We start from the raw sequence: 57,671 nt of genomic DNA on the forward strand, positions 1-57,671 counted from the left end.
TCACCGCACTGGTCAACGACCAGCCGTGGACATTGTTCGTCACCGTCACAGCCGGCCTGTCGATCTGGGCGATGTGCAACTCGATCTTCCCCGCGCTGCTGGCGGAGAACTTCCCGACCCGACTCCGTGGCCGCGGCGTCGGCTTCAGCTACTCCATCGCTGTCGCACTGTTCGGTGGCACGGCGCCCTATCTCAACCAACTCTTCGTGTCACTCGACAAGGGGTGGGTCTTCAACCTGTACGTCATGGGACTCTGCAGCATCGGGTTCGTGGCGACGTTCTTCTTCAAGGAGACCCGGGGAATCAACCTCAACGACGTGCGTCTCGACCGCTGACGCATCGAACATGACGAGGCCGGTGACCCGTCCAGCTGGGACGGGTCACCGGCCTCGTCGTCAAGCGATCCAGCCCAGTGCCTCGGAGGCCGATACGAGCAGCGTCGCCTCACATCTGGTGGGGCCGACCTGCTTCGTCGAGTACTCAGCGCTGCCGCAGCCGACGGGCTGACCGACGTCTCCCTTGTTGTGAGCGATGCGAATCCGGCGCGCCGGGTCTACGAGAAGCTCGGTTTCCAACTGACTGACACGTCGCTGACGGTAGTAGTGCCCTGATCCGCCACCCCGCCGACAACAATGCGGAGGTGACCGAAACATGTGGTGCCCAATGCGGATTCTCCTACGACCTCGGTCAAGCCGCGATCGCTGCAGAGTGCGTCCAAGATCGGGTCACCGAGGTCGTCACAATCTTGCGAGACCTCGCCACTTTCAACCCGCAGAACCACGCTACTTTGCTGAAGACCCACACACCTCGCCGGGCAGTTCTGTGCCGACGTCGAAGCCCAGGCATTCGACCCCGTTCGTTCAGCTCGGGTTGACAGGTCAGTCAGGAACGTCTGTGCCCGTGTGGGTTCTCGTCAGTGCGCGTGCGTAGACGTTCTCGAGCGCGGTCACTGCGGCCCGTCGATCCACGTGGTCTGGGTCGAGGCGGTGCTGAATGTTGATACCCAGCGTTCCGCCCAGGAGCGCCACTGCCACCGCGTCCGGGTCAGCGACGGGCGCCGAAACGGACCGCAGGTAGTCGGCGTAATAGCGGCGCAGTGTCCGATACTGCTCGGCGTAGGTGTCGCGCACCGGGGAATCCTTGCTCGTCGCCTCGAGGAGGATCGTCGCGAAGATCCGCGCCTCGGGCTGCGACATTATTGCGAAGTTGGCTTCGATGAGTGCCGCGACGCCCTGTTCGGGTGCAGCTGCGAGGTTGTCTCGCAGCTGGGTCAGCGCCCACCGGAACGATTCCTCGACTACTGCGCGAATCAGTCCGTCCTTCGATCCGAAGTGCCATGCGACTGAGCCGCGGCTGATACCTGACAGTTCGGCGACGGCTTGGATCGACATGGCTGTGGCCCCACGTTCGGCCGCGAGTTCGGTGGCAGCCGCGACGAGTCGCCGCCGTGTCTCCTCGGAGATTTCCTGCTTGCGTGTCGATGCCATCGTGTCTTCTGCCTCGTCCTGGATCGCTGTGAGCGCGTGGCGGGGCGAGCCTGTGCTTATGGCCGGGGGCCTCACGCTGGACGTTCTATGTTAGCGGTCCAGTGATCGGATAACCGTCCTCGATCGACGCTGCAGACGGGTTCTCGCAGGTGGGGCAACCTCTTCTCGCTATCCCGTCCGGCCGGTCCGAGGCAGATCGAAGCGCTGCCCGGGCAGTCAAGCGCAGCACTCCCCGGTCGCCAGACCCTTGCCTATGTCACTCGTCCAGTTCTATGCTGACCGTCCAATAACTTAGTTGGAAGGGTGTGAGTGATCGTGCAATTGATCGACTTGACGCGGACGTTGGACCCGGCGGATCGCGATCTACTGCCGGAGCAGCTGCGGCCGTTGGCCGCAGTAGTCGCGCCGACCGTGACCTACGCGCATCCGGCCGGTACGGGCCGGGACGAGTTCGCGGCGGCGATGCGGTGCTCGGTCGAGGATCTGCCCGAAGGTGAGGGGTGGGGCTCGGAGATGCTGACAGATTTCAACACACATCTCGGTACGCACGTCGACGCGCCGCTGCACTACGGATCCACCTGCGAAGGCAACCCGTCCCGCACGATCACCGATATCGCTCTCGATGAGCTGTGGTGCGAGGCAATCGTTCTCGACCTCAGGGATCGCTGCGCGGCGAACACCGCCATCTCGGTCGACGCGCTCGAACAGGCGCTGGCGGAGAACGGGGCCCCGATCCCGGCCGGCGGCGCGGTCCTGCTCCGTACCGGGCAGGAGCGATTCACCCTGGCCGACCGGGAGTTCTTCCAATACCCGGGAATGAGCCGCGAGGGCACGTTGTTCCTCGCCGAGCGCGGCGCCAAGGTCCTCGGGACCGACGCCGCCGGCTGGGACCTGAGCTTCGCGGTGATGGCGCGCAAGTTCGAGGAGACCGGCGACAACTCGGTGCTGTGGGACGGACACCGAGCAGGTCGCGAGCGCGAGGTCTTCATCGTCCAGCAGATGACGAATCTCGCCGCGCTGCCACCGTCCGGGTTCCGGGTGGCGTTCTTCCCCATCAAACTTGCCCGCGCCAGCGCCGCACCCGCCCGCGTCGTCGCCTTCGTTTGAGTTCGCCACACAGTGACCCGACCATGAAAGGAACTGATCACCAATGAAATTGGCGACCATTGAGTACGAGGCATCCGAGCAGACCGCGCTCGTGCTGGAGGACGGCGGAACACTCCTGCTGCTCGGCCGAGCGCATGGCCTGATGACGGGGGAACCTGCCCCGGAGCTGTCCACCATGCAGCGCATCATCGACGGCGGCGACCCCGTGCGAGCGATGCTCGATCGGATCGCCGCCGCATCCCCGGACGAGGCCGTCATCGAGGCGGGCGAGGTTCGCTGGATGTCGCCCCTCCCCCAGCCCGTGCAGATCCGCGACTTCGGGTGCTTCATGGACCACTTCCGCAACGCCAGGGCGCGAATCCAGGGCATCCCTGTCAGCGAGGTCGAGCTCCCCGCAATTCAGCTCGAGCGCCCGCTGTACTACGTCGCCAACCGGCTGTCGGTGACCGGTCACGGCTCGGAGGTGAGGTGGCCGGCCTACTCGAAGGTCAGGGACTACGAGTTGGAGTTCGCCTGCGTGCTCGGCCGCGGTGGAATGGACATCCCCCGCGAGCATGCTCACGACCACATCTTCGGCTACACCATCTTCAACGACTTCAGTGCCCGGGACACCCAGCTCGAGGAGATCTCGACGGGACTCGGGCTGAGCAAGAGCAAGGACTTCACGGATTCCAACGTGCTGGGTCCGTGGATCGTCACGGCCGACGAGGTGGGCGACCCGTATCGGTTGCAGATGGTCGCGCGGATCAACGGCGAGGAAGTGAGCCGCGGAACCAGTGCCGACATGCACCACAGCTTCGCGGACATGATCACGTTTGCCTCCACCTCTACCCGGCTGCACGCGGGCGAGGTGTTGTGCTCGGGCACGGTACCGACTGGTTGTGGGCTCGAGCACGGCCGCTATCTCGAACCCGGCGATGTGATCGAGCTCGAGGTCACCGGCCTCGGCGTGCTGCGCAACAGGGTGATGGCATGAGCCGGGATGTGATGGTGTTGGGAGTCGGCGCCACTCCCTTCGGCCGGCACCTGGACAAGACCGCCTCCGACCTGGTGGGCGCCGCGGCGGCTGACGCGCTGACCGATGCGGGCATGGAACGCTCCGATGTGGGTGCGGTCTTCCATGCGACCGTCAGCCAGAAGGCTCTCGACCACCAGCACATGATCCCGGGCCAAGTTGCGTTGCGCCCGCATGGATTCGTCGGGGTGCCGGTGGTGAACGTCGAGAACGCATGCGCCGGCGGCGCGACTGCGCTCTGGTTGGCGATCGCTCACGTCCGTGCCGGACTGTCGGAGGTCGCACTGGCCACCGGTGTCGACAAGCTCGTCTGTGCTGACCCCGCGCGGGGATTGGCCGTCTTCGACGGTGCTCTCGACGTGGCGAACCGCGACGACGTTCTCGCGACTCTGGCGGCGCTCGCCGACCCTCTCCCCCCGCAGCTCGACACCGCGCCCGGGGACAGGTCGGTCTTCATGGAGGTCTACGCGGCGCTGGCCCGCGCGCATATGCAGCAGTACGGCACCACCGAATCGCAACTGGCCGCCGTCGCCGCCAAGAACCATGCCCACTCGGTGCACAACCCTCGCGCTCAGTTCCGCAGATCGTTCACTACCGACGAGGTACTGGCCGCACGGCGCGTCGCCTGGCCGCTGACCGTTCCGATGTGTTCACCCGTCAGCGACGGTGCTGCGGCAGTCGTTGTGGCGAGCGCCGAGTTCGCAGGCCGGGCCGCATCCAATGACCGCGCAGTCGCGGTCCTCGGCAGTGCGCTGGTGTCGGGCACCGACCGAGTCGCAGACGACGCACACAACCACATCGGGCGTCGAGCCGCCCTCGCCGCCTACGAGCAGGCGGGTGTTGGGCCGGGCGACGTCGATGTCGCCGAAGTGCACGACGCGACCGCATTCGGCGAGATTCAGCAGGTCGAGAACCTCGGCTTCTGCCCGATCGGAGACGGCGGACAGTGGTCGGCCTCGGGCGCCGGCGCCTTGGGTGGCGCTCTCCCCGTCAACCCGTCCGGAGGCCTCGAATCTCGCGGGCATCCGGTGTCCGCCACCGGTCTGGCGCAGGTGTTCGAGTTGGTCACACAGCTTCGCGGTGGCGCAGGCGAACGCCAAGTACCCGGTGCACGAATCGCTATCGCCGAGAACGGCGGTGGTGTCTACGGCATCGAAGAGGCGGTGGCCGCCGTCACCATCCTGGGAGACACACGATGAAATTCTCTGCGGAAGAATCGAATCCGAACATGGAGCCGGGGTATGCGGAACTGATTCTGACCGCTCTGTGGCGGCACCCGGATCATGTCGCGTTCCGCTTCACCGACGACCACGGCCAACGGCAAGTATGGACGTATCGCGACACTGCCGAGCGGATCGAGCGCACAGCCACTGTCTACGGGGAACTCGGCTTGGCCCCGGGACGCGGCGTCGCGCTGCTGTCCGGCCCTCGACCAGAGGCATTCACCGTAATGGTTGCCGCGTGCCTCGCGGGCTTGCGATACGTCGCGCTGCACCCGCTGGGAACGGCGGAGGCCGACCGCGTCGTCCTCAGGGACAGCGCCGCAGATCTCTTCGTCGTCGACGACTCCCGGTTCCCCACACGAGCCGACCAGGCGGGAACAAAGTCCATCACGATGGCTGCACTGACCCGCCGCGTCGCCGAGGCACGGCCAAGTCCCCAGGACCCACGAGGGCCGGCTCTGTACCTCTTCTACACAGGCGGGACAACGGGAGAACCGAAAGGCGTAATGCTGCGCGACCGGTCACTCGTCGCCAATGCGTTCGCCTGTTCCACCTGGGCGTGGCCACAGAACACCAACTTCCTGATCACCACACCGATGTCGCATGCGGCGGGCCTGTTCGTGGCTCCCGGTCTGCTCCGGGGCGCAAGCTTCGACGTGCACGCATCCTTCGACCCGGACAAGGTCATCGACGCGATCGAACGTGACGGCGTCTCTGCATCGTTCCTCGTCCCGACGATGCTGTATGCGCTGCTCGACCACCCACGTGCCGCCGACGCCGACCTTTCAGGGCTCCGCTGGATCCTGTACGGGGCCGCGCCCACCGACCCGACGCGTCTCGTCCAGGCGCGTGAGCTGTTCGGACCGATCCTGAGCCAACACTACGGACAGGCCGAGGCCCCGAACGCGCTGACGGTGCTCGACCCCAGCGAGCACCGCAACGATCCGGCCGTCCTCGGCAGCTGTGGACGTCCGATGCCGGGCGTCGAGATCGCCATACTCGATTCGAACGGCCGGGAACTTGCGACCGGCGCAGCCGGAGAACTGTGCGCCCGTGGGCCGTTGGTGATGGACGGCTACTGGAACAAGCCCGAAGAGACAGCAGCGGCGCTCAAGGGTGGATGGCTCCACACCGGTGATGTTGCACGCCGCGACGAAACCGGGCTGATCACGATCGTCGATCGCATGAAAGACACCATCATCACCGGCGGCTTCAACGTCTATCCACGCGAAGTCGAGGACGCCCTCGGTACCCACCCCGCAGTCGCGGCGAGCGCGGTCTACGGCCTACCGGATCCACAATGGGGCGAGGCCGTTACAGCCGCGGTTGTCTTCCACGACGGCCACACCGCCACCGCTCGGGAACTCACCGAACACGTCCGCACCACAAAGGGGTCGGTCTGGGCGCCCAAGCGCATCGACGTGTACGACGCCCTACCGACGACACCGTTGGGCAAGATCGACAAGAAGGCTCTCCGACACACACATCCGGCGCAGTAAGAAACTTTGCCGGCGGCTGAGTCATCATGGCTTCCAGGCCAGCCGCGGACGGACAGTGGGGCTGTGGATACCGGACCAGCCTTCCGGTCGGCTGATGCGTTTGCGGTAGGTCGCATCGTGCCGCCGGAAGGCCCGTCCGCTCTGTTCGACCCACACCGGACGGGCCAGCGCCTACAACGTCATGACGCGCAACAGTTGGCTTCCGTCGTGGTAACGGTGGGCGCGGTACCCGGGTCGATGGCGCTTGTGAGTCCTGCATCGACTGGGAGAACAATTCCGGTAGTCCAGCGCGACTCGGGTCCAGCCAAATAGCGGACCGCTTCTGCCACATCCCATCCCGTGCCCTCGGTTCGAAGCGGTGCAGCCTCGGCCCGGAGTCGACGCGCATGCTCGTCCAGCCCCTGTGCGTCCATCAGCGGTGTGTGCACCAGACCGGGCGCGACGGCATTGACCCGGATCCCGTCGGGACCGTGCATCGCGGCCATGGCTTGGGTGAGGCTGAGCAGTGCCCCCTTACTGGCCGAGTACGCGACCGACGGGTGACCGCCGCGCAGTGCTGCGACCGAGGCCATGTCGACGATCGCTCCGCTGCCGGCCATTGCAGGAATCAAGTATCTGGACAGTAGAAGCACCGAATCGATGTTGATACGCAGACACGTTCGCCAAGCATCCAGGTCGATATCCACCACGCTTCCAGCGGGGCCGGTGACACCCACGTTGTTTACCAGGATGTCCACCCGGCCGTGCTGCGCGAGCACGTCGGCGGCGAGGCCGCGGCAGGTTGAATCATCAGCAACGTCTGCGACGACCGCCGAGACGTGCACACCGAGAGAGGCACACATCTGAACGGTGCCTTCGAGATTCGCCCCAACGTTGTCGACCAGAACGACATGGGCCCCGGACCGGGCGAGTCGGACAGCGCAGGCACGGCCGATGCCGATCCCAGGCCCACGCGAACCGGCGCCGCTGATGACTGCAACTTTGCCCGACAAACGGTCATCGAGCATGTCCAGTTCAGATTCGCTGCGCACTGTCACTCCAGTAGTATTCACGCACATCCTTCTTCAGTACCTTTCCGTTCGAACTGCGTGGCAGTCGATCGACTACATCGATCCGTTTCGGGGCCTTGTAGCTGCCGAGCTTGTCCTTACATCTCCGAATCAGAGCTTGCCGGTCGAGAGTGGCGCCTTCGTTGAGCTCGACGACTGCTACCACCTGCTCTCCCCAATCTTCATGCGGCACACCAACTACCGCACAGTCCTGGATTGCCGGTTCCGACCACAGGACTTGCTCGACTTCGCTTGGGTATACGTTGAGTCCGCCGGTGATGATCATGTCCTTCTTGCGATCAGTGATGTAGAGGTAGCCGGCATTGTCCAGGTGGCCGATGTCGCCAGTGTGGAGCCAGCCCTCGACGACGGTCTCGGCAGTCTTCGTCGGCTCGCGATAGTAGCCCTGCATGAGGAGGTCTCCGGCTACACACACTTCGCCGCTGCGCCCCACCGGTAGTGGATTTCCTTTGTCGTCACGGATTTCGACCTTCACAAACGGTCCTGGGCGGCCGCAGGAAGCGAGGATGCCGTCGGTGCGCAGCCGGCCGTCGACAAGATGCTCCTCAGGCCGAAGGAAAGATATGGCACCGAAGGCTTCGGTCTGGCCGTAGAACTCGATGAGGGTCGGGCCGAAGACCTGGATCGCACGACGCAACTTCTCCTCGGACATCGGTGCCGCACCGTAGATCAGATAGCGAAGGGATTCGAGACAGTAGTTCTCCTCTTCGACCATTTCGAGCAACCGGTAAATGACCGTCGGAGGCAGAAATACCTCTGTCACAGAGAACTTCTCGATAGCGGACAGCACCGCCTTCGGTTCCGCCCGTTCGATCACCACCACGGTTCCGCCACGAGCGGACACCGGGAGGCTGAGCATGCCCGCCGAATGAGTCAGAGGGGCGGCAGCGAGATTGACCACAGATTCGTCAGCGTCGTACGTAAGGCCCAGCATGAAGTGAGCGAACGTGACGCCGAAGGAGCGATGCGTGTTCACAACGCCCTTCGGCCTTCCTGTGGTTCCTCCGGTTGCCGAGATGGAGACCACATCGTCAGGTCGAACATGTATGGGCGGTGTTGTCTTCGGCATCTCCGAGCACCAATCGATCAGCGAAGGTTCGTCTCCGAGTGGTGCGTCGATACACACCAGCAGACGGACCTTCCCCAGTGCACGGATCCGGTCGACGATCGAGATCATGGTGCTGTGCACGAAAAGTACGGTGCAGTCGAAACTGTCGATAAGATCGACCAGAACGTCCTGCGAGCTGGACGGGTTCAAGGGAACCCAGACCATTCCGGCCCTCCACGTGCCCAGGACGGTGATCCAGGCCAGTGGATCGTTCGGGGCGATGACACCGATCTTGGCCTGGGCAGGCAGATCGGCGTCGAGCAGCGCATGAGCAATCCGGCAGGACAGCTCACCCGCCTCGTCGTAGGTCCAGGTTCCTCGCTCACTGACATAGGCGGTGCGGTGTCCACCCATACTCCAGCCGCGGTCGAACATGTCGATAACACTCACGAATCGGTCCTTCCGAGAATGGTGACTGCAGCGACGGCCTCCTCGTACCCGAGGAATCCGCCTCCGTTCTCGGTCAAGCCGATCCGAGCATCGGCGACCTGCCGGGCCCCCGCTCTGCCGCGCAACTGCTCGACGAGTTCGAAGATCTGACCGAGTCCGGTCGCGGCAAGGGGGTGTCCTTTCGATTCGAGCCCGCCTGATGGATTGATGGGGATTCGCCCCCCAATGGCGGTTGCTCCGTTCGCCGCCTCCATTCCTCCGCTGCCGGGCTCACACAAACCCAACATCTCACTCACCAGAATCTCTGCGAATGCGGTCGCATCGTGTACCTCTGCGACGTCGACATCTTCCGGACCCACACCTGCTTGTTGGTAGGCGGCACGCCCCGCAACACGGGTGATGTGTCGATTCCAGTCGCCGGGATCGCGATCGTGACCGGACACCACCACGCTGGCCATCACATCGACGGGATCGGGGACGCCGAGCTTTCCGAGAGCCTCGGCGCTTCCCACCACAACCGCTGCTGCGCCGTCAGTGAGCGGGGCACACATCGGCACCGTCAGCGGCGGCGCGAGAGGACGTGCGGCGAGCACATCGCGAACCGTCATCCCTGCTCTGTAGAAAGCACGTTCGTTGTGGACGGCATGCAGGTGGTTCTTGGCGGCGACGGCAGCGATCTGTTCTGCAGTTGTACCGAACTCGCGCATATGTGCACGCGCAACTGCCGCATAGATGTCCATGAACACGGAGCGCTCACCGATGGTGGAGTCATCGATGTCGCCGCCGAGCTCGGCAAGGGTCTCGACGAGGGTTTCGGGCCTCGAGGTGTCGTACGCTCCGTCGAACACCGCCATCGCACGGGCACGATCACCGACATTCATCTTCTCCGCACCGACGGCCAGCGCGATGTCAGCGAGCCCCGCCCTGACGTGAGCGACCGCAAGGTGGAAGGCACTTGTTCCACTGGCGCAGGCATTCTCGACGTTGAAGATCGGGATTCCACCCAAGCCGAGTCTGCGCAGGGCAATCTGTCCGCCAATCATGTGCTGACCTTCCAGCGGCGATTGCGTGGTGTTTGCATAGAACGCGACGTCGATATCCGACAGGGAGAGAGCAGCGTCAGCGACCGCGGCATGCACAGCCTCGGCGGCGAGGTCGGCCACGGAGCGGTCCCGGTGGCGGCCGAAGGTAGTCATTCCTGCGCCGGCTATCTGAACGGAAGCAGAGTTGGAAGCAGTGGTCATGGTCAGTCCTCGAGAGGTTTGCGGGCGGTCTCCGGCATGGAGACGAAGGTCAAGAAGGTGATGGCGGACAGGGCTGCGATGTACCAACTGAACAGTGAGGTTCGACCCGAATCGATCAGCCACGTGGCGATGTAGGGGCCTGTTCCACCGAAGATCGCCACTGTGAGCGCATAGGGAAATCCGATACCGAGGACGCGAATCCGGGAGGGGAAGAGCTCGGCCTGGACCGCCGAGGCGATGGACGCGAAGCACGCCAGCGCCGCCATGCCGGCACACTGCACGACAAGCAGGCTCCAGAAGCTGTTCGACAGCATCGCCAACAACGGCACCGTGCCCACGGTGAAGGCGAGGGAGCTGGCATACAGGAAGGGCTTACGGCCGATCTTGTCGGATGCCCATCCGCACACGGGGACGACAGCCCAGAAGAAGATCAGGGAAATCAGTCCGATACGGATCGACTCTGCCCGGTCGAATCCAACCGTGATCTGCGCGTACGTCGGCAAGAACACAACCCAGGTGTAGAAGGCGACAGATGGTCCGAGTTGCATCCCCACCACCTGCAGAGTCCGACGGGGATACTGCCTGACGAAGTCGAACACTCCAGACTTCGCAGCGCCTCCCGAAGGCGCTTCACCCGTGATGAGGGTCTCCACACTGCTACGGCGAATCCAGATGGCGCACAACGATGCCGCAGCGCCGATCAGGAACGGTACACGCCATCCCCATGACTCCATAGAGGATTGATCGAGGATTCCCGAGAGCAGAGCAACAGACCCGACAGCTGCAACATTGCCGGCCGTCGCGCCCAGATAGAAGAAACTCGAGAAGAACCCCCGCCGGTTCGCAGGAGCCGACTCGACGAGAAATGCTGAGGCGGAACCGTATTCACCGCCCGTGGACAATCCCTGGAGCAACCGCGCCGCAATGAGAATCACTGGAGCGAGAAGGCCGATCTGATCGTACGTAGGAGACAACCCGATCAGCAGGCTGCCGACTCCCATCAACGCAACAGTGGTTTGAAGCGCCTTCTTCCGCCCGTAGCGATCACCGAGTCGGCCGAGGAACACGCTCCCGAGCGGACGCATGAAGAAGCCGACCGCAAAGACCCCGAGTGCTGCCAGCAACGGGACGAGACTACCTTCACTGCCACTGGGAAAGTACTGCTCGGCAAAATAGACCGCCAGCAGCGAGTAGATGTACCAGTCGTACCACTCGATGAGATTTCCGACGACAGCAGCAGCGATTTGCCTATACGGGCGTTCCACTGCTGAGACGTGGGATACCTCGGCAACCTTCGATTCCATACACATGCCTCCGCAAGCTCGAGTTCGCATGACCGCTCTCGCCTGTGATGACGGTCATGTTCGCTTGAACAAGCATGTGGTGACACCGCCTGCTAGTCGACGGGCACCAGTCCGAAGATTATTGGAGATTCGAACAATCCATCGCCGTCAATCGATGCCGATTTCGAGCGCCCAGCTGAGCCCGATGATCACGTCGGTGCACTCGAGGTCGACATCGAGCAGTGCCTGGATCTTGTTCAACCTGTATCGGAGCGTGTTCGGGTGCACCACGAGGGCCGCAGCGGCAGATTGGACATTGCGGCGATGCTCGAGAAAGACCGCAAGCGTGCCCTCCAGCTCACGAGATGAACGGTCCTGTGCCCGTATGGGATTGAGATATCGATCCCGTAGCCACTCGCCAACCACGGGGGCGCACCGTGCAGCTGCCCGCCAGGTCACATCGTCGAGTGTGTAGACCCCCGGCACGCCGCGAGGTGCTGCCACGGCGTACACCAGTTCGGCGATCTGCATCGCCGCTGCGGCAGAGGCGGGCTCACACGATGGCCCGAGTGCAACAACACCGAGCCGGCCGGGGTCGGGCTTTCGGGGGCTCAGCCCGATGCAACGCTCGTCCCACACGCATGTCAGCGCCGCACGATCGCCGCTTCTTCCCGTCGATTCGAGACGTTGCCGCAGAGTATGGTGACCTACACCGTCGATTGGTCGTGCAATGAGGGGATGGTAGGAGCTTGTAGGGGACAGCCCGTGCTCCGAAGTAATCACCGAACCGAACGAGCCGGTGACCACATCGCGAATGAAGTTCGTCCGCGCTCTGTCCTCCTCCAACGCGTTCTCGATCCCGATACGTTGGTAGGTCACCGCGGCCTGGCTGATGAAGTGGTCCCCGAGACGCCAGAGCAGGCGTGCACCAGCGAGCACCTGGGCTGGATCGACCTGTTCCCGAGCTGCCCACTCGTTGAACCGTTCATAGATCACGGTTATCGACAATCGGTAGCCACGGATGATGTCCTCGATCGGGATTCCCTGCGCGGCCCGCTCCGCGGTCGTACCAGTGGCCTCTGCCACGGTCTCGGGAGCCGGGACGTCTCCGCACTCGAGGACCTCGGCCGAACGCATCACGTTGCGGTGGAGCGAGTTCCTCAGGTCATCGACAGGAATCGCCCGGTACGAGGGAATCTCATTCATCCCGCGGTCGATGCAGTCCTCCGTGATGCTGTCGACATCACGTCGCATCATCGACGCACCCTCGGCTAGGACACGTAGTGTGCGCTCGTCAAGCATCCATTCCTGCCCGTCCATTCTCGCGACATCGGCATAGAGACTGCATCAGCCGGGTGACGACAACAATAGGACGAGGGCTGGCAAGAGGCACGAGGGGTCGTCTCGACTCATCATCAGGGATGCACCGAAGTGAGACCGTTGGCCCACTCCGCGTCGCGAGGACCTCTCGTTCTGGGCACCGGCTCTACTGGTCGAGGTCGGCGATGACCACGGCGCGAATCTCGATCTGCTGGAAAGCACGTCGCGGCCGTGCGGCGGAAGCGAATCCCACACGATCCGGTGAATCGACAGCCCCGATCGCCCCGCGCATCGCGTGCCGTGGCATGCCGCCACTCAATCCGAATCCCGAGTAGGACGCCACTCGTCGACGGGTTGGCCCGAGCACGACGCCGAGATGTTCGCGTCAGCTAGCCACACGGGCATAACGTACCGACGACCCCCACGACCCGATCGTCATCGACCTGACGGCACTGATCGACGACGAGATCGAGCTCAGCCCACCCGCGGACCCGGAGCTGCCGTTCCAGCCCAGGCCGAATGGGCTATGGTCCGTGACCAACTCTCCGAACTGGAGCGGCAGGGAAAGCACCTGTCCCGCAACCTGACGGCCGCCGAAAAGGCGCTGGCCAACGCACAAAGCACTATCTCCGCGACGACGGCGAGACCCTCTACCAGTACATCAGCACAGCCACCGCGCAACTGAAGCGGATCCGCTCACAGTGGCGCACACTCAACGCCCGCGAGCGTGTGCTCCGCAACGAGACCGTCTCAGATCCACACCCCGATCTCGGCGAGCCGCGCGCGCAACCGCTTCAGGTGCCCTCCGGGCCAGTACACCTGGCCGCAGTCGTTGCAGCGACTGAACCGCCGCTGTTCGCGCAGCACTCCGCCGGGGACACTCCCCCGCGCGAGTGTGGGTGTCGCGGGCACGATGAGGCCGTTGCAGCGGGCGCACCGCGTGAGCGGTGCGATGCGCCCCTGTAGCCGGAACCGGTCCAGGACTTCGCGCAACTGGAGCCGGGAGTCGGTCTGGTGCAGGAAGCCACCGTGGACCAGCGCCGCACGCTCGAGCAGCCCGATGTCGCGTGTGAGCAGGATGCGATTCTCGTTGCGCGACAGCGCGAGTAGCTCGGCGTCCGTACGGTCGTTCGCGTATGCGCTGTCGAAGCCGAGCAGCCGGAGATACCGGGCGAGCCGTCCGAGATGGACGTCGAGGACGAACCGCGGCTCCCGCATCGGCGGGCGCAGCGGTGCGACGCCACCGGCGTCCAGCCCGTGGAAGGTCGGATACACGGCGACGCGTTCCCCGCCGGACAGTCGGTGGTCGAACCCGACCGGCTCACCGTCGACGAGGATCAGATCGACCTCGGTGTGCGGCACCCCGAGGGACTCGATCCGGTCCTTGACCGACGGGGTGCCGTCGAACTGGTGCTCGATCGTGTGCTTGCGTTGCGGAGACTGCAGGAAGTCGTTCAGCTCCTCGTAGAAGCGGAACTCGCACCGATGCGCAGCCATACCAGCTCACCACAGAACGCGATTCGAACCCTTCGTCGCCGATCTACTTGCAGGACACTAACTTCCCGAACCATATGGGCGGGTGATGATCTCCAGGTTGTGGCCCGCCGGGTCGTGGAAGTAGACCCCGCGGCCGCCGTCGTTCCTGTTGATCTCGCCGGGCCTCGACTTGCGCGGATCGGCCCAGTGCTCCATGCCGCGCTCGACGATCCGACCGTAGATGCCGTCGAAGTCCTCCTCGCTGACCAGGAAGGCGTAGTGCTGTGGCAGCACGTCGGTCGGCAGATCGGCGAAGTCGAGCGTGACGCCGTTGTCGAGTTGGACGGCCAGGAACGGACCTCCGGCCACCGCGTCGGGCAGGTCGAACAGTGAGGTGAAGAACGACGCGGACACCTGCTTGTCCCGCGCATAGACGATCGTGTGATTGAACGAGATGGTCATCGAAGACCCCTTGCGTTACGACGCCTCCATGCCTGACGCAGTCCGCCACCGGCACGCGACGCTGCGCACCATGTAAGCACCGGTCCCGGTTGCGCCGCAAGATCATCGACCTCCCCCGTTCAGGTACCGCCTGACGATCGGGCCGATCACCTCGAGCGCCGCCACGGTGGTCAACCGATTGTGCGGATGGTCCACGGGGTGTCGACGCACGGTGCCGGAGACGTATCGGTCCCAGGGGGTTCCCGTGTCCACGGTTCCGTCCTCCGCGGTGATGTACACGAGGTCGCCGTCGAACGTCTCGGGTCGATAGTCCTGGCCGAGGCCGATCGTGTGCACGTAGTCGTCGTAGATCCGACGGAGATCGTCGGCCGTCAGCGTGGCGTACGGACCACCGTCGTCGCGCAGCAACTGCTCCGCGCGTTCGGGGGTGAGGTCGTCGTCGAGGCTCTCCGGGGAGTCGAGTCCCGCGAACTCCGCGAACAGCATCCCTAGGCTCGGCGTGCCCGCCCCCTCCGGGGTCGAATCGCTGGTCTGGGTGTCGAGCATGATGAGCGTGCCGACGTCCTCACCGAGAGCCCGCAGCTGCACCGCCATCGCGTGGGCGATGGCACCCCCCACCGAGTACCCGAGCAGGTGGTACGGACCGTGCGGCTGGACCCGTCGGAGCATCTCGACGTAGCTGCGGGCCAGTTCGACCATCGACGGCGCGGCCCCGACTCCGGCGGTTATGCCGGGCGACTGGATTCCGTAGACCGGGCGGTTGTCGGTGATGTACTGGACCAGGCCGGTGTAGCACCAGGTCAGTCCGATCGCCGGATGCACGCAGATCAGCGGTTCGGCACCGTCGCCCGAGCGCATCCGCACCAGCTGGTCCATCGACGGCTCGGCTCCGCCCTCGAGGTGGGCGGCGATCGCCGCCGGTGTCGGATCACTGACGACCCACTGCATCGGCAGCGCCCGGCCGAGCCGCGCCTGCACCTCGGCGACCACCCGCACCGCGCTGAGCGAGTTGCCGCCAAGCTCGAAGAAGCTGTCGTCGACGCCGACCCGATCCGCGCCGAGGACCTCGGCGAACGCCTCGACCAGCACGCGCTCGACCTCCGTTCCCGGCGGCCGGTAGGCGCCGGTGGTGAACACCGGGTCGGGCAGCGCCTCACGGTCGAGTTTGCCGTTGGAATTCATCGGCACGACATCGAGGATCGTGATCGAGGACGGCACCATGTACGCCGGCAGGGAGGTGGCGGCGAACTTCTTGAGCGCCGACGGGTCGAGGTCGCTGTAGGGCGCGAGGCGGACGTACGAGACCAAAACGGTTTCGCCGTTGGGGGCCTCGTGTCCCAGCGACACGGCGAGCTCGACGTCGGGGTGCGCGATCAGCGCCGCGTCGACGTCACCGATCTCGATGCGCAGCCCCCGGATCTTGATCTGGAAGTCGGTGCGTCCGATGTACCGCAGACTGGACCTGCCGGTCCGGCGCACGAGATCACCGGTCCGGTACATACGCGACCCGGGAGCTCCGAAGGGGTTGGCCACGAACCGTTCCGACGTCAGCGTCGGCTGAGCGCGGTAACCACGAGCCAGGCAGGGCCCGAACAGGTACAGCTCGCCCTCGGTGCCGTCGGCCACCGGACGCAACCAGCAGTCGAGCACGACGGCCCCCACCCCGGAGCGGGCGACCGGCCCGCCCATCGTGATCGGCTCGCCGGATGCCAGTGCGCCGCTGACGGTCACGCAGACGGTGCACTCGGTCGGTCCGTACGCGTTGAGCAGGACGGTGCGGTGCGCCCATTCCTCCACCAGTTCCGCCCCGAACAGTTCACCACCGATCTCGGCGACCTCCACGTCGGGCAGCGAACGCGGGTCGAGGGTTCCGCACACCGCCGGGGTGACGAGCAGGTGGGTGACCCGCTCGTCCCGCGCGAACTGTTCGAGTTCCACACCGGCGTAGACGTCGGGCGGTGCGACCACCAGCGTCGCGCCCGCCCCGAACGCGAGGACGAGTTCGAGGATCGACACGTCGAAACTCGGCGAACACACGTGCAGGATGCGCGATTTCGGCGTCACACCCTGATAGTCGATCTGCGCCGCCGTCATCGGCGGCAGCCCGGCGTGGGTCACCATGACCCCCTTCGGGGCGCCTGTCGAACCGGAGGTGTAGATCAAGTACGCCGGATCGGTCACGCGCACCGGGTGCGTGCGCTCGCCGTCGCGGATCGGCCGCGGCGACCAGCGGTCGAGCTCGAGTCGGTCGAGCGCCAGCCAATCGAGCGCCCCTGGCAAGCCGTGGTCGTCGGTCACGGTCAGCCCGACCGAGGCGGCACAGTCGTCCAGCATGTACGCGATGCGTCCGTCGGGCAGCTTCGGATTGATCGGCACGGGGGCGGCGCCGCTCTTCACGACCGCCCATGTGGCGGTGACGGAGTCCGCGGAGCGCGGTATCGCGACCGGCACGAAGTCCTCCGGGCCGACCCCTCGTGCGATCAGCGCGCGCGCCAATCGGCTCGACCGTTCGTCGAGTTCACGGTAGGTGGTGTCGGTGCCGCACCACCGCAACGCGGTCGCCTCCGGGTCGATCGCCGCACCCGTCTCGAGGATCTCTGCCCACGTGCGGGCCGGGCCCGCGTTCTCGGTCGCGATCTCCACCAGGTCCGCGCGGCCCTCCTCGCCCACCACGTCGATGTGACCGATCGGGGTCTGCGGGCGGTGCGCGACGGTCTCGACGATCCGCGCCAGCCGCTGGGCGATGTCCGCGACGACCTCCGGATCGATCGCCTCGGGCGAGTACCGCAGGACCAGGTGCAGGCGGGTGTCCTCGAATACCTTGAGCGACAACGGGTAGTGAGTCGAGTCGTGCCCGACCAGGGATGTGGTCCGCAATCCGGTGTGCTCGGTGAGGCGGGCCAGGGCCTGCATGTCCATCGGGTACGACTCGAAGACCATCGCCGTGTCGAACAGCCCGCCGTAGCCGGCCGCCTGCTGGATCGCGGTCAGGCCCAGGTACTCGTACGGCATGAGCGCGGCGCGCTCGGACTGCAATCGGCACAGCAGGTCGCGGATCGACTCCCGCGGATCCAACCGCACCCGGACGGGCACGGTGTTGATGAACAGCCCCACCATCGACTCGACACCCCGGACCTCGGGCGTGCGCCCGGAGATCGTGGTGCCGAACACGACATCGGTACCGGCCGACATCTGGCCCAACATGATTCCCCACACCGCCTGCAGAACGGTGTTGACCGTCACCCCGGCGTGCTCGGCGGTGCGTCCGAGCGCATCGGCGGTCGAATCGTCGATCGGCACGGTCTCGCTCGCCGTGGCCGAGAGCTGTCGACCCGCCGCGTGGGCCGCCACCACCGTCGGTCCCGGCAGCCCGGACAGTGCCGACGCCCAGGCACGTTCGGCGGCGGCCGTGTCCCTGGAGGTGAGCCATTCCAGGTAGTCGCGGTACTGGGCGGGCCCGCGGCCGAGCGGTCGGCCGCCGGTGAGATACAGATCGAACAGGTCGGCCACCAGCAGCGGCATCGACCAGCCGTCCAGGACGATGTGGTGGTTCGTGACGACCAGTCGACTGCGTCCGTCGCCGAGATCGACGAGCAAGAAGCGGATCAGCGGCGCCTTCCGCATGTCGAAGTGGATCGCGCGATCACGCGTGATCAGGTCCTCGGCCTGCTCCGCGGTCGCCGTCGACGTCGACCAGTCCACGGGAACGTGCCCGAGGGACAGTTGGACCAGGGTGCCGTCATCGCGGTAGTCGAAGACGGTTCGCAGGCTCTCGTGCCGATCCATCAGCGCCTGCGCTGCGTCCGCCAACCGCGCCAGGTCCACATCGCCCTCGAGGTCGACGACCAGCTGCACCTGGTAGGCGTCGACGTCCTGCTGCGCGAGCAGCGCGTGGAACAGCAGCCCCTCCTGCAGGGGCGTGAGCGGCCACACATCGACGACGCCGGAATGTGTTGTCTCCCAATGCTCGATCTCGCCCTGGGTGGCCGTCACCAGGCCCAGGTCGGACGGCGTGAGCCCGCCGCTGCCCGGCGCCGTGACGTGTTCGGCGAGGGCGTGCACCGCGGCCTGCCACAGCGCCGAGAACTCCTCGGCCGCATCGGCGTCGAGGATGCCGGGCACGTACCGGATCACCGCGCACAGCCGCGGCCCGCCGCGCTGGTCCTCGACGTACGCGTCGACCGCCAGCGTGCACGGCACCGGTCCCTCGCTGTCGCGTTCGGCGACGGCGTCGGGGCCGCCGGAACCCACGGCCCACCCCGCGGCCCGGTCACCCGAGAGCCGCCCCAGGTAGTTGACCGCGACCTGCGGATCCTCGTACGCCGCCAGCGTGCGGGACGTGTCGGGATTGAGGTAGCGCAGCAGGCCGTACCCGATTCCGTGCCCCGGCACCGCCCGCCACTGTTCCTTGACCACCTCGAGCGCCGTCCCTGCCGCGCGGCCGGCGGCATACGCGTCGTCGAGGTCGACATCGGTCAGATCGAGTCGGACCGGGTACGCGGTGGTGAACCATCCGACGGTGCGGGAGAGGTCGGCGCCGGGAAGGGTCGCTTCCTCGCGGCCGTGTCCCTCGACGGACACCACGACGCTCTGACGCGGCTGTCCCGTCGGGCCCCATCGATCCCACCGGGCCACCGCCATCGCCGTCGCGCACAGCACCACGTCGGCGGGCGTCGCCCTAAACGCCGCCGGCAGCCTGTCCAGTAGCCCCTGCGTGACGTCGAGCGGGAGGTGCACAGCCACCTGTTCGGTGGTGACGTCGACGTCGGGATCGAACCGCCGCGGACCCAGCGCCGGATCTGCGGGCACCAACATGTCTGTCCACCAGGACAGTTCGGCGACGACCACCGGATCCTCCGCTGCCGCACGGAGCCCGTGCGCCCACGTCCGCATCGACGTGCCGACACGCGAGAGGTCCGGCACTTCGCCCCCGTGGGCACGTTCGAATGCGGACACGAGGTCGGCGAGCAGAATTCGCCACGACACCCCGTCCACCGCGAGATGGTGGATCGCGACCGCAAGCCTGCCGGCCCGCTCCACCCCGGCGTCACACCACGCCACCTCGACCATCACCCCGGCCCCGGGATCGAGTCGGCTCACCGACGCCGCCCGCTCCCACGCGGCCACCGCGTCGACGTCGGCCTCGTCGCGCACGCGTGAACAGTCGACGCGCCGCACACACCCGGCGGCGTCGACGGCCCCCGTCTCGGCCACCACCAGGTGCAGGTCCGGGCCCGATCCGACGCGCCGCGCGCGCAGCATGTCGTGCCGGTCGAGCACCTCCTGCAGCGCGGCCACCAACTGTCCGCTGGTCAGCCCCGCGGGCACCGGCACGGTGACCGACTGCGAGAAGTGATCCCACGTGCCCGGGCGCTCAGCCAACCAGCGGACGATCGGCGTCGGTTCGACGGGCCCGATCCCGCCCCCGGCGATCTCGTCGAGCACCGGGGCCCGACCGGACACGGCCCCGGTGCCGGCGACCTCCGCGAGGCGCGCGACCGTCGGATGCTCGAACACGTCCTGCGGCGTGAACGCGATCCCGGCATCGCGGGCTCGGGACACCAACTGGATCACCGTGATCGAGTCTCCGCCGAGGGCGAAGAACGAATCGTCGGCGGCGACGGCGGGAACGCCCAGGGTCGCGGCGAACAGGCCGGCGAGTCGTTCCTCCTCGGCACCGGCCGGTCGGCGGCCACGTCCCGCGAACGCCGCGAAATCCGGTTCCGGAAGCGCCCTGCGGTCCACCTTGCCGTTCACGGTGACCGGCAGCTCGTCGAGGATCACCACGGCCGCCGGGACCATGTACGACGGCAGCATCCGATCGACGTCGTCGCGTAGACCGAGCGGATCGAGCGCGCGGCCGGCGACGGGCACGACGTAGCCGATCAGCCGGTCGTCCCCTCCGCGATCGCCTTTCCGCGACACGACGACCGCCCGCTCGACCCCGTCGCATCGCAGCAGCGCGGACTCGATCTCCCCCAGCTCCACCCGGAATCCGCGGACCTGCACCTGGAAGTCGCTGCGGCCCAGGAATTCCAGCCTTCCGTCCGCACCGCGGCGACCGAGGTCACCGGTCCGATACATCCGTCCCCCGGTGCCACCGGCCTCGGCCACGAACCGCTCCGCCGTGAGCCCCTGCCGACCGATGTATCCGCGCGCGGCTTCGGCCCCGGCCAGGTAGATCTCGCCCGCGACGCCGGGCGGCACGGGATGCAGGCGCGAATCGAGAACGTGCAGGCGCACCCCGGGCAGGGTTCGACCGATGCCGCCGGCGACGGTGTCCGCGCGAGTGCCGCGCGCGAAGGCGGCGGAGCTGTCGATGACGGTGGCCTCGGTGACGCCGTACATCTCGACGACCTGGCCGGACTCCGGCCGCTGCCGGTCGTACCAGCGCGCGACCTGTTCGGGCGCGAGTTCCTCGCCACCGACGAACACGTACTTCAGCGGCAGATCCTCGGTCGATTCGGCGCCGACCAACTGGTAGAACGACGCCGGCGTCTGATTGATCACTGTGACGGCCTCGCGGCGCAACAGGTCGACGAAGGCGTCGGGCGAATGTGCCACGTCCGGATCGACGATCACCGTTGTGGCTCCGGTCGACAGCGGACCCCACACCTCCCACACCGAGACGTCGAAGGCGAAGGAGTGGAACATCGTCCAGGTGTCGGTGGGCCGGAGATCGAACTCGGTGTGCGCGTTCGCCAACAACGAGGCGACGCTGCGGTGCGTGACCTGCACGCCCTTCGGGCGGCCGGTCGATCCCGAGGTGTAGATGACGTAGGCGGCGTTGTCCGGCCGCGCCGCGGCGTGGACGCCCGCGATCCCGACCGGCAGCGCGGGTGACCACCCGTCGAGTTCCCGGCGGAACCCGTCGTCGTCGAGGAGGACAATCGGTGCGGGGAGTGCGCCCAGCGCGTCCACCGCGTCGGTGGTCGAGAGGACACATGTGGGTGCGGCGTCACCGAGCACCAGCGCAATGCGCTGCGCGGGCGACCCGAGGTCCACCGGGAGATACGCCGCACCGGCGAGGGCCGTCGCAACGATCGCGACGATCGTGTCGGCGGACCGGGGCAGTGCCAGCGCCACAACGGATTCCGGACCCGCTCCCCTCGCGGCGAGGGCCCGCGCGAGCCGAGCCGCCCGGGCGGACAGTTCCGCGTACGTCAGTCGGGTGGTGCCGTGGACGACTGCGACCGCATCCGGGCGCGCGGCGACGACACGCCCGAACAGGTCGGCCAGCGTCACCTCCGGCGGCGCGGACCCGGGCGTGTTCCCCGCCGCGAGCACCGACCGCTCGGCGCCGGTGAGCAGATCGACGTCCCCCACCGGGCCGTGCGGGTCCACGGCCGCGGCAACCAGTATCCGGCGCAGCCGCTCGGCGAACCCCGCGACCGTCGCCTCGTCCCACAGGTCGGTGGCGTAGGTGAGGTCGAAGCGCATTCCGTTCGGATCGCCGTCGGGGTCGAGGGACTCCGACACACTCAGCTGCAGGTCGAACTTCGAGACACCGACGTCGTATTCGAGCGGCTCGACCTCCAGCCCGGGTAGCTGCAGGTACCCGGACATGTCGGTGCGGTACTCGACGAGCACCTGGAACAACGGCGCATACGACGTCGACCGGGCGGGTGCGAGTTCGTCGACCAGGCGCTCGAACGGCAGGTCGGTCCGGGCGAAGGCCGCCAGGTCCGCCTCGCGGACCGCCGTGAGCAGGTCCGCAAACCCCGTACCCGGATCGACCGAGGTACGCAGCACCAGGGTGCCGACGAACATGCCGACCACGTCGTCGAGCCCGGCCTCGCCGCGTCCGGATACCGGTGTGCCGATGACGATGTCGTCGGAGCTCGACAGCCTCGCCACGAGCGTCGCCAGCGCGGTGTGCGCGAGCATGAACATCGTCGCGTTGGCGTGGCGCGCCACGTCGACGAGTCGGGCGTGCGTCCCGGGATCGACGTCGAAGCCGACCGCGGCACCGCGGAAGGACTGCCGGGCCGGGCGGGGTCGGTCGGTCGGGAGCGGGACGACGTCGGGAATGCCGGCCAACGCTGTGCGCCAGTAGTCGAGCTGCCGGTGGTACAGCGAGTCGGGATCGTCCGGGTCGCCGAGCAGGTCGCGCTGCCACAGCGCGAAGTCGACGTACTCGACCGCCGGAGGCGACCAGTCCGGTGCGCGACCGTGACGACGGGATTCGTACGCGCGCATGACATCCCGCGCGAGAGTTCGCATCGAGAAGCCGTCGGCCGCGATGTGGTGGGCGACGACGGCCAGGACGTGCTCCGAGCCGGACAACCGCAGCAGTTGCGCACGCAACGGCACCTCCCAGCTCACGTCGAACCCGGTCTCCGCCAACCGCATCAGATGACCGGGTAGCTCGGTGCCGAGCACCGACAGCAGTTCGGCGGTCGGGGCGTTGCCCGGGGCGACGATCAGCTGGGTGGGCGCGCCGTCGACCACCGGGTACATCGTGCGCAGCGTCGTGTGCCGGGCCACGACATCGCCGACCGCGGCGACGAGCGCCCCCTCGTCGAGGTCGCCGCGCAGCCGCACCGCCATGACGATGTCGTAGGCCGGCGAAGAAGTGTCGAGCTGGTTGATCGACCAAATCCGCAGCTGGGCCGACGACAGCGGCAGCACCTCGGGCCGGTCGTAGGCGCGCAGCACCGGCCGGTGCGCGCCGCCGGTGCCGCGCTCCCGCACCACGGCTGCAAGGCCGCGGACGGTGGGCGCCTCGAAGATCGCGCGGACGTCGAGGTCGGTGTCGAGCGCGGCGTCGAGACGCCGGGTGACGCGGGTAGCCATCAGCGAATTGCCGCCGAGGTCGAAGAAGCTGTCGTCCGGCCCGATCCGCTCGATGCCCAGCACCGCGCACAGATGCTCGGCGACGATGCCTTCGATCGGCGTGAAGCCCGTGATGCCCCGGGCGTCGGCGAGGCTCGGGAAGTCGGGTGCCGGCAGCGCCTTCTGGTCGAGCTTGCCCGACGGGGTGAGCGGCACGTCCTCGATCGGCACGATCAGCGCCGGCACCATGTGCGACGGCAGCCGGTCGGCGAGGTAGCGCAGCAGTTCGTCGGTTTCGACCGCCGGATCGTCACCGGGCCGTACGTACGACACCAGCACGGTCTCCCCCGACGGTGCGGTCCGGCCCAGGGTGGCCGCGAACTCCACACCCGGATGGTCGCCGAGCGCCGCGTCTATCTCGCCGAGCTCGATGCGGAACCCGCGCACCTTCACCTGGAAGTCGCTGCGCCCCAGGTACTCGAGGGTGAGATCGTCGCGCCAACGCACGATGTCGCCGGTCCGGTAGAGCCGGTCACCGGGAACGGTGCCCTCGTCCTCGCCGGTGGGGTGTTCGGTCGCGGCGACGAACGGGCTGGCGACGAACCGTTCGGCGGTCAGCCCCGGGCGGTGGTGGTACCCGCGCGCGATGGCGGGTCCACCGAGGTACAGCTCCCCCGGCATCCCTACCGGGACCGGCTGCAGGCGGGCGTCGAGCACGAGTTCCACGAAGCCGAGCGTGGGCCCGCCGATCGTGATCGGGTCGTCGGGCCGGAGCGGTCCGGCGATGTTGGACATGATCGTGCCCTCGGTGGGCCCGTACGCGTTGAACATGCTGCGTCCGGGCGCCCACCGCCCCACCAACTCCGGCGGGCACGGCTCGCCCGCCACTGCGAGCGAGCGCAGCTCGCCGAGTCCGTCGGGCCGCATCGACCCGAGGACGCTGGGGGTGAAGAATGCGTGCGTCTCTCGTCGGTCGGCCAGCTCCTGCGCCAGATCCGCGCCGCCATAGACGTCGGGCGGCGCGATCACCAGGTGGGCGCCCGACCCGAACGCCATGAGCTGCTCGAACACCGACGCGTCGAAGCTCGGCGAGGTGAACTGCGACACCCGCGCCTCGGACGTGACGGCGAGGTTCTCGCGTTCCGCCGCAACGAGGTTCGCGAGTCCTCGGTGGGTCAGGACGACGCCCTTGGGGATGCCCGTCGAGCCTGAGGTGTAGATCAGGTAGGCGGGGTTGTCGATCCGCAGCGGGGCCGTGCGGTCCGCGTCGGTGATCGGTTCCGACGAGACGCCCGCCGGGTCACGGCAATACTCGTCGGAATCGAGTTCGCGCCAGGAGACGCCGCCGGACAACCGGTCGCGCCACCGCGCCACCGTCAGCCCGAGCAGGGCGCCCGAATCGTCGAGCATGTGCTCGATCCGCTCCCGCGGATAGGTCGGGTCGACGGGCACGAACGCCGCCCCCGCCTTCGCGACCGCCCACACCGCCTCCACGAAGTCGATCGACCGGGTCAGTCCCAGCGCGACAACACCCTCGGGCCCGACGCCGTCGGCGATCAGCCGTCGCGCCAGGCGCGTGGAGCGGATGTCGAGGTCCCGGTACGTCACGGTCCTCGGACCGCAGGTCAGCGCCGGGGCGTCCGGATCGATCCGGGCCGCGTCGGCCAGGATGCCGGGCAGGGTACGGTGGCGTCGTCCGGGGCGGCCGTGCACCGGGGCGAGCCGGGTGTACTCGGTGTCCGACATCAGCCGCAGCCGCGCCAGCGTGCTGTCCGGATCGGATGCGATCGCCTGCAGCACACGTTCGAGTCGGTCGGCGACGGCGTCGATCTCACGCTCGTCGAACAGCGCGGGCGCGTAGTCCATCCGGATCTCCAGCCCGCCGTCGACGGAGGCCGCGAGCGCGAACGGATAGTGCGTCGCGTCGTGCACCGCGATGTCGGCGACCCGCATTCCGGCGATGTCGGTAGCCGAGGTGAGGCCACCGCGATCGATCGGGTACGACTCGAAGACCGTGATGGTGTCGAACAACGCCGCGGCGCCCGTCGCGCGTTCGATGTCGGCGAGGCCGACGTGCTCGTGGTCGAGGAGCGCGGCCTGGTCGGCGTGACAACGCTCGAGCAGTTCGCCGAGAGTCTCGGCCGGGTGCAGGCGCACGCGGATCGGGACCGTGTTGATGAACAGTCCGACCATGCCCTCGATGCCGTCGATCTGCGGCGGGCGTCCCGACACGATCGCACCGAACACGACGTCGTCGCGTCTCGTCCACGCCCCCAAGACTATTGCCCATGCCGCCCGCACGATGGTGCTCATGGTGACGCCCCGGTCGCGCGCGACGCTCTCGAGCCGGGCCGTCTCCGCCCCGGTGAGCAGCAGTCGGTCGGCGCGTGGGACGGTCGGTAGCTGCCGACCGCGCCCGGGCGGCCCGAGCAGGGTCGGTTCGTCGACCCCGGCGAGTTCCTCCACCCAGCGCGCGGTGGACGCCTCCCGATCGATGGTCCCGAGCCACGCCAGGTAGCTCGCGAACGACGCCGACACCGGCACCTCGTGCGGGTCCGCGGCCGCGTAGAGCGCGAGCAGCTCGCGCACCAGCAGCGGGACCGACCAGCCGTCGAGGAGGATGTGATGGTAGGTGAGCGCCAGCTTGTGCGCGTCGTCGCCGGTGCGGATCAGGAACGCCCGCACCAGCGGCGGCTCCGCCATGTCGAAGCGGCGCGCACGATCGCCCGCCAGTGCGCGGTCGATCTCACCGGCGTCGCGCAGATCCGCTACCGCCCAGGGAAGTTCGATGCGGCGCGGCACCAGCTGCAGCGGGTCGCCGTCCGGCCCGGTGGTGAACGCGACCCGCAGGCTCTCGTGCCGATCCAGCAGCGCCTGCACCGTGCGCCGCATCCGGTCGCCGTCGACGCGGCCCCGCAGGTCGAGCACCAACTGCACCAGGTAGGGGTCGTCCGCGTCGCCCGCCAACTCGGACTGGAACAGCAGCCCCGCCTGCAGCGGCGACACCGGCCAGACGGCGGACAGACCCGGACACGCGGCCTCGAGATCTTCGATGGCGTCCTGATCCAGCCGGACCAGCGGCAGATCCGACGGCGTCAGACCGCCCGCACCGGGCCGGGCCGCCGCGGTCGCGAGGGCCCGACAGGCCGAGCGCCACAGATCCGCCAGATCCTCGACGTCGCGGGCGTCGAGGATCCCGGTCGGATAGGACAGCGCGGCGCGCAGCGTGGGGCCCGCCGCGGTGTCGACGGTGATCAGGTTGACGTCCAGCACGGCAGCGGCGGGCAGGGCCGGGTCGACCGTCGAACCCAGGTCGCCGAGTTCGTCGACCGGCAGCCAGTCGCCCCGGTTCCCGGTCGAAGCGACGGTGATCCGACCGAGGTAGTTGACGCTGATCTGCGGCACCGGCAGATCGCCGAGGACCCCAGCGGGATCCGCCTCGCGCAGGTATCGCACTGCGCCGTAGCCGATGCCGTGATCGGGCGCGCCCCGCAACTGTTCCTTGACGAGCTTGAGCGCTTCCTCCGCGTCGGGGCCACCGGCGAACGCGTCGTCGAGATCGATGCCCGACAGGTCGAGCCGGACCGGATGGATGCTGGTGAACCAGCCGACCGTGCGGGACAGATCGGCGCCGGGGATCACCTGTTCCTCGCGACCGTGCCCCTCGAGCATGCACAGACAGGAGGACGACGGGGTGCCGCGCCGATGCCGCCAGCGCGACAGGCCCATTGCCAGCCCGGTCACGACGGCGTCGTCGACGCCACCGTGGACGGTCTCGGGCACCGCGGTGGACATCGCCTCGGTGACGGCCTCGGGCAGGTCGACGAACACGGTCGCCACCGACGCGGCGGTGTCGACGGCCGGGTCGAGCTGACGACGACCGAGGACCGGGTCGGGCTCGGCGAGCACGGACTGCCAGTAGCCGATCGCGGCCGAACGCTCCGGTGTGTCCCGGCCGGCCCACTCGGTGAGTGCCTGCGCCCACGTCCGCATCGACGTGCCCACCGGGGGCAGATCCGCGGCGCCGCCGGCACGCAGTTGTCGCCACGCCGACGCCAGGTCGGGCAGCAGGATCCGCCACGAGACCCCGTCGACCACCAGGTGGTGGATCACCAGCAGCAGGCGACCCGCGCGGTCGCCGCCGACGTCGCACCACACCGCCTGGACCATGCGCCCGCCCTCGGGGTCGAGGCGGCCGGCGGCGTCGTCGCGGGCCACGACGAGCACTGCGCTCGGGTCCGCGTCGCCGCTCGCGTCGATCCGGCGCAGCACGTCGGTGGCCGCGACGGATCCCGTTGGGGGAACGTCGAATCCGCCACCGTCCGGGAGGAATCGGGCCCGGAGCATGTCGTGGTGGTCGAGCACGGCCTGGACAGCGCCGAGCAGGTGGTCCGGCGAGATCCCTGGCGGCAGCGCGACGCAGATCGACTGCGACAGACGCGACCACGGCCCGCCGCGTTCGACGAGCCACCGGACGATCGGTGTCGGTGCGACCGAGCCGACCCCACCACCCGGAAGCTCCTCGAGTTCCGCCCCGGCCGCCTCGACGGTCGTGGCGACCGCGGCCAGTCCGGCCACCGACAGCCGCTCGAACACGTCGTGGGGCGTCAGCGACAGCCCCGCCTCCCGCGCGCGGGACACCAGTTGGATCGCCATGATCGAGTCGCCACCGAGGGCGAAGAACGAGTCCTCCGCGGCCACCGACTCGACCCCGAGGACCTGCGCGTACAGGCGCGCGAGCGCCTCCTCGGTGGGCCCGGACGGCGCGCGACCGGGTCCTGACGAGACACCGAAGTCCGGCTCCGGCAGCGCCTTCCGGTCGACCTTGCCGTTGACGGTCAGCGGCAGGTGATCGAGCACCATCACCGCGGCGGGCATCATGTACGCCGCGAGGATGCCCCCGACATGCTCGCTGACGGCGCGCGGGTCGAGCACCGCCGCCGGTTCGGGGACCACGTACGCGACCAGCCGCACCGGTTCGCCACCGTTCCGGTGCGGCACCACCACCGCGTGGGCCACCCCCTGGCACTGGATGAGTGCCCATTCGATCTCGCCGGGCTCCACCCGGAAACCGCGCACCTGGACCTGGAAGTCGCTGCGCCCCAGGAACACCAGGCGGCCGTCCTCGTCCCAACGGGCGAGGTCCCCCGACCGGTACAGGCGGCCGCCGTCCGCGGTGAACGGATCGGCGACGAACCGCGCGGCCGTCAGCCCGGCGCGCCCGCCGTAGCCGCGTGCGACCTGCGGTCCGCCGGCGTAGATCTCTCCGACCACGCCGACCGGAACCGGCCGCAGCCGGCGGTCCAACAGGTGCAGCCGCACCCCGGGGAGCCCGCGGCCGATGAGGTTCCCCGGGGCCTGGGCCGACGGCCCGTCCATCGCGAGTCGGGTGAGGAAGACCGTCGTCTCGGTGATGCCGTAGACGCTGACCAGTTCCGATCCGCCGCCGTGGCGGTCGAGCCACGGCGTCATCCGCCGCTGGTCGTAGTCGTCGCCGCCGACGAATACGCGACGCAGTTCGGTGAGGGGTCGGCCGCCGGCGTCCTCGGCGTCCGCGAGGTGCAGGAACGCCGCCGGCGTCTGGTTGAGGACACTCACACGCTCGCGCCGCAGCAGCTCGACCAAGGCGTCGGGCGCGCGGGCGGTGTCGCGGTCGACCACGACGAGGGTGCCGCCCGACGTGAGCGAACCCCAGATCTCCCACACCGAGAAGTCGAACGCGAAGGAGTGGAACATGGTCCAGACGTCGTCGGCGGCGGTCCCGAACGCCGCGCGCGAATTCACCACCAGCGCGGTCACGCTGCGGTGGCTCACCTGCACGCCCTTGGGCCGCCCCGTCGATCCGGACGTGTAGATGGTGTAGGCGAGGTGCTCCGGGCGCAGCCGCCGGATGCGCTCGCCGGCGGCAACCGGTGCGGCCGGGAGCGTTTCGAGCGCCTCGCGGGTGGCGGGGTGGTCGAGGACGACCACGCGCGCCCCGAGACCGCCCAGTTCGGGCGCGAAGTCCCGCGTGGTCACGATGCAGGACACCCCGGCGTCGGCGAGGACGTAGTCGCGCCGCGGCGCGGGGGTGCCCGCCTCGACCGGCACGTAGGCGCCGCCCGCGGTGACGACCGCCAGCAGCGCGACGATCACCTCCTCGGACCGGTCCATGACCACCCCGACCGCGCCGTCCGGGCCGATCCCCAACGCAATCAGATGCCGTGCAAGACGATTCGCACGCGTGGTCAGCTGCGCGTACGTCAGCGTGCGGCCGTTCGACACGACGGCGCACCGGTCCGGCGTGAGCGCGGCCCGGCGCGCGACGAGGTCCGGCAGCGGTTCGTCGACCGGCGTTCCTGCCACGTTGAACGACTCGAGCGTGGCCAGCTCGACGCCCTCGACGATCGGCAGCTCCCCGACAGGCGTGTCGGGGTCGGCCGCGAGCAGGCTGTCGAGCAGACGCAGGAACCGACGGTAATGGGTGTGCAGGGTGTCGTCGTCGTACAGCTGGGGGTTGGCCTTGAAGTCGAGCCGGATCGTCCCCTCGGGGCCGTACCGGTAGACGTTGACGAGCAGATCCTCGATGGGCCCCGACGACAGCACATCGAGCGACGTCCCGGCCTCGCCGAGACGCAGCTCGGCGGGGAACATCATCAGATTGAGCAGCGGCCCGGCGAATCCGCGGCCGGATCCGCGGTCGCCGCGGTCGCGCCGCAGTTCCTCGTGCCGGTACCGCTGGTGCCGCAGCGCGCCGGACAACGCTCGCATCACGTCCGACACCAGCTCCGCGACCGTCGTCCGGACGCCGACCGTCAATCGCAGCGGGACGACGTTCGCCAGCGTTCCGCCCGACCGCCGCAGGACAGCGGTCGTGCGCGTGGACACCGGCAGGCTCAGCACGACGTCGTCGGTGCCTGTGTGCCGCGCGGTGTACGCGGCGATCGCCGCCGCGACGAGCGCGGCGATGCTGGCCCCGTACCGCTCCTGTGCAGCGTCGAGCGCGGCCGCGGTGTCGGGTTCGATTCGGCCCCCCACGTCTCGGCTCAGCGCTTGGGCCGGAGCCGAGTGCTCGGCGAGGCTGCACCGTTCGGGCATTCCGGACGTGTGCTCGAGCCAATAGTCGCGGTCGGCCGCCCAGCGCGTGGACCCGACGTACGCGGCTTCCGCGGCGTGGACGGTGGCGAGGTCTGCGGCCGGATTGGGTGGTGGCTCACGCCCCTCCGTCACGGCGTTGTAGAGATCCGCCATGCGGTACAGCGCCGACGCCGCGCCGACGCCGTCCAACACGATGTGGTGGGCACGCGAGTACCAGAAGTACCGATCGTCGGCGATGCGGAGCATCACGGACACCGCGAGTCGGTCACGCAACAGGTCCAGCGGCGCCGCAATATCGGTGCGCATCCATGTCCGCGCCGCCGCTTCGGGATCCGGCTCGCCGCGCAGGTCGATCATCCTGATGGTCGTGTCGAGCCTCGGATCGATGATCTGATGCGGTCGCGAATCCACCAGAACCAGACGAATCAGACCCGAACCGAAATCGCGGGCCGCTCGAGATGCGACCCGCGAAAGCACTTCGAGATCGAGCCGCCGGTTGCCGTCGTCCCGGACGTCCACGTACTGCGCCACCGAGAGCGGCACGCTCGGGTCGAGTTGCTGGGCGAGCCACTGCCCCATCTGCGAGGACGTGAGCGGGAGAGGCTCCGAGTACCCGGCTGTGGGGCCACTCAATTCGGGCAGCTCGCCCCCAGCGCCCGTCGTACCGGGCGCCGCATCGACTCGAAATGGCAGCTCCATGAGCGGGAATCGCGGCATTGCCCGGACCGTGCGGTCCGGTGCTCGGGCATTCGCCCGACGCCGACGCCTCAATCAGGGCTGGTTAGCCGATCCTCCGCGTCCGAACGCCTGGGGCGTTCGACGAGGCGGGAATTGCGTCGATGTTCGTCATTGCACCAACCATACGACGGACCTTCGTGCCCGAGCGAGTGACGATTTCGTGTAGCTCGCGGCGCGTGAGCGATCAACCGTGACCGGTCGGTGCGCCCCTCACCACTGCGGTCCGGCGACGGCCAGGAAGATCACACCGGCCACGACGCCCAGTGCGCCGCTGAGAATGCCGAAGAGCGCCTCGAGCGATCTCGGCTCGTCGTCCCCGACCACCTCGGAACGAGCTGCGACGACACCGGCGCCGATCGCGCCGAGACCCAGCACGATGCCCAGACCGAATGTCCAGAAGGTGATGACGGACAACGCACCGAGCGCGATCGAGGTGTCGCTGCCCGAACGGCGAAGCCATCGGAGCATGGCTGCGATCGGCGAGAACTTCTCTTCCGTGGAATCGGCATCCGGGGTGGGGCGGTGGACTACGAGAGACATCGTGGAGCTTTCTAGAACGAGGCTGGGCAGGTGAAGGCGGAGAGTCGGACCATCACTGTGAGGACGCCGTTTTCACAAGTGGCAGAAGCGTTTTCAACGTAAGCGCATCGACATCGGACAGAGGATCGAAGCGCAGCACGGCAGTGCACCTCCTGAGCATCTCCGACGAACGCCGACCCCCGACGGACAGCGAATCAACCGTTTGCTCAAAGTTAGCACTCACCCGGAGACAGTGCCACCCGATGTGCCCGGTGACCGATGTGGGGGTTCACACACCGATCCGGCTGCCGCACAGCCCCACCGTCACGCGCTCAGCGATCGCGCCGAAAGAGCTTGTTGCCCAACCACACCACCGGATCGTACCTCCGGTCCGCGACCCGCTCCTTCATCGGAATCAGAGCATTGTCGGTGATGTGGATGTCCTCGGGGCACACGTCGGTGCAGCACTTGGTGATGTTGCACAGACCCAGCCCGTGCTCGTCCTGCGCGGCGTCGCGACGGTCTGCGGTATCGAGCGGATGCATCTCGAGTTCCGCGATCCGCATCAGGTAGCGCGGGCCGGCGAACGCCTCCTTGTTCTCGTCGTGGTCGCGCACGACATGGCACGTGTTCTGACACAGGAAGCACTCGATGCACTTGCGGAATTCCTGTGAACGCTCCACGTCCACCTGCTTCATCCGGTACTCGCCCGGCGCCAGCCCGGGAGGCGGGGTGAACGAGGGGATCTCACGCGCCTTCGCATAGTTGAACGACACGTCGGTGACCAGGTCACGGATGACCGGGAAGGTACGCATGGGCGTCACCGTGACCGTCTCGTCCTCGGCGAACGTCGACATCCGCGTCATGCACATCAGCTTGGGTCGGCCGTTGATCTCGGCCGAACACGACCCGCACTTGCCGGCCTTGCAGTTCCACCGCACCGCCAGATCCGCCGCCTGGGTGGCCTGGATGCGGTGGATGATGTCGAGCACCACCTCGCCCTCGTTGACCTCCACCGTGTAGTCCTGCAGGTCACCGCCGGACGCGTCGCCGCGCCACACCTTGAACCTCGCGTCGTAGCCCATGTCAGGTGGCCCTTCCCGGATGCCCCGCGATCTCGGCATCCGTGTAGTACTTCCCCAGTTCGTCGACGTCGAACAGCGCCAACAGATCCGGGCGCATCGGCGGCTGCTGCTCGCGGGTGACGATGACGTCGGGGACCGCGGCGGGATCGTCGAGCGCCGGATCTCCGGGCACCGTGCTGCACACCAGCAACGTCGACCGCCACTGCGGGTCCATGTTCGGGTAGTCGTCGCGGGTGTGACCGCCCCGGCTCTCGGTGCGCATGAGCGCGGCCCGTGCGACGCACTCGCTCACGAGCACCATGTTCCGCAGGTCGAGCGCGAGATGCCATCCCGGATTGAACTGGCGATGCCCCTCGACCGTCACGCCGGGCAGCCGCGACTTGACCTCGTCGAGCTTCGCGATCGCGCGTTCGGTCTCCTCCTGGGTCCGGATGATGCCGACGAGGTCGTTCATCGTCTGCTGCAACTCGGTGTGGAGCGTGTACGGGTTCTCCCCCGCACCCGACACCGGTGGCTCGAACGGGGCGAGGGCCGTGCGGGCGGCCACCGTGACGTCGGCATCGGCGACCGTCGGACGTGTCTCGAGCGACTGCACGTAGTCGGCCGCACCGAGTCCGGCACGGCGCCCGAACACGAGCAGATCGGACAGCGAGTTCCCGCCCAGCCGGTTCGAGCCGTGCATGCCGCCCGAACACTCGCCCGCAGCGAAAAGTCCGGCGACCGTGGATGATCCGGTGTCAGGATCAACCTCGATACCACCCATCACGTAGTGGCAGGTGGGACCGACCTCCATCTGTTCCTTGGTGATGTCGACGTCGGCGAGTTCCTTGAACTGGTGGTGCATCGACGGCAGCCGTCGCACGATCTCGTCGGCCGGCATGCGGGACGCGATGTCGAGAAAGACGCCACCGTGCGGGGTGGACCGGCCCGCCTTGACCTCGGAGTTGATGGCGCGGGCCACCTCGTCGCGCGGCAGCAGGTCGGGGGTGCGCCGGTTGTTGTCCGGGTCGTCGTACCACCGGTCGGCTTCCTCCGCGGTCTCCGCGTACTGCCCTTTGAACACCGAAGGGATGTAGGAGAACATGAACCGCTCGCCGTCCGAGTTCTTGAGCACACCGCCGTCGCCGCGGACGCCCTCGGTGACGAGGATGCCCTTCACGCTCGGCGGCCACACCATGCCGGTCGGATGGAACTGGACGAACTCCATGTTGATCAGGTTCGCCCCGGCGCGCAGCGCCAGCGCGTGCCCGTCGCCGGTGTACTCCCACGAGTTGGAGGTCACCTTGAACGACTTGCCGATGCCGCCGGTCGCCATCACGATCGCGGGCGCGTCGAACAGCACGAACCGGCCCGATTCGCGCCAGTACCCGAAGGCCCCCGCGATGCGGTCGCCGTCCTTGAGGAGCTCGGTGACGGTGCACTCGGCGAACACCTTCACGCGCGCCTCGTAGTCACCGGTCTCGGCGAAGTCCTCCTGCTGCAGCGAGACGATCTTCTGCTGCATCGTGCGGATCAGTTCGAGCCCCGTGCGGTCGCCGACGTGCGCGAGCCGCGGGTAGGTGTGCCCACCGAAGTTGCGCTGACTGATCCGTCCGTCCTCGGTGCGGTCGAACAGCGCGCCGTACGTCTCGAGTTCCCACACCCGGTCGGGCGCCTCGCGCGCGTGCAACTCGGCCATCCGCCAGTTGTTGAGGAATTTGCCGCCGCGCATGGTGTCCCGAAAGTGCACCTGCCAGTTGTCCTTCGGGTTCGCGTTGCCCATCGCGGCCGCGCATCCCCCCTCGGCCATGACGGTGTGCGCCTTGCCGAACAGCGACTTGCAGACCACTGCGACCGAGAGCCCCCGCTCACGGGCCTCGATGACCGCCCGCAGTCCGGCGCCGCCGGCGCCGATGACCACCACGTCGTAGCTGTGCCGTTCGACCTCGGCCATGCACACTCCCCTGTCTGTCCGTCGGTGGAGCCGGAAGGGAACTCAGTTGATCAATCGCAGGTCCGAGATCGTGCCGCTCGCGACCAGCATGATGTAGAAGTCGGTGACGATGAGCGTGCCCAGCGTGGTCCACGCCAACTGCATGTGCCGGGTGTTGAGCCGGCTCACCCACGTCCACAACCGGTACCGGACCGGATGCGCGGAAAAGTGTTTGAGGCGGCCACCGGTGACGTGCCGGCACGAGTGGCACGAGACCGTGTACGCCCAGAGCAGGATCACGTTGCCGGTGATGATGAGGCTGCCCAGACCCAGACCGAAGCTGCCGTTCGGCCCCTCGTACGCCCGCACCGCGTCCTGCGTGTTGACCAACGACACGACGAGCGCGACGTAGAAGAAGTAGCGGTGCGAGTTCTGGATGATCAGCGGCAGCCGCGTCTCCCCGGTGTACCGGGCGTGCGGTTCCGCGACGGCGCACGCCGGCGGCGCGAACCAGATCGAGCGGTAGTAGGCGCGGCGGTAGTAGTAGCAGGTGACCCGGAAGCCGAGCAGGAACGGCAGCACCAGGAACCCGAGCGGGATCCACATCGGCAGCTCGCCGACCCACGTACCGAAATGACTCGCGCCCGGCTCGCACGACGCGCTGATACAGGGCGAATAGAACGGCGTGAGGTAGTGGTAGTCGTCCACCCAGTACGCCGTCCGGACGAACGACCGGATCGTCGCATAGACGACGAACACCGCCAGGCCGAGCGTGGTGAGCAGCGGCGCCAGCCACCACCGGTCGGTCCGCAGCGTGCGCGCAGCGATATCCGCCCGAGCCGGCGGCGGTGCGCCGATCTCGGTCACGCGTGGCGTCCTCACACCGACTCGTGCGGGTTGCCGCCGAGCCCCTCGTCGTCCGCGCCCTGCCACAGCGACCGGTCGTACGGGGTGTCGGGTACTTGTACCCGTTCCGACGTGGCACCGACGGTCGGGCGGGGCGGAGATTCGTCGAGATCGTGAGCGTCGATGTCGAGACGGTCGACATCGTTGACGAGCCGGCGGACCGCCGACGCGTCGCCGTAGACATTGCGCAGCGACCCCACGCATTGGCGCAGATGGCCGATCGTGCGCTGTAACTCCATCACTTCGGTGGTGGACATCCGTACCTCCGAGTCGATTCCTCGGTCGGACCGGTGCGGCGGCAGGGCTGTCGGTCGCCGCCCGATCTGCCTACACGATGTGATGGCACTCACAGTACGTGAAGCGTCGTCCCGTCGCCGCGAAATACCCGGACAGCAGCGGTGCCCGACAAGTGACCGTCTCCCGCCTCGAAGCTCCCGACGAGAGGAGGTCAGCGTGTCGGATGCGATGTCACCGAGTGCGATGCCTTCCCCGCGCGTGAGCACGTACTGCGCCGGGTAATGATCGGGTCCGCCGCCGACCATCACGTCCCGGCCGCCCACCTGCTGCGCCGCAAGGGTGCTCGCGGTCCGGTCCAAGCGGTCGATGGCGCGTGCGAAGTCGCCGGTCCCGGCTCCCATGCCCCCGATGCCATCCGTGCGACGATGCCGGTCATGTCTGTCATCACCGACTACTTCACCGCCCCTTCGGACGAGGTCGCCGCCACCGCCCTCGACGGCCTGATCGACGTCGACCCGGACGTCGTCACTGCCGACGACGAGCTGAATCGGGCCTCCGCGGAGGAGGCGTCCCGCCCACGGATCCGGGCTGCAGCGAGCGGCACCCCGGTCCTGCACGCAAAGAGGATCGACCCGACCGTCTCGCTCGGCAGGCTCGAGGCGGTACTCACCGGGCGGACCTACGAGGAGATCACGGCCGGCCCGCGGCGCGGATCGCTCGTCTCCGCCGGTGAGGACGGCGACTGCCTAGTCCTGACCGTCGCCGACGAGTTGCGCGATGCGCTCGCGGACCTCGATTCCGACGCGATCGCCGCCGCGGCCCGCGCCTGGGTGTTCGACGAAGCAGCGGAGCCGTCCGAGGCATCCGCGCCGTTCCTCACCGCACTGGCCGAGCTCGCCGCCGGTGCCGTTGCGCGCGGTGACCGCATCTACTGCCACATCGTCATCTGAGATCGCAGCCTGGGCGTTCGGACGAGCCTCGTGGGCCAGCCCAGCGATGGTCTTCACGCAGGCGCGGACTCCTAGACTGGACACGTGTCCCGCGGAGCGTCGTCCGGGAAAATGCCCGCTCACGGTGGCCGTGCACCGGAGCGGACGGTCGGTGCGACGCGTTCACGGTGGGTGCCGCGAGTAGCGGTCTTGGCCGCGGGGGCACTGCCCCTGCTGGCGATGCCCGCGCCGAACCTCGGCGTCCTCGCATGGGTGTGCCTGGTGCCGGTGGTGCTGCTCCTGCGTGCCGCGGTCACCGCGCGCGAGGCCGGATTGCGCGGCTGGCTGGCCGGCGTCGGGTTCCTCGCGGGCACGCAGAACTGGGTGGCACCCAATCTGGTCTGGTTCTTCCCGCTGGCCGTAGGCGCACTCGCGCTGCTGTGGGCCGGGTGGGGCGTGCTCGTGTGGGATGCGCTGCGGGCGCCGCTCACCGGTCGGCGGGCTGCGGCGGCCGCGGTCGTCGTGCCGGCGGGGTGGGTACTGGTCGAGGTGATCCGGTCCTGGCAATGGCTCGGTGGGCCGTGGTCGCTGCTCGGTGCCACCCAATGGCAGCACCCCGACGTGCTCGCACTCGCCGCGCTCGGCGGAGTATGGCTGGTCAGCTTCGCGATCGTGGCGGCGAATGTCGGGGTCACCCTGTGTGTCGTCGGCGGCGCGGCCACCCGGGCCGTCGGGGCGGTGACCGTGGTGGTAGCGGTCGCATCGGGTCCGCTCTGGTCCGCTTACCGACCTGCGGTACCGCAGACCGACGTCGCGGTCGTGGCGCTCGTGCAGCCGGGGATCGTGCACGGCGACGTGCTCGCGGTCGAGGAAGAACTGTCCCGGCAGATCGCCACGCCAGTCGACCTCGTGGTGTGGGGTGAGAGCAGCGTCGACACCGATCCTGCCGCAGACCCCGCGCTGCGCTCCCGGCTCCGCTCGCTGGCCGCGGCAACTGGAGCAAAGCTCCTCGTGAACGTCGACGCGTCGGCCGGCACGTCCGGCGCGATCTCGAAAACTTCCGTCCTGATCGACGACCACGGAATCCTCGACACCTACCGGAAGACCCGGCTGGTCCCGTTCGGCGAATACGTCCCGTTCCGCAATCAACTGGGCTGGCTCAGCCACGTCACCGCCGCGGCGGCACAGAACCGGCGGCCCGGCGACCGGTTGATCGTGATGAACGCGGGCGGTCTCCGTGTCGGACCGCTCATCTCGTTCGAGGAGACCTTCCCGGACATGGCCCGCGCGCAGGCGAGGGCGGGCGCGGACCTGCTCGTGTACCAGACCTCGACGGCCACCTTCCAAGGCAGTTGGGCGCCAGCGCAACTGGCGTCGTTCGGTGCCCTGCGGGCCGCGGAGAGCGGGCGCCCGGTCGCTGCGGCCGCGCTGACGGGCGAGTCGGCCGCATTCGACGCGCGTGGACGCCGCCTCGGGTCCATGCCCGCCGACCAGCACGGCGTTCTGCTCGCCGAAGTACCCCTTCACACGGAGAACACCGTCTACGACCGGCTCGGCAACTACGTCCCCGGTCTCTGCGCGGCGATCGTGATCGGATACGCGGCGGGAGCGCTCACCCGCCGGCGCGCGCCGTCGACCGTCGAGGAGAGCCTGCAGTGAGGCTCGTATGGGGCTGCATGGCCCTACCGCATCGTGTCCCGAGACGGTTGACTTCCTCGTATACGCCCGGCGAACGGGCTTCGCCGGGAACGGACCCGAGAGGAGCTCGGTCATGGACACGGAACAGTGGAGCGTGGACATCGCCATCGACGAGCACGAGAGCCGCACTCGCTCGACGGCGCGCCTGCATACCAAGGACACGACGCTGGTCGGAGTCGGACTGGCACGACGCAACCCCGTGGACCGGAACGTTCCAAGGATCGGTGACGAGCTTGCGACGGCACGCGCGCTGGCAGACCTGGCGCATCAGCTGATCGAAGCAACAGTTGGTGACATCGAGGGCGTCACCCACGCCCCCGCGCATCTGAGCGAATAGGCGCCGCGCCCGCCGACGCGGACCACGCTCCGGTCCCGCTCGGCTCAACCGGCCAGCGTGGCGAGCCATTCGGGCTCGAACCAACCCGGGGCGGCTGCGGCGAACTCCGCCACTCGGGAAACGGCGACCCCAGCGGGCACCCGTCCCACCAACGGGGCACCCGTGACCGCGGGCAGGTCGTCGAGATTGCACCGGGCCGCGAGGTCCGGCTGCCCCGGCCACGCGCCGACAACGAAGCCGCCGCACTTGACGCCCGCCGACGCCAGCGCCTCCGCGGTGAGCGCGCAGTGGTTGAGGGTCCCGAGACCGGCGGCCGCCACCACGACGACGGGGACGTCGAGGTCGGCGGCGACGTCGCGCACGGTGAACCCGTCGGTGCCCAGACGCACCAGCAGCCCGCCCGCACCCTCGAGCAGCGTCACGTCGTGGTGTGTGTCGAGGTCGCGCGCGGCCGCCACCACATCGTCGCGGGTGAGCAGCGGCATCCCGACGCGGCGGGCCGCGGTGTCCGGCGCGAGAGGCTCGGGATAGCGGGCCAGCTCGACGGTCGACGTCACGCCGCTGAGCCGCGTGACCTCGGCCAGATCGCCCGGCTCGCCCGGCGCGATCCCGGTCTGCGCGGGCTTGAACACCGCGACCGACCGACCGGCGGCCTGCAGGGCGGCCGCGAGCGCCGCGGTGACGACGGTCTTGCCGACATCGGTGGACGTGCCGGACACCACCAGGATGCTCACGCCGACACCCCCGCCATTCGATCCGAAAGCACCTCGGCCAGAACGGATTCGATGCGCGACATCTCGTCGGCGTCGATCGTCGCGCGGGCCGTCAGCCGCAGCCGCGACGTGCCCTCCGGGACCGACGGCGGCCGGAAGCAGCCCACGTGCAGTCCACGCTCGCGACAGGCGGCCGCGGCCGCGTAGGCGACGTCGGGATCGCCGAGCACCACCGACACCACAGCGGACTCGGGCTCGTCGACGCCGGTGATCCGGGCCAGCTCCCGTGCCCGGTCGAGCACCGCCGCCGCCCGCTGCGGTTCCCGGATCAGCACCGACAGCGCCGCCCGCGCGGCGCCCACCGCGGCCGGTGCGAGACCGGTGTCGAAGATGAACGTGCGGGCCGTGTCGATCAGGTGGGCGCGCACCTTCGCCGATGCGAGCACCGCGCCGCCCTGGCTGGCCAGCGACTTCGACAGCGTTGCGGTGACCACGACGTCGGGCTCACCGGCCAGGCCCACCTCCTGGACCAGCCCACGACCACCGCGCCCACGCACCCCGATGCCATGTGCCTCGTCGACGAGGAGCACCGCGCCATGCTCGCGGCACATGCGATGCATGTCGACGAGGGGGGCCAGGTCGCCGTCGGCACTGAACACCGAGTCGGTGAGGACCAGTGCGCGCTCCTCGGCGCGCTCGGCGAGCGTGCGACGCAGGAACTCGACGTCGGCGTGCGGCGCGACGACCACCCGCGCCCGCGACAGTCGGCAGGCGTCGACCAGCGACGCGTGCGCCCCGGCGTCGGAGACGATCAGCGAGTCCTTGCCCGAAAGTGCGGTCACGGCACCGAGATTCGCGGCGTACCCGCTCGCGAACACCAGCCCGGACTCCGCACCGACGAAGTCGGCCAGCTCGCGTTCGAGCAGTTCGTGATCGGACGTCGTGCCGGTGACCAGACGGGAGCCCGTCGACCCGCATCCCCAGCGACGCACCGCGTCGACCGCGCCGGCGACCACCTCGGGGTGCCGCACCAGACCCAGGTAGTCGTTGGACGCCAGGTCGATCACCGGATCGGACGCATCCCGCGCCCGCAGCTCACGTCGGAGGCCGGCCGCTCGCCGTTCGGTCTCGACGTCGTCCAGCCAGTCCAGTGCAGTGCATGCAGCGCTCTCGGTGCGTTCGATACCCACTCGCAGCACGATACAAGCCCACTTGAACGGCGTTCAAGTGGGCTTGGCCGGGCCCATCGTCAGCGGCGACCGGCCGTCCACCGCACCACGCGGGCGCCGGTTCCGAGCACCGGCACGACGGAGACGGCCGCGACGAGCGCGCACAGGATCGGGAACGCCAGCCAGGGAGAACCGACGCCGACCCGGATCGAACCCGGCGATCGATCGGCTGCCGCCGCGTCGGCGACGTCGGGGGCCGACGGTTCGGCGCCCGCCTGCTCGTCGGGCGCGAAGACGCACAGCATTCCCGGATCGCCGCAGAACTCCGCCCCGAGCTGGGGCGCGTCCTCCGGCGCCGCCTCGGTCAGGACAACCTCCATCGCTCCACCCGCGGGCGCGGACGGCGGCGCCTCCGTCCACGCCCACGCGAAGCACACCCCGGCGACCACCGCGGTTCCGCCGACCAGCGCCACCAGCGCCCCGTGCCCGGCGGACGGCACGCGCACGATGCGCCACCCCTCGGCGTTCGCGCACGCCGCCACGAACCACCCGACGAGCATCCCGAGCGCCGACAGCAGCGGCAGGCTCGGCGACCAACTCGGGCGCCGCGGCCCACCCCACGCACTCGCGGCGAGCGGGCCCGAACCCGGCGGCGCCGCGAAGTGCCAGACCAGAGCGGCGGCCAGCCCCGTGAGCAGTCCGACGAGGACGAGCAGACCGGTCACCCGGCGGGCACGGGGCACTCGGTCGCTGTCCACACGGGGACTGTAGCGACGTAGATCACATTTGGGCGCCACTCGGCGATTGACTGCGCGCCGCCGCGACCATCCCGGCCGCGATGCGCTCGATCTCCTCGGCGGTGCACACGTACGGCGGCATCGCGTAGATCAGGTTCCGGAACGGTCGCAGCCATACTCCCGCGCCGACGGCCGCGTCGGTCACCGACTGCATGTCGACGGGGCGCGCCAGTTCGATCACCCCAATGCCGCCGAGCACCCGCACGTCCACGACGCCGGGCACGTCCCGGGCCGGTGCCAGGCCGCGCTCGAGTCCCTCGTTCAGCGCCGCGACCTCGGCCCGCCAGTCCCGCGAGAGCAGCAACTCGACCGCCGCGACCGCGACGGCGCAGGCCATCGGGTTCCCCATGAAGGTCGGGCCGTGCATGATCCCTCCGCCCTCGCCGGCGCTGATCACCTCGGCGACCTCGGTGGTGCACATGGTCGCGGCGAGCGTGAGGTACCCGCCGGTGAGCGCCTTGCCGATGCACATCACGTCCGGGGCGAGGCCCGCATGGTCGGCGGCGAACAGTTCCCCGGTGCGCCCGAAGCCCGTCGCGATCTCGTCGAACACCAGCAGCAGGTCGTGCTCGTCGCACAGCCGGCGCAGCTCCCGCAGGTAGTCGGGGTGATGGAAGCGCATGCCGCCGGCACCCTGGACGACGGGTTCGACGATGATCGCGGCCAGTTCGTCGCGATGATCGACGACGATCCGCTCCAGCTCGGCGACGTAGGCGGGGTCGAAGTCGCGCGGCGGCGCGGGCGCGAACACCTGCCGGGCCAGGACGTCGGTCCACATCGAGTGCATGCCGCCGTCGGGGTCGCAGACGCTCATCGGGGCGAACGTATCGCCGTGGTAGCCGCCGCGCCACGTCAGCAGCCGGTGCTTCTCGGGCCGGCCCTTGCTCCGCCAGAACTGCAGGCACATCTTCACGGCCACCTCGACGGACACCGAACCGGAATCGGCGAGGAACACCTTGTCGAGCCCCTCCGGGGTGATCCGGACCAGCAGCTCGGCGAGTCGGGCGGCGGGCGCGTGGGTGAGCCCGCCGAACATCACGTGACTCATCCGGCCGAGCTGATCGGTGACGGCGGCGTCGAGCACCGGGTTGCGGTAGCCGTGCACGGCCGACCACCAGGAACTCATTCCGTCGACCAGCTCGGTGCCGTCGGCGAGCGTCAGCCGGGCACCGCTCGCGGACTCGACGACCAGCGGGGCCGTGGAGGCCGGGAACGCGCCGTACGGGTGCCACAGGTGCGTGGTGTCGATCTCGACGATCCTGTCGGAGTGCATGCTCGTGAGGTTCACGCCGCCCGACTGTAGGTGGCCCGCCTCGCCGGTGCACCGCTAGGTAACACCGAGGCGACAGGCAGGTAACGTGTAGGCGTCGCCGTCGACCTCGAGGTCCGGGGCGGCCCCCCACCCCCGCCGCCCAGACCGGAGAGGACTGCGTGTCAGCTCGCGCCACCGACCGTTCGATTGATCGTCAGCAGGACTCGCCGCCGCGCGTCCGCGCGGCTTACCGCCACGATCTCGACGGGCTCCGCGGTCTTGCGATCGGGTTGGTGGTCGCGTACCACGTGTGGTTCGGCCGGGTCTCCGGCGGTGTCGACATCTTCCTTGCGCTGTCGGGTTACTTCTTCGTCGCGTCGCTGCTGCGGACCGCCGAGTCCGCGGCACCGCTGGACCCGGTCCCCGTCGTGCGTCGTGTCACCCGACGCCTCGTGCCGGCCCTCGTCGTCGTCCTCGCCGCGGTCGCGGTGTTCACGGTCTCGTACCACCCCGCCACGTCGTGGTACGAGACGGCGAAACAGACGACGGCGTCGCTGCTGTTCCTCCAGAACTGGCATCTCGCCGACAGCGCGAGCGACTACCTGGCCGCCGACCCGTCCGTCAGTCCGCTGCAACATCTTTGGTCCATCTCCGTGCAGGGCCAGTTCTATCTGGCGGCAATCGTCGTGGTGTTCGGGTTCGCGTGGTTGCTGCGTGCTCGCGGCCGCTCGATCCGTGGTCCGCTGACGGTCCTGCTGGCGGTCCTCGCGGTCGCGTCGCTGACGTACGCGGCCACGAGCGACCTGCCCCAGACGTGGCTGTATTACGACACCGGCGCGCGTATGTGGGAACTGCTCGCCGGCGGCATCCTCGCCTGCGTGGCGCCGTGGTTGCGGGTACCGCGCCCGGCCCGGATCGCGCTGTCCGTCGCGGGTCTCGCGATCGTCTTCGCGTGCGGCATGCTGGTGGACGGTCGCACGCAGTTCCCCGGTCCGTGGGCGCTGGTCCCGGTCGGCGCCGCACTCGCGCTGATCGTCGCCGGCAGCGCCGAGGCGGACGGCGCGGCGGACAACCCGTTCACCCGCGTGCTCGCCTCACGGCCGCTGGTGCGGCTGGGCACGATCGCGTACGCGCTGTACCTGTGGCACTGGCCGATCCTGATCGCGTATCTCGTCATCAGAGGCCACACGGAGGCCGGGCCGGAGGGCGGCCTCATCGTGATCGCGCTGTCGCTGGTTCTCGCGGAACTGACCACCCGACTGATCGAGACACCGATCCGGCGCCCGGCCGGCACCGGACGCACGCGGACCGCGCTGGTCGCGGGCGCCTCCGTGCTGACCGTCCTGCTCGCCGCGGGATCGGTGACGTGGGCCGCGTTCATCGACCACCGCACCGACCAGTGGGCACAGCAGACCGAGCTGGACCCGCAGATCTACCCCGGAGCGGCCGCGCTCGTCTCGGGCTCCGATGCTCCCCATGTCCGGGAGGAGCCGTCCCGTTTCGTGGCGCACGCCGATCTCCCCGCGACCACGCTCGACGACTGCATCTCACAGCCGGGCCAGATCGACGCTCTGACCTGCACCTACGGGGATCCCGGCGCCGAACATGCGATCGCTTTGATCGGTGGTTCGCACGCCGAGCATTGGCTGCCCGCACTCGACCTGCTCGGCCAGGAGCACGGATTCCGGGTGGAAACCTATGTGAAGGTGGGTTGCCCTGCGGTGCTGCCCCCAACCCCCGACGCCGACGTCGGCGAGTGCGAGGAGTGGACGTTCAACGTGGTCGACGCCCTCACCGACGCCCGACCCGACTTCGTGTTCAGCACCTCCACCCGTCCCCTACCGGACAACGAACCTGGTGACTACACACCCGACACCTACGTCGCGCTGTGGCAGGAACTCGCCGATCGCGATCTGGAGGTGATCGGCCTCCGGGACACGCCATGGTTGCAAAGTAACGGCGTGCAGTACCGGGCCGCCGACTGCCTCGCCCGACGCGGCGGCAGCGCCGACTCCTGCGGGATCGACCGCGCCAATGTTCTGGCGGAGGTCGATCCGGCGCAGGCCGCGATCGCCGACCTGTCGAACGTCCAACTGCTCGACCTGTCCGACGCCGTGTGCCGGACCGACCGCTGCCGCGTGATCGAGGGCAACGTTCTGATCTATCGCGACTCCAACCACCTCACCGCGACCTACGTCCGCACCCTCGCCCCCGAGCTCGATCGTCTCCTCGCTCCCGTCACCGGGTGGTGGTGACGGGCCGCGGCGGCGCTTCGCGTCGACCGTCAGCGGGCGCGGACGGCTAGGTCCGTTCCCGCTCGGTAGCGACCGCGATGGCCCGCTCGAAGGTGCCGACGAGCACCGCACGTCGATCGATCTTGTAATCGTCGTTTGGCTCGAGTTCGTCGATGTATCCGTCCCACACCCGCAGGTAGCGGTCGCGCCAGTCGATCAGCACCGCCGTCGGCGGAAAGGCCGCACCGACCGGCCGAGTTCGGATATTCCACGACTTCCGTGCCCTCCGGAATGACAGCCGTCGCAGGCCGCGCTGCGGGAGCGCCGATTGTCCCCTTCGGCGCGATGCGCCCGGAGGCCGAGAGTTTGGAGCCGACCGAATCGGGAACACCGAGTAGGTAGGCGCCCATCCGGCAGACGACGTCATCGGCGCGACGTCACGAGATGGAGAGTGAGGCACGAGATGATCGTGCTCGGGTTGATCTTGCTGCTCATCGGATTCCTGACAGGCGTTTCCCTCCTCTGGACCATCGGAATCGTGGTCCTGGTGATCGGAGTGATTCTCGCGCTGCTCGGCGCTACCGGCCGAGCGGTCGGCGGCCGACGCCATTGGTACTGACCGCCGGCCGCGCGAACGGATCGGATCAGTGGGCCACCGGGCACTTGCCCGTGTAGTCGACCTGAAGCTCCTTGATGCCGTTGATCCACCCGGACCGCAGCCGGCGCGGGTCCCCCAGCTTGGTGATGTCGGGCATGTGGTCGGCGAGCGCGTTGAACATCAGCTCGATCTCCATGCGCGCGAGGTTCGCGCCGATGCAGAAGTGTGCACCGGTGCCGCCGAAGCTGAGGTGATCGTTGTCGGCGCGAGTGATGTCGAACTTCGTCGGATTGTCGAACACCTCCTCGTCGAAGTTCGCCGACGAATAGAACATCACGACCCGGTCCCCCTTGCGGATCGTCTGGCCGCCGAGTTCGGTATCCGCCAATGCCGTTCGCTGGAATCCGACCACCGGCGTCGCCCAGCGGATGATCTCGTCGACGGCCGTGGCCGGACGCTCCCGCTTGTACAGCTCCCACTGGTCCGGGTTGTCCATGAACGCCATGATCCCGTGCGTGATCGCGTTGCGGGTGGTCTCGTTGCCCGCGACGGCGAGCAACAGCACGAAGAACCCGAACTCCTCCGACGCCAGCGCGTCGCCGTCGATGTCGGCCTCGACGAGCGTGGTTACGATGTCCTTCGCGGGACACTTGCGCCGGTCCTCGGCCATCGCGTACGAGTACGCGAGGATCTCTGCCGACGCTGTCGCCGATTCCTGCGCGAACTCCGGATCGTCGTAGCCCATCATCTGGTTCGACCAGTCGAAGATCTTGTGGCGATCCTCCTGCGGCACACCGATCAGCTCGGCGATGGCCTGTAGCGGCAACTCGCACGCGACCTGTTCGACGAAGTCACCGGTGCCGGCTGCGAGCGCGTCCTGCACGATCTTCTCGGCGCGCGCCTGTAGTGCCGGGCGCAGACTCTGCACGGCGCGCGGCGTGAAACCGCGGGCGATGACCTTGCGGAGCTTGGTGTGTTCGGGGGCGTCCTTGTTGATCAGCAGGTGCCGCATCATCTCGACGGTCTCGCGCGGCATGTCGTCGGAGAAGCGCGCGATCGCGGTGTTCTCCCACGTCGAGAACACCTCGCTGTTTCGGGAGACCTCCTTGACGTCCTCGTGCCGGGTCACCGCCCAGTAACCCTCGTCGGCGAATCCGCCCTTCGTCGGTGGCTGCTCGACCCACCAGACCGGGGCCGACCGGCGCAGCGCGGCGAACTCCGCGATCGGCAACCGCTGCTCGTACACGTCGGGGTCGGTGAAGTCGAAACCCTCGGGGACACCGGAAACTGTCGTCACGCCATACTCCTTCACTCGAAGACGTCGCCGACGACGAGCCGGCCGACGTGAAGATCGTCACACGAGAGAGGGCGGCGGCGCTTGGCCGATCAGTCCAGTCGGTCGCCGCACTTTTGTGCGGCTCGCACAGGGTCGAAGGTCCTCACCCGCCGAACACGTCGAAGCACTCGAGCGCGAGTTCGATCTTCAGCCGCCGACTCAGGACGTCGTGCCCCAGAATCTCCTCCACACGTTGCATCCGGTACCTCACAGTGTTCTTGTGGACGCCCAGCCGGCGGGCGGCGGACTCGTGGTTGCCGTGGCACGCGAGGACCTCCCGCAACGTGTCCCGGAGCCGTTCGGCTGCGGCATCCTCCCCCAGCAGCCCCGGAAGTTCCCGTTCCATCAGTGTCTGCATCCGTGCCGGGTCTGCCGACAGCATCGACGCCACCTCCACGTCGGCGTACCGCGTCACAGTGTTTCGACGCTTGCCGGTCTCGGCGATCCGCTGCGCTGCCTGTGCTTCGCGGTGGCTGCGCCGGAAGCCGTCGATCCCCTTCGCCGGCTCGCCGACCGCGATCCGCACACCCGACGGGATCGCCGACGGATCCATCGGCAAGGAATCGTCGTCGATGTCGTCGTGGGCGATCCAGGCCCACACGCCGTGGGCCCCGGACGGAACCGACAGGTGGCGACGGTGGCCGGCCAGGCGCGCGACGGACGACTCCAGTGAACCGGTGAGCGGCGCAGTTTCGTCGACCCAGGCGACGATCGCGGTGTGCGCCCGCCGGAGTGAGTAGTCGAGCCGGGCCGACGCGCCCCCGACGTCGCCGCCGCCGTCGAGGATCTCCCGCACCGTGGTGATCCGGGACGAGAAGGCGCCCTGCAGCAGACGCTCCCGCTCCTGCGAGTAGGTCGCGGCCAGTTCGTCGAGCATGGCATTGAGCAACTCACTGGTCTGCGACCACATCGTGGCGAGCACCTGAAGCTTGAACCTCGGGTCGAGATCCCCCTTGTCGAGGAACTCGGTCGCGAAGCCGAGCATCGCCCGGTGGCCCGCGTGGTAGAGCTGCGAGAGGACCCGCAGCTCGAGGCCGCGCTGGGCGACGGTGCGGGCGAGCGCGTGCGCCTCCTTCGACACGGGAGCCACGGTGGTGCCGCCCGCCGCCGGCGCCGCGGCGTCCAGGAAGGCGCTCAACTGACTGCGGATCGCGACGCGCAGATCCCGCTGCAGCTCCGGGTCGGACGCGAGTTCCGGGACGTCCGTGGTGAACGACTCCTCCAGACCGTCGAGAAAGGCGTCCAACTGTTCCCGCGTCAACGTCGTCGTGAGATAGGTCCGCAACCACAGATCGGCACGTGGTTCGTCGTCCACCGTGTCCCCTTCCCCCAAAGCCCGAGGCCGAGCCCCTGGGACAATTGTGACAGTGCCACCCCCCTGCCGAGCTCGACCCGCACGAACCGATCCGACGTGGAATGCTCGACGGCACGAGTAGATCGCCCCCAAGGAGCGCAGCGTGAAGGCAATCCAGTACACCCGGATCGGCGCGGAGCCCGAACTCGTCGAGATCCCGACACCGGAACCCGGTCCGGGCGAGGTACTCCTCGAGGTCACCGCCGCAGGTGTCTGCCACTCGGACGAATTCATCATGAGTCTGCCGGCGGAGCAGTTCGGCTACGACCTGCCGATGACTCTCGGCCACGAGGGTGCGGGCCGCGTGGCCGCCGTCGGCGCCGGCGTCACCGATCTCGACATCGGCACGAACGTCGTCGTGTACGGGCCGTGGGGTTGTGGTCGGTGCTGGCACTGCGCGCAGGGACTTGAGAATTACTGTTCCCGCGCAAGGGAACTCGGTATCGCACCGCCCGGACTCGGCGCACCCGGTGCGATCGCCGAGTACATGATCGTCGACTCGCCCCGGCACCTCGTGCCCATCGGCGATCTCGATCCCGTCGCCACCGTCCCACTCACCGACGCCGGCCTCACGCCGTACCACGCGATCAAGCGCTCATTGGGCAAGCTGCGGGCCGGCTCGTACGCCGTGGTGATCGGCACCGGCGGACTCGGACACGTCGGCATCCAACTGCTGCGTCACCTGTCCCCCGCCCGCGTGATCGCGCTCGACGTCAATGACGAGAAGCTCGCGTTCGCACGCGAGGTCGGCGCACACGAGACGGTGCTGTCGAACACCGACGCCGCCGCGAACGTCCGGAAGATCACCGGCAGCGCCGGCGCGGCGCTGGTGCTCGACTTCGTGGGCGTGCAGCCCACCCTCGACATCGCCACCGCCGTAGCCGGCGTGGGGTCGGACGTCACGATCGTCGGGCTCGGCGACGGGAAGTCCGCGGCCCGGGTCGGCTTCTTCACCGGGGCATTCGAGACGAATGTCGCTTCCCCGTACTGGGGTTCGCGCAGCGAGCTGATCGAGTTGATCGAGCTGGCGCACCAGGGTGTCCTGGACATCGCGGTCGAGCGGTTCTCCCTCGACGAGGGCGTGGAGGCCTATCGGCGGCTGGCCGCCGGAACGCTGCGGGGTAGGGCGGTCATCGTGCCGTAGGCGACGCTGCGCGACCCCGGCACTTCGTAGCCGAGCCGGTATCCGTGTACTTAGGTTTCGGCGGTGGTCGGCGCAGCACGGTGGCAGGACGAGCACCGAGCAGCCGATCACCACCAACCCTGCCAGGGGTCGCGGGGCACCGAGAGAATTCCGTCGCGACTGGGACGCCCGGCCGTCGGCTGGGAGATTCCGTATCGTGTCCCCGTGCGGGCGATGATCCCGCACGGTCGTCTCCACTGCCGAAGGTTGCCCGCGTTGACAGAACCCGACTCCCCCGCCGTCATCGCCTGTCCTGGAGACGTTTTCGCCTTCCCGCTCGAGCGCATCGGGCGCCACGGAGCATGCCAGGTGGTCGCCGTCGACGATGCGCGAGCGATTGCGACGGTAGCGGTGCTCGCGTGGGCCGGCACCACAGCGCCCGAGATCACCGCACTTGCCGACGTGCCGCGGATGGTCCGGGACTTCATGTTCTGGACGCCCGCCGAGGTCCTGAAGAACGTACCCGTCGAAGTGCCCGCCGAGTACGTGCGGATCGGCACGCTTCCCGTGACCGGTGATACCGCCACGCGTTCCTACGACGCTTGGGATTTCGCCCCTGACGTCATTCGGCAGTGCCGGTGGGACGCGCTCCCGAGCGAAACGACGGCGGCGTTCCGGACGGCGCTCGAGAGTGAGGAAACCGTGACGATGCCGGGCCTCACATACTCCGACAGCGGTGCTCAGTACGAATCGCGCCTGCTCGCCGCTTGCGCATTCAGCGACGACGCCGGCTACTACTCGGTCGGCGAGGATTTCCGGATGGAGTCGCTCCGCGCTTGGCCCGCGCTCTACCAGGTGGCACTCCGATCGTGGCGAGACGACCTCCTGCCGTTCCTGGAATCCTCACCGCTCGTCAAGGAACTGACCCTCACGCGGCACGGGCAACGCGAGATCGACCTGTCCCGCACGGGCCTCGAGCGGCTCACGATCGACATCACCGGACTCGAGCGCCTGGTGCTGCCACCCTGCCTCGACCTCTTGAATCTGCAGAGCACGGGAGGGGACGTCGGCTCCGACCTGCACGTCGTCGCCGACGACGCCGGCCGTTGGATCACCGTGCACCTCACCGGAAGCGTGCCTACAGTCCACGGACTCGAACGCGCCCACGGGCTGAGGATCGGCGCCATCGAGAACCTGGATGTCTCCGATGTCGCCGAGCATTTCCCGAGCGTCACCTGGCTGCACCTGTTCGGCACTCCGGGCCTGCTTCGCAACCTCGACGGGTTGCAGGCCCTGCCGAGGTTGACTGCCCTGTGGATCTGCGACCTGTTCGGCTACGGGCCGGACGGCTTCCCGGGCCCCGACGAGCTCCCGACACTCACGAGTCTCGACCTCGACAGCGTTCCCGCCGAAGTCGTTGCGCGCGTGCGCGCCCGATACAAGAAGGCACCGAACGTCGAGCTGACCGTGCGCAGGCCCCGCAAGCCCGAATGGTTGGCCGAGAACCTCGAGAACCCGCTTCGTCGCTGGGACGGCCGCGACGGCATCCCCCGCACGGTCGCGAAGAAGGCCCGCGCAGCGTTCGTCGCGGCGCTCCGTCAGATCCGCGACGATTCACCCACCGATGAGAACACCGTGACCGCCGCAGCAACCGGGTTCCTCGACACGATCGCAGGCCTCAACCGCAAGCACCAGTTCCTCTACACCCTGGAACGCGACGAGGTCATCGACGCCGTCAACGCCCTCACCGCCGGTCTCTCCCCCGAAGCCCACCGCGTCCTCGAACCACTCATCGAGGAAGCACTCGACGACTGACGGCCGATCGCCGGGATGCAGGACACAGCGCCACACCGAGGTCCATGCCAACCTGCACCTCGTCCGTCGCGACGGCGATGTCGCACGATCGAGGCTAGCTGCGTCCGCCCGCGTCGTCGACCTCGACGGCCTCGCTCGGGCTAGGGTTTGCGCATGGAGCGCGTTGGCCTGTCGACGACCCCCCGGGTCGAGGTGTGGCCCGGCAATGCGTATCCGCTCGGCGCCACCTACGACGGCGGCGGCACCAACTTCTCACTGTTCTCCGAGATCGCAGACGCCGTCGAACTGTGCCTGATCGCGAAGGACGGCAGCGAGACCCGGATCCCGCTGGACGAGGTCGACGGCTACGTCTGGCACGCGTACCTGCCGTCCGTCGGGCCCGGCCAGCGCTACGGCTTCCGCGTCCACGGACCGTACGATCCGGCGTCCGGTCTGCGCTGCGATCCGGCCAAGCTCCTGCTCGACCCCTACGGCAAGGCGTTCGACGGCGCCTTCGGCGCACACCCGTCGCTGTACACGCACGGGGAGGACTCCCTCGGTCACACCATGACCACTGTTGTGATCAATCCGTACTTCGACTGGGGCACCGACCGGCCGCCGCGCACGCCCTACCACGAGACCCTCATCTACGAGACGCACGTGAAGGGCATGACCGCGACGCATCCCGGTGTGCCGGAGGAGTTGCGCGGCACCTACGCGGGACTGGCGTATCCGGAGGTGATCGACCATCTGCGGTCGCTCGGCGTCACCGCGATCGAACTGATGCCGGTGCACCAGTTCATGCACGACCAGATCCTGCTCGATCAGGGGTTGCGAAACTACTGGGGCTACAACACCTTCGGTTTTCTCGCCCCGCACGCCGAATACTCGTCCGCGACGAAACCCAGCGGCGTGGTCACGGAGTTCAAGGCGATGGTCCGTACGTTCCACGAGGCCGGGATCGAGGTGATCCTCGACGTCGTCTACAACCACACCGCCGAGGGCGACCACCGCGGCCCGACGATCGTCTTCCGCGGCATCGACAATGCGGCGTACTACCGCCTCGACGACGAGGACCCCGCGCTGTACCGGGACTACACGGGTACCGGCAACAGCCTCAACGCCCGCCATCCGCACACGCTGCAACTCATCATGGATTCGCTGCGTTACTGGGTGACCGAGATGCACGTCGACGGGTTCCGCTTCGACCTGGCGTCCACGCTGGCGCGCGAATTGCACGATGTGGACCGGCTTTCCGCATTCTTCGATCTGGTGCAGCAGGACCCGGTGGTCAGTCAGGTGAAACTGATCGCCGAGCCGTGGGACGTCGGCGAGGGCGGCTACCAGGTGGGCAACTTCCCAGGCCTGTGGACCGAGTGGAACGGAAAGTACCGCGACACCGTCCGTGACTACTGGCGCGGCCAGCCCGCGACGCTCGGCGAGTTCGCCTCCCGCCTGACCGGATCGTCGGACCTGTACGAGGCCACCGGGCGCCGCCCCGGCGCCAGCATCAACTTCGTCACCGCACACGACGGTTTCACGCTCACCGACCTGGTGTCGTACGACGAGAAGCACAACGAGGCCAACGGCGAGGGGAACCGGGACGGCGAGAGTCACAACCGGTCCTGGAACTGCGGGGTCGAGGGCCCGACCGACGATCCGGCGATCCTCGCGCTGCGGGCCCGCCAGCGCCGGAACATCCTGGCGACGCTGTTGCTCAGCCAGGGCACCCCGATGCTCGCGCACGGCGACGAGATGGGCCGCACCCAGTACGGCAACAACAACGTGTACTGCCAGGACTCGCCGCTGTCATGGATGGACTGGTCACTGACCGAGCCGAACGCCGACCTGCTCGAGTTCACCCGCCGCACGTCGGCGCTGCGGGCCGCGCACCCGGTGTTCCGGCGCCGCCGATTCTTCGCAGGCCGACCGGTCCGCGACGAACACAGCCGGGACATCGCCTGGCTCACCCCGTCCGGGCGGGAGATGACCACCGAGGACTGGGACAGCGGCTTCGGCAAAGGGTTGGTCGTGTACCTGGGCGGCGACGCGATCCCCGAGCCCGACCACCGTGGCCGCCGGGTGGTCGACGACTCCTTCCTGCTGTTCTTCAACGCACACGACGGCGACCTCGCGTTCACCGTCCCGGCGGGTGACGACGCCACCCCGTGGGTCGGCGAGCTGGACACCACATCGCCCACGGGTGCAACGGATCTCGTGACAGCGCCCGGCGAGACGCTCAGCGTGCCGTCCCGTTCCCTGCTGGTGCTGCGTCGGGGGCGGGCGTCATGAGGCCGGTCACCGCGACGTATCGACTCCAGCTGCGGGGTGACTCGTTCACCCTGGACGACGCGCGCCGTCTGGCCGACTACCTGGACCGACTCGGCGTCTCCCACCTCTATCTGTCGCCGATCCTCACCGCGACGGCGGGATCCACCCACGGGTACGACGTCACCGACCCCACCACCGTCTCGGCGGAGCTGGGCGGTCGCGCCGGCCTGGTCGCACTGTCGGCCGAGTTGAGCGAGCGCGGGATGGGCCTGGTCGTGGACCTGGTCCCCAATCACCTCGGCATCGCGCATCCTCGCGAGAACCGGTGGTGGTGGGACGTTCTGACCAACGGCCGCCGTTCACCGTTCGCGCGGTTCTTCGACATCGACTGGCGCGACGACAACGGCTCGGACGGTCGTATCGCATTGCCCGTGCTCGAGGACGAGTCCGATCTGCGCGGTCTGAAGATCGACCGCGGCAACGGCATCCCGCTGCTGGCGCTCGGCGATCTGCGGCTTCCGATCGCGCCGGGAACCGAGGACGGTGAGCCGCGGGAGGTCTACCACCGACAGGCGTATCGACTGGTGGGATGGCGGGACGGCATCGTGAGCTATCGCCGGTTCTTCGCGATCAACGACCTGGCCGCGGTGCGCCAGGAGGATCCGCGCGTGTTCGACACCACCCACCACCAGTTCGCGTCGTGGGTGCGGGACGGACTGGTCGACGGTGTCCGCGTCGACCACCCGGACGGGCTGAGCGATCCCGCCGGTTACTTCGCGAACCTGCGCGAGCTGATCGGTCCCGACCGGTGGCTGGTGGCCGAGAAGATCCTGGCTCCGGACGAACCGCTGGATCCGACGCTGCCGATCGACGGCACCACCGGCTACGACGCGCTCGCCGAGTACGGCGGCGTCTTCCTCGATCCCGACGGCGAGGCCGTGCTCACCGAACTCGCCGCCCGCGCCGGAGCGCCGGGCGACGCGACCTGGCTGCGCGACAACGGAGTCGAGCTGCGCCGCCGAGCCGCACGCGTCGAACTGGCCCCCGAGGTTCGCCGACTCACCCGGGCGATCCTGCGTGATTCGCCGACGTTCTGCAGCCCGGACCAATTGCGCGAGGCGCTGGCCGAGGTGCTCGCGACCGCCCCGGGCTACCGGACCGACTACGCCCCGCTCGCGCCCGCACTCCCCCGCATGATCGCCGACGCCCTCGACCGACACCCCGAGTGGAGGTCCGCGTTGACGACGCTCGCGGGAGCACTCGTCACGGGCAGCGAGTCACACACGCGGTTCCAGCAGGTGTGCGGCGCGGTCACCGCGAAGGCCGTCGAGGACTGCCTCTTCTACCGCACCGCGCGGCTGGTGTCGCTGCAGGAGGTGGGCGGCGATCCGGGCCGGTTCGGCCGCTCGACCGCCGAGTTCCACCTGCGGGCCGCCGCCCGCGCGCGTCTGTGGCCCCGAACGATGACGACCCTCTCGACGCACGACACCAAGCGCGGCGAGGACGTCCGGGCGCGGATCGGGGTGCTCTCCCAGGTTCCGGAGCTGTGGGTGCGGTGCGTCGCCGACTGGGAGATGTCTGCGTCCAGCCCAGACGGCGTGCTCGGATTGTTCATGTGGCAGAACATGTTCGGTATCTGGCCCGTCGACGGATCCGATGCCGCCTCGGCGCCCGAATTCCGCGACCGCCTCCACCGGTTCGCCGAGAAGGCGGCCCGCGAATCCGGGACCAGGACCTCGTGGATCGACGTCGACGAGCACTTCGAGCATGCGCTGCACGCGTGGATCGACCGGGTGGTCGACGGCCCCGTCGGGCGGAGCATCGCCCTGGTCGCGCGACAACTCGCCCCGCACGGCTGGTCCGACTCGCTGGGTCAGAAGCTGCTGCAACTGTGCGGTCCGGGGATCCCCGACGTCTACCAGGGGACCGAACTCTGGGAAGACTCGCTGGTGGACCCCGACAATCGACGCGCCGTCGACCACGAGATCCGGCGCACCCTGCTGAAGTCGATGGACACACCCGGCGTCGAGACACCACCGATCGACGCCTCCGGCGCAGCGAAGATGCATCTGACCCGGGCCGCGCTGCGCCTGCGGCGCGAACGGCCCGACAGCTTCGTCGGCGGCCACTACCGTCCGGTGTTCGGTGTCGGTCCGGCCGCCGAGCACCTCGTCGGCTTTGCCCGCGGCCCCGCCGGGCAAGCGTCCGACGTCATCGCGCTCGCCACCCGGCTCAGCGTCAGCCTGAACGAGAATGGTTGGGGCAGTTCGAGTGTGGCGCTTCCGCGCGGCAGCTGGTTCGACCGGCTGACCGGCGAGCTCCATGCCGGCGCGGCCCCGCTGGCAAAGGTGTTCGCCAAACTGCCCGTCGCCTTACTGGTGCGGCTCGATCGACCGTGAACGACTGGGGGAACAATGGCCAATCGCGGTATCCGAGCGGCGTGCGCGCTGGCGTCGGTGCTGATCGCGGGTTCGCTGTCGACCGCCGCCCCGGCTCTCGGGGAACCCGCCGGACCGAATCCCACCGTCGTGCTGCCCGAACCCTCCGGGGGCGCCGACGTCGGGACGACGACCCTGCACCTGGTGGATTCGAAGCGGGCCGACCCGTGGCGGCCGGATCAGCCGAGGGAACTGATGGTCACCGTGACGTATCCGGCGGCGGACACGACTGATCATCCCCTGGCGCACTACGTTTCGACCGAGGCGGCACCTACCGCGACGCGAGGTCTGGCGGCCGCGTTGCACCTGCCGATCGACGTCGAGAACCTCCTCGGATTCCACACGAACGCGCACACGGGCGCGCCCGTCGTCGCGACCGCTGACCGAGGTCTCCCGGTGGTCCTGTTCTCGCCCGGCGCGGGGGTACCTCGCATCCTCGGAACCGGCGAGGCCGAAGATCTGGCCAGCCGTGGATACGTGGTGGTGTCGATCGACCACACCTACGAGGCGCTGGCGGTCGAGTTCCCCGGCGGCCGGATCGCCGAAGGGATCCCCTCGCCCGAGGATCCCGCCCAGGCCGGGCAGTGGGTGAAGGCGGCGCTCGAGGCTCGCGTCGCCGACACCCGGTTCGTCCTGGACGAATTGACGGCGTTGGCCGACGGGGAGAATCCCGATGCCGAACAGCGCACGCTGCCCGACGGGCTGGGTCGCGCGCTCGACCTCTCGCACGTCGGAATGTTCGGGCACTCGCTGGGCGGGTTCACCGCCGCCGAGGCGATGGCCCGTGACACCCGCATCGATGCCGGCGTGAACCTCGACGGGATGGTCGGCATCGGCGACGAAGTCGACCTCGCCGCGACGCGCGGACTGGACCGGCCGCTCCTGCTGATGTCGAGTCAGCAGATCGCGGACATGGAGGGCGTCGAGCCCTCGTGGACCGAGTTCTGGGACGACACGCGCGGCTGGGCGCGGGAGCTCGTGCTGTCGGGATCGGGGCACTACAGCTTCACCGATCTCGAGACCCTCGTCCCCCCGATCGCCGCCACCGTGGCACCGGACATGACCGGGCAGTACATCGGAACGATCGCACCCGACCGCGCCACCCTGGCCACCCGCGAGTACGTGGCCGCGATGTTCGACCGGTTCCTCCGCCACCGGGCCGCGCCACTGCTGGACGGGCCGAATGCGGAGTTCCCGGAAGTGCGCTACGTCAGGTAGATCGGCGCGGTGACGCGTCGGATACGATGCGTGCGCGACTGGCGAAGCCGGAGAACCGGCGTGGAGCGAGACCAGAGACATCGACCGCCTGGGTGTCCCCGACCTTCGATGCGAGGGGTACCAGTGCGCTACGGAATGAACCCACATCAGCCCGCCCGGATTGTCGGCGGCGACGGTCCCCGGCTCGTCAACGGCGAACCGTCGATGATCAACTACCTCGACGCGCTGAACGCTTTCGCGCTCGTCCGCGAGGCCGACCGGGCCACCGGATTGCCGGCAGCGGCCTCGTTCAAGCACGTCTCGCCCGCCGGTGCGGCCGTCGCCGGCACGATCGACGACGTCGCCTCGCGAACCTGGCGGGTGCCGCCGGGAGCGAGCGGATCGCTGGTGTCGGCCTACGTCCGAGCCCGCGATGCCGATCCCAAGTCCTCCTTCGGCGATGTCGTCGCGCTGTCTCGTCCGGTGGACGCGGACACC

At 68.6% G+C, this 57,671-nt stretch carries 38 protein-coding genes and 1 riboswitch (2 of these 39 cut by a window edge); of the genes, 17 read left to right on the top strand and 21 right to left on the bottom strand.

Translation table 11 applies throughout. The annotated features are described in order from the left end of the window. Together ACQ5DX_RS12630 and ACQ5DX_RS12635 are read left to right on the top strand one after the other, a co-directional pair. Positions 1-335, top strand: the 3' portion of a protein-coding gene (locus ACQ5DX_RS12630; protein ID WP_430332952.1) for an MFS transporter. It extends 991 nt beyond the left edge of the window; 335 of the gene's 1,326 nt are visible here — the last part of the coding sequence; its start codon lies off the left edge, out of view; it ends in the stop codon at positions 333-335. 129 nt (positions 336-464) lie between these two features. After that, positions 465-611 (top strand): GNAT family N-acetyltransferase, encoded by a 147-nt coding sequence (locus ACQ5DX_RS12635; RefSeq protein ID WP_430335635.1) that lies wholly within the window; start codon positions 465-467, stop codon positions 609-611. Positions 612-878: 267 nt separating this feature from the next. Here ACQ5DX_RS12635 and ACQ5DX_RS12640 read toward each other — a convergent pair whose 3' ends face one another. Further along, entirely contained in the window at positions 879-1,487 is a 609-nt protein-coding gene (locus tag ACQ5DX_RS12640; protein WP_430332953.1) for a TetR/AcrR family transcriptional regulator, read from the bottom strand. Between the two features lie 315 nt (positions 1,488-1,802). On the opposite strand from ACQ5DX_RS12640, the gene ACQ5DX_RS12645 reads away from it, so the two are divergent. Genes ACQ5DX_RS12645 through ACQ5DX_RS12660 form a run of 4 tightly spaced genes read left to right on the top strand, consistent with a single transcriptional unit; the run spans position 1,803 to position 6,331 of the window. Next, the gene (locus ACQ5DX_RS12645; protein ID WP_430332954.1) at positions 1,803-2,594 is read left to right on the top strand and encodes a cyclase family protein; all 792 of its coding nucleotides are present in this window, start codon (positions 1,803-1,805) and stop codon (positions 2,592-2,594) included. Positions 2,595-2,637: 43 nt separating this feature from the next. Next, positions 2,638-3,570: a fumarylacetoacetate hydrolase family protein gene (locus ACQ5DX_RS12650; RefSeq protein WP_430332955.1), complete on the top strand. Its 933-nt coding sequence runs from the start codon at positions 2,638-2,640 to the stop codon at positions 3,568-3,570. Beyond that, complete coding sequence (locus ACQ5DX_RS12655) at positions 3,567-4,808, top strand: thiolase family protein (protein WP_430332956.1); 1,242 nt, start codon at positions 3,567-3,569, stop codon at positions 4,806-4,808. The genes ACQ5DX_RS12650 and ACQ5DX_RS12655 overlap by 4 nt, the downstream gene beginning before the upstream one ends. Continuing rightward, the gene (locus ACQ5DX_RS12660) at positions 4,805-6,331 is read left to right on the top strand and encodes an AMP-binding protein (protein WP_430332957.1); all 1,527 of its coding nucleotides are present in this window, start codon (positions 4,805-4,807) and stop codon (positions 6,329-6,331) included. Before ACQ5DX_RS12655 ends, ACQ5DX_RS12660 begins: the two co-directional genes overlap by 4 nt. 179 nt (positions 6,332-6,510) lie before the next feature. Here the strand turns inward: ACQ5DX_RS12660 and ACQ5DX_RS12665 are convergent, their stop codons facing one another. From ACQ5DX_RS12665 to ACQ5DX_RS12725, 13 genes are all read right to left on the bottom strand, one after another. Beyond that, on the bottom strand, positions 6,511-7,368 hold the full coding sequence (locus tag ACQ5DX_RS12665) for an SDR family NAD(P)-dependent oxidoreductase (RefSeq protein ID WP_430332958.1): 858 nt from the start codon (positions 7,366-7,368) through the stop codon (positions 6,511-6,513). Then, positions 7,346-8,899: a class I adenylate-forming enzyme family protein gene (locus ACQ5DX_RS12670; protein ID WP_430332959.1), complete on the bottom strand. Its 1,554-nt coding sequence runs from the start codon at positions 8,897-8,899 to the stop codon at positions 7,346-7,348. The genes ACQ5DX_RS12665 and ACQ5DX_RS12670 overlap by 23 nt, the downstream gene beginning before the upstream one ends. Further along, complete coding sequence (locus ACQ5DX_RS12675) at positions 8,896-10,143, bottom strand: thiolase family protein (protein WP_430332960.1); 1,248 nt, start codon at positions 10,141-10,143, stop codon at positions 8,896-8,898. The genes ACQ5DX_RS12670 and ACQ5DX_RS12675 overlap by 4 nt, the downstream gene beginning before the upstream one ends. A gap of 2 nt (positions 10,144-10,145) precedes the next feature. After that, positions 10,146-11,447, bottom strand: a complete 1,302-nt coding sequence (locus ACQ5DX_RS12680) for an MFS transporter (RefSeq protein WP_430332961.1) — start codon at positions 11,445-11,447, stop codon at positions 10,146-10,148. A 147-nt stretch (positions 11,448-11,594) separates the two neighbouring features. Next, positions 11,595-12,746: a PucR family transcriptional regulator gene (locus tag ACQ5DX_RS12685; RefSeq protein WP_430332962.1), complete on the bottom strand. Its 1,152-nt coding sequence runs from the start codon at positions 12,744-12,746 to the stop codon at positions 11,595-11,597. A 750-nt stretch (positions 12,747-13,496) separates the two neighbouring features. Next, positions 13,497-14,243, bottom strand: a complete 747-nt coding sequence (locus ACQ5DX_RS12690; RefSeq protein ID WP_430332963.1) for a Mut7-C RNAse domain-containing protein — start codon at positions 14,241-14,243, stop codon at positions 13,497-13,499. 57 nt (positions 14,244-14,300) lie between these two features. Beyond that, positions 14,301-14,684: a VOC family protein gene (locus ACQ5DX_RS12695; protein ID WP_430332964.1), complete on the bottom strand. Its 384-nt coding sequence runs from the start codon at positions 14,682-14,684 to the stop codon at positions 14,301-14,303. Between the two features lie 102 nt (positions 14,685-14,786). Next, positions 14,787-31,253 (bottom strand): amino acid adenylation domain-containing protein, encoded by a 16,467-nt coding sequence (locus ACQ5DX_RS12700; protein WP_430332965.1) that lies wholly within the window; start codon positions 31,251-31,253, stop codon positions 14,787-14,789. A gap of 231 nt (positions 31,254-31,484) precedes the next feature. Beyond that, the gene (locus tag ACQ5DX_RS12705) at positions 31,485-31,814 is read right to left on the bottom strand and encodes a hypothetical protein (protein ID WP_430332966.1); all 330 of its coding nucleotides are present in this window, start codon (positions 31,812-31,814) and stop codon (positions 31,485-31,487) included. A 311-nt stretch (positions 31,815-32,125) separates the two neighbouring features. Continuing rightward, positions 32,126-32,878, bottom strand: a complete 753-nt coding sequence (locus ACQ5DX_RS12710) for a succinate dehydrogenase/fumarate reductase iron-sulfur subunit (RefSeq protein WP_430332967.1) — start codon at positions 32,876-32,878, stop codon at positions 32,126-32,128. 1 nt (position 32,879) lies between these two features. Then, entirely contained in the window at positions 32,880-34,811 is a 1,932-nt protein-coding gene (locus ACQ5DX_RS12715; protein ID WP_430332968.1) for a fumarate reductase/succinate dehydrogenase flavoprotein subunit, read from the bottom strand. Positions 34,812-34,853: 42 nt separating this feature from the next. Further along, positions 34,854-35,657: a hypothetical protein gene (locus tag ACQ5DX_RS12720; protein WP_430332969.1), complete on the bottom strand. Its 804-nt coding sequence runs from the start codon at positions 35,655-35,657 to the stop codon at positions 34,854-34,856. Positions 35,658-35,668: 11 nt separating this feature from the next. Then, positions 35,669-35,953, bottom strand: a complete 285-nt coding sequence (locus tag ACQ5DX_RS12725) for a hypothetical protein (protein ID WP_430332970.1) — start codon at positions 35,951-35,953, stop codon at positions 35,669-35,671. A gap of 261 nt (positions 35,954-36,214) precedes the next feature. Between ACQ5DX_RS12725 and ACQ5DX_RS12730 the strand changes: the two genes are divergently transcribed. The 3 genes from ACQ5DX_RS12730 (at position 36,215) to ACQ5DX_RS12740 (ending at position 38,897) form a co-directional block, all read left to right on the top strand. Next, positions 36,215-36,883, top strand: a complete 669-nt coding sequence (locus ACQ5DX_RS12730; RefSeq protein ID WP_430332971.1) for a hypothetical protein — start codon at positions 36,215-36,217, stop codon at positions 36,881-36,883. Positions 36,884-37,072: 189 nt separating this feature from the next. After that, positions 37,073-38,521, top strand: coding sequence for an apolipoprotein N-acyltransferase (gene lnt / locus ACQ5DX_RS12735; protein ID WP_430332972.1), 1,449 nt, complete (start codon positions 37,073-37,075; stop codon positions 38,519-38,521). Positions 38,522-38,633: 112 nt separating this feature from the next. Next, positions 38,634-38,897 (top strand): DUF1876 domain-containing protein, encoded by a 264-nt coding sequence (locus ACQ5DX_RS12740; RefSeq protein WP_430332973.1) that lies wholly within the window; start codon positions 38,634-38,636, stop codon positions 38,895-38,897. Between the two features lie 44 nt (positions 38,898-38,941). Here ACQ5DX_RS12740 and bioD read toward each other — a convergent pair whose 3' ends face one another. From bioD to ACQ5DX_RS12760, 4 genes are read right to left on the bottom strand one after another with little or no spacing between them, the layout of a single operon-like run. Next, a complete protein-coding gene (gene bioD, locus ACQ5DX_RS12745; protein ID WP_430332974.1) occupies positions 38,942-39,631 on the bottom strand; it encodes a dethiobiotin synthase in 690 nt (229 codons plus the stop codon). Next, positions 39,628-40,812 carry an 8-amino-7-oxononanoate synthase gene (locus tag ACQ5DX_RS12750; protein WP_430335636.1) on the bottom strand — a complete coding sequence of 395 codons (1,185 nt, stop codon included), beginning with the start codon at positions 40,810-40,812 and terminating at the stop codon, positions 39,628-39,630. Before ACQ5DX_RS12750 ends, bioD begins: the two co-directional genes overlap by 4 nt. Positions 40,813-40,859: 47 nt before the next feature. Further along, positions 40,860-41,537, bottom strand: a complete 678-nt coding sequence (locus ACQ5DX_RS12755) for a hypothetical protein (RefSeq protein WP_430332975.1) — start codon at positions 41,535-41,537, stop codon at positions 40,860-40,862. 22 nt (positions 41,538-41,559) lie between these two features. Then, on the bottom strand, positions 41,560-42,849 hold the full coding sequence (locus ACQ5DX_RS12760; RefSeq protein WP_430335637.1) for an adenosylmethionine--8-amino-7-oxononanoate transaminase: 1,290 nt from the start codon (positions 42,847-42,849) through the stop codon (positions 41,560-41,562). 158 nt (positions 42,850-43,007) lie between these two features. Here ACQ5DX_RS12760 and ACQ5DX_RS12765 point away from each other — a divergent pair, with 158 nt between their 5' ends. Then, positions 43,008-45,083, top strand: a complete 2,076-nt coding sequence (locus ACQ5DX_RS12765; RefSeq protein ID WP_430332976.1) for an acyltransferase family protein — start codon at positions 43,008-43,010, stop codon at positions 45,081-45,083. A gap of 46 nt (positions 45,084-45,129) precedes the next feature. Here ACQ5DX_RS12765 and ACQ5DX_RS12770 read toward each other — a convergent pair whose 3' ends face one another. Then, the gene (locus ACQ5DX_RS12770; protein WP_430332977.1) at positions 45,130-45,285 is read right to left on the bottom strand and encodes a hypothetical protein; all 156 of its coding nucleotides are present in this window, start codon (positions 45,283-45,285) and stop codon (positions 45,130-45,132) included. A gap of 240 nt (positions 45,286-45,525) precedes the next feature. Between ACQ5DX_RS12770 and ACQ5DX_RS12775 the strand changes: the two genes are divergently transcribed. Beyond that, positions 45,526-45,681 carry a DUF6131 family protein gene (locus ACQ5DX_RS12775; RefSeq protein WP_430335638.1) on the top strand — a complete coding sequence of 52 codons (156 nt, stop codon included), beginning with the start codon at positions 45,526-45,528 and terminating at the stop codon, positions 45,679-45,681. A gap of 25 nt (positions 45,682-45,706) precedes the next feature. On the opposite strand, the gene ACQ5DX_RS12780 is transcribed toward ACQ5DX_RS12775, so the two are convergent. Then, on the bottom strand, positions 45,707-46,957 hold the full coding sequence (locus ACQ5DX_RS12780) for a cytochrome P450 (protein WP_430332978.1): 1,251 nt from the start codon (positions 46,955-46,957) through the stop codon (positions 45,707-45,709). Between the two features lie 142 nt (positions 46,958-47,099). Further along, on the bottom strand, positions 47,100-48,311 hold the full coding sequence (locus ACQ5DX_RS12785) for a PucR family transcriptional regulator (protein WP_430332979.1): 1,212 nt from the start codon (positions 48,309-48,311) through the stop codon (positions 47,100-47,102). 142 nt (positions 48,312-48,453) lie between these two features. Here ACQ5DX_RS12785 and ACQ5DX_RS12790 point away from each other — a divergent pair, with 142 nt between their 5' ends. The 6 genes from ACQ5DX_RS12790 to ACQ5DX_RS12815 all read left to right on the top strand — a co-directional run. Then, positions 48,454-49,494 (top strand): NAD(P)-dependent alcohol dehydrogenase, encoded by a 1,041-nt coding sequence (locus ACQ5DX_RS12790; protein WP_430332980.1) that lies wholly within the window; start codon positions 48,454-48,456, stop codon positions 49,492-49,494. A gap of 255 nt (positions 49,495-49,749) precedes the next feature. Beyond that, positions 49,750-51,288 (top strand): hypothetical protein, encoded by a 1,539-nt coding sequence (locus ACQ5DX_RS12795; protein ID WP_430332981.1) that lies wholly within the window; start codon positions 49,750-49,752, stop codon positions 51,286-51,288. A 153-nt stretch (positions 51,289-51,441) separates the two neighbouring features. Continuing rightward, positions 51,442-53,559: a glycogen debranching protein GlgX gene (gene glgX, locus ACQ5DX_RS12800; protein WP_430332982.1), complete on the top strand. Its 2,118-nt coding sequence runs from the start codon at positions 51,442-51,444 to the stop codon at positions 53,557-53,559. Continuing rightward, complete coding sequence (gene treY, locus ACQ5DX_RS12805) at positions 53,556-55,937, top strand: malto-oligosyltrehalose synthase (RefSeq protein ID WP_430332983.1); 2,382 nt, start codon at positions 53,556-53,558, stop codon at positions 55,935-55,937. The genes glgX and treY overlap by 4 nt, the downstream gene beginning before the upstream one ends. Positions 55,938-55,952: 15 nt before the next feature. Then, entirely contained in the window at positions 55,953-57,194 is a 1,242-nt protein-coding gene (locus tag ACQ5DX_RS12810) for an alpha/beta hydrolase family protein (protein ID WP_430332984.1), read from the top strand. 24 nt (positions 57,195-57,218) lie between these two features. Next, positions 57,219-57,295, top strand: a riboswitch (ZMP/ZTP riboswitch). Between the two features lie 22 nt (positions 57,296-57,317). Continuing rightward, positions 57,318-57,671: the 5' end (the start) of a hypothetical protein gene (locus ACQ5DX_RS12815; RefSeq protein ID WP_430332985.1), read on the top strand. The gene runs 780 nt beyond the window's last position; 354 of the gene's 1,134 nt are visible here — the first part of the coding sequence; it begins with the start codon at positions 57,318-57,320; the stop codon falls past the right edge of the window.

Origin of the sequence: Rhodococcus sp. ACT016, from assembly GCF_050477185.1 — a bacterium.
GTDB lineage: Bacteria > Actinomycetota > Actinomycetes > Mycobacteriales > Mycobacteriaceae > Prescottella.

Excerpts from the sequence above, each read along its gene's own strand:
- ACQ5DX_RS12640 (WP_430332953.1), bottom strand. The coding sequence starts at position 1,487 with ATGGCATCGACACGCAAGCAGGAAATCTCCGAGGAGACACGGCGGCGA.
- ACQ5DX_RS12650 (WP_430332955.1), top strand. The coding sequence starts at position 2,638 with ATGAAATTGGCGACCATTGAGTACGAGGCATCCGAGCAGACCGCGCTC.
- ACQ5DX_RS12655 (WP_430332956.1), top strand. The coding sequence starts at position 3,567 with ATGAGCCGGGATGTGATGGTGTTGGGAGTCGGCGCCACTCCCTTCGGC.
- ACQ5DX_RS12660 (WP_430332957.1), top strand. The coding sequence starts at position 4,805 with ATGAAATTCTCTGCGGAAGAATCGAATCCGAACATGGAGCCGGGGTAT.
- ACQ5DX_RS12675 (WP_430332960.1), bottom strand. The coding sequence starts at position 10,143 with ATGACCACTGCTTCCAACTCTGCTTCCGTTCAGATAGCCGGCGCAGGA.
- ACQ5DX_RS12680 (WP_430332961.1), bottom strand. The coding sequence starts at position 11,447 with ATGGAATCGAAGGTTGCCGAGGTATCCCACGTCTCAGCAGTGGAACGC.
- ACQ5DX_RS12685 (WP_430332962.1), bottom strand. The coding sequence starts at position 12,746 with ATGGACGGGCAGGAATGGATGCTTGACGAGCGCACACTACGTGTCCTA.
- ACQ5DX_RS12690 (WP_430332963.1), bottom strand. The coding sequence starts at position 14,243 with ATGGCTGCGCATCGGTGCGAGTTCCGCTTCTACGAGGAGCTGAACGAC.
- ACQ5DX_RS12695 (WP_430332964.1), bottom strand. The coding sequence starts at position 14,684 with ATGACCATCTCGTTCAATCACACGATCGTCTATGCGCGGGACAAGCAG.
- ACQ5DX_RS12700 (WP_430332965.1), bottom strand. The coding sequence starts at position 31,253 with ATGCCGCGATTCCCGCTCATGGAGCTGCCATTTCGAGTCGATGCGGCG.
- ACQ5DX_RS12705 (WP_430332966.1), bottom strand. The coding sequence starts at position 31,814 with ATGTCTCTCGTAGTCCACCGCCCCACCCCGGATGCCGATTCCACGGAA.
- ACQ5DX_RS12710 (WP_430332967.1), bottom strand. The coding sequence starts at position 32,878 with ATGGGCTACGACGCGAGGTTCAAGGTGTGGCGCGGCGACGCGTCCGGC.
- ACQ5DX_RS12715 (WP_430332968.1), bottom strand. The coding sequence starts at position 34,811 with ATGGCCGAGGTCGAACGGCACAGCTACGACGTGGTGGTCATCGGCGCC.
- ACQ5DX_RS12725 (WP_430332970.1), bottom strand. The coding sequence starts at position 35,953 with ATGTCCACCACCGAAGTGATGGAGTTACAGCGCACGATCGGCCATCTG.
- ACQ5DX_RS12730 (WP_430332971.1), top strand. The coding sequence starts at position 36,215 with ATGATCGGGTCCGCCGCCGACCATCACGTCCCGGCCGCCCACCTGCTG.
- ACQ5DX_RS12740 (WP_430332973.1), top strand. The coding sequence starts at position 38,634 with ATGGACACGGAACAGTGGAGCGTGGACATCGCCATCGACGAGCACGAG.
- ACQ5DX_RS12760 (WP_430335637.1), bottom strand. The coding sequence starts at position 42,849 with ATGCACTCCGACAGGATCGTCGAGATCGACACCACGCACCTGTGGCAC.
- ACQ5DX_RS12775 (WP_430335638.1), top strand. The coding sequence starts at position 45,526 with ATGATCGTGCTCGGGTTGATCTTGCTGCTCATCGGATTCCTGACAGGC.
- glgX (WP_430332982.1), top strand. The coding sequence starts at position 51,442 with ATGGAGCGCGTTGGCCTGTCGACGACCCCCCGGGTCGAGGTGTGGCCC.
- treY (WP_430332983.1), top strand. The coding sequence starts at position 53,556 with ATGAGGCCGGTCACCGCGACGTATCGACTCCAGCTGCGGGGTGACTCG.
- ACQ5DX_RS12810 (WP_430332984.1), top strand. The coding sequence starts at position 55,953 with ATGGCCAATCGCGGTATCCGAGCGGCGTGCGCGCTGGCGTCGGTGCTG.